The organism is Candidatus Acididesulfobacter guangdongensis, from assembly GCA_004195045.1.
In the GTDB taxonomy this organism is placed as follows: Bacteria; SZUA-79; SZUA-79; order Acidulodesulfobacterales; family Acidulodesulfobacteraceae; genus Acididesulfobacter; species Acididesulfobacter guangdongensis.
Genome location: SGBC01000003.1, coordinates 1 through 57,671, shown reverse-complemented (window position 1 = coordinate 57,671; position 57,671 = coordinate 1). Strand labels below are relative to the sequence as shown.

At 33.1% G+C, this 57,671-nt stretch carries 53 protein-coding genes, 2 tRNA genes and 1 pseudogene (1 of these 56 running past the window's edge); 7 read left to right on the top strand and 49 right to left on the bottom strand.

The window, feature by feature from the left end:
• The 3 genes from guaB to EVJ46_06680 form a co-directional block, all read right to left on the bottom strand.
• Nucleotides 1-104, bottom strand: the start of a protein-coding gene (gene guaB / locus EVJ46_06690) for an IMP dehydrogenase (GenBank protein ID RZD15880.1). 1,354 nt of this gene lie to the left of the window's left edge; the window shows 104 of its 1,458 coding nt (coding positions 1-104); its start codon is at nucleotides 102-104; its stop codon lies off the left edge, out of view.
• A gap of 85 nt (nucleotides 105-189) precedes the next feature.
• A complete protein-coding gene (locus tag EVJ46_06685) occupies nucleotides 190-1,131 on the bottom strand; it encodes a hypothetical protein (GenBank protein ID RZD15879.1) in 942 nt (313 codons plus the stop codon).
• Nucleotides 1,132-1,351: 220 nt separating this feature from the next.
• Nucleotides 1,352-1,870 (bottom strand): gamma carbonic anhydrase family protein, encoded by a 519-nt coding sequence (locus EVJ46_06680; protein ID RZD15878.1) that lies wholly within the window; start codon nucleotides 1,868-1,870, stop codon nucleotides 1,352-1,354.
• Nucleotides 1,871-2,031: 161 nt separating this feature from the next.
• Here EVJ46_06680 and EVJ46_06675 point away from each other — a divergent pair, with 161 nt between their 5' ends.
• Nucleotides 2,032-2,403: a hypothetical protein gene (locus EVJ46_06675; protein ID RZD15877.1), complete on the top strand. Its 372-nt coding sequence runs from the start codon at nucleotides 2,032-2,034 to the stop codon at nucleotides 2,401-2,403.
• Between the two features lie 307 nt (nucleotides 2,404-2,710).
• On the opposite strand, the gene EVJ46_06670 is transcribed toward EVJ46_06675, so the two are convergent.
• From EVJ46_06670 to EVJ46_06545, 26 genes and pseudogenes are all read right to left on the bottom strand, one after another.
• Nucleotides 2,711-3,880 carry a 1-deoxy-D-xylulose-5-phosphate reductoisomerase gene (locus tag EVJ46_06670; protein RZD15876.1) on the bottom strand — a complete coding sequence of 390 codons (1,170 nt, stop codon included), beginning with the start codon at nucleotides 3,878-3,880 and terminating at the stop codon, nucleotides 2,711-2,713.
• 120 nt (nucleotides 3,881-4,000) lie between these two features.
• Nucleotides 4,001-4,852, bottom strand: coding sequence for a hypothetical protein (locus EVJ46_06665; GenBank protein RZD15875.1), 852 nt, complete (start codon nucleotides 4,850-4,852; stop codon nucleotides 4,001-4,003).
• Nucleotides 4,809-5,537 carry an isoprenyl transferase gene (locus EVJ46_06660; protein ID RZD15874.1) on the bottom strand — a complete coding sequence of 243 codons (729 nt, stop codon included), beginning with the start codon at nucleotides 5,535-5,537 and terminating at the stop codon, nucleotides 4,809-4,811. Before EVJ46_06660 ends, EVJ46_06665 begins: the two co-directional genes overlap by 44 nt.
• The gene (locus EVJ46_06655; protein RZD15873.1) at nucleotides 5,537-6,097 is read right to left on the bottom strand and encodes a ribosome recycling factor; all 561 of its coding nucleotides are present in this window, start codon (nucleotides 6,095-6,097) and stop codon (nucleotides 5,537-5,539) included. The genes EVJ46_06660 and EVJ46_06655 overlap by 1 nt, the downstream gene beginning before the upstream one ends.
• Nucleotides 6,098-6,215: 118 nt before the next feature.
• Nucleotides 6,216-6,956 carry a UMP kinase gene (locus EVJ46_06650; protein RZD15872.1) on the bottom strand — a complete coding sequence of 247 codons (741 nt, stop codon included), beginning with the start codon at nucleotides 6,954-6,956 and terminating at the stop codon, nucleotides 6,216-6,218.
• Between the two features lie 21 nt (nucleotides 6,957-6,977).
• Nucleotides 6,978-7,532: an elongation factor Ts gene (locus tag EVJ46_06645; protein RZD16230.1), complete on the bottom strand. Its 555-nt coding sequence runs from the start codon at nucleotides 7,530-7,532 to the stop codon at nucleotides 6,978-6,980.
• Between the two features lie 156 nt (nucleotides 7,533-7,688).
• Complete coding sequence (gene rpsB / locus EVJ46_06640; protein RZD15871.1) at nucleotides 7,689-8,558, bottom strand: 30S ribosomal protein S2; 870 nt, start codon at nucleotides 8,556-8,558, stop codon at nucleotides 7,689-7,691.
• Nucleotides 8,559-8,912: 354 nt separating this feature from the next.
• The gene (locus EVJ46_06635; protein ID RZD15870.1) at nucleotides 8,913-9,629 is read right to left on the bottom strand and encodes a polysaccharide deacetylase family protein; all 717 of its coding nucleotides are present in this window, start codon (nucleotides 9,627-9,629) and stop codon (nucleotides 8,913-8,915) included.
• 132 nt (nucleotides 9,630-9,761) lie between these two features.
• Nucleotides 9,762-10,982 (bottom strand): bifunctional glutamate N-acetyltransferase/amino-acid acetyltransferase ArgJ, encoded by a 1,221-nt coding sequence (gene argJ / locus EVJ46_06630; GenBank protein ID RZD15869.1) that lies wholly within the window; start codon nucleotides 10,980-10,982, stop codon nucleotides 9,762-9,764.
• Between the two features lie 203 nt (nucleotides 10,983-11,185).
• Nucleotides 11,186-13,789 carry a preprotein translocase subunit SecA gene (gene secA, locus EVJ46_06625; GenBank protein ID RZD15868.1) on the bottom strand — a complete coding sequence of 868 codons (2,604 nt, stop codon included), beginning with the start codon at nucleotides 13,787-13,789 and terminating at the stop codon, nucleotides 11,186-11,188.
• Nucleotides 13,790-13,803: 14 nt separating this feature from the next.
• Nucleotides 13,804-15,153 carry a TldD/PmbA family protein gene (locus EVJ46_06620; protein ID RZD15867.1) on the bottom strand — a complete coding sequence of 450 codons (1,350 nt, stop codon included), beginning with the start codon at nucleotides 15,151-15,153 and terminating at the stop codon, nucleotides 13,804-13,806.
• A gap of 32 nt (nucleotides 15,154-15,185) precedes the next feature.
• On the bottom strand, nucleotides 15,186-16,019 hold the full coding sequence (locus EVJ46_06615; GenBank protein RZD15866.1) for a kinase/pyrophosphorylase: 834 nt from the start codon (nucleotides 16,017-16,019) through the stop codon (nucleotides 15,186-15,188).
• 188 nt (nucleotides 16,020-16,207) lie between these two features.
• Nucleotides 16,208-16,579: a rhodanese-like domain-containing protein gene (locus EVJ46_06610; protein ID RZD15865.1), complete on the bottom strand. Its 372-nt coding sequence runs from the start codon at nucleotides 16,577-16,579 to the stop codon at nucleotides 16,208-16,210.
• A 142-nt stretch (nucleotides 16,580-16,721) separates the two neighbouring features.
• Nucleotides 16,722-17,180, bottom strand: coding sequence for an N-acetyltransferase (locus EVJ46_06605; GenBank protein RZD16229.1), 459 nt, complete (start codon nucleotides 17,178-17,180; stop codon nucleotides 16,722-16,724).
• Between the two features lie 175 nt (nucleotides 17,181-17,355).
• The gene (gene recN / locus EVJ46_06600) at nucleotides 17,356-19,056 is read right to left on the bottom strand and encodes a DNA repair protein RecN (GenBank protein ID RZD15864.1); all 1,701 of its coding nucleotides are present in this window, start codon (nucleotides 19,054-19,056) and stop codon (nucleotides 17,356-17,358) included.
• 187 nt (nucleotides 19,057-19,243) lie between these two features.
• Nucleotides 19,244-20,095, bottom strand: a complete 852-nt coding sequence (locus EVJ46_06595; GenBank protein RZD15863.1) for an NAD(+)/NADH kinase — start codon at nucleotides 20,093-20,095, stop codon at nucleotides 19,244-19,246.
• Nucleotides 20,095-22,032, bottom strand: a complete 1,938-nt coding sequence (locus EVJ46_06590; protein ID RZD15862.1) for an aconitate hydratase — start codon at nucleotides 22,030-22,032, stop codon at nucleotides 20,095-20,097. The genes EVJ46_06595 and EVJ46_06590 overlap by 1 nt, the downstream gene beginning before the upstream one ends.
• A 373-nt stretch (nucleotides 22,033-22,405) precedes the next feature.
• Nucleotides 22,406-23,785, bottom strand: a complete 1,380-nt coding sequence (locus tag EVJ46_06585) for a sugar transferase (GenBank protein ID RZD15861.1) — start codon at nucleotides 23,783-23,785, stop codon at nucleotides 22,406-22,408.
• Between the two features lie 16 nt (nucleotides 23,786-23,801).
• Nucleotides 23,802-25,274, bottom strand: coding sequence for an O-antigen ligase domain-containing protein (locus EVJ46_06580; GenBank protein ID RZD15860.1), 1,473 nt, complete (start codon nucleotides 25,272-25,274; stop codon nucleotides 23,802-23,804).
• A 246-nt stretch (nucleotides 25,275-25,520) separates the two neighbouring features.
• Nucleotides 25,521-27,029, bottom strand: a complete 1,509-nt coding sequence (locus EVJ46_06575; GenBank protein ID RZD15859.1) for a glycogen synthase — start codon at nucleotides 27,027-27,029, stop codon at nucleotides 25,521-25,523.
• 113 nt (nucleotides 27,030-27,142) lie between these two features.
• On the bottom strand, nucleotides 27,143-28,099 hold the full coding sequence (locus EVJ46_06570; GenBank protein RZD15858.1) for a hypothetical protein: 957 nt from the start codon (nucleotides 28,097-28,099) through the stop codon (nucleotides 27,143-27,145).
• A gap of 300 nt (nucleotides 28,100-28,399) precedes the next feature.
• A pseudogene (locus tag EVJ46_06565) lies at nucleotides 28,400-29,119 on the bottom strand (DUF1925 domain-containing protein).
• Between the two features lie 624 nt (nucleotides 29,120-29,743).
• Nucleotides 29,744-31,540 (bottom strand): hypothetical protein, encoded by a 1,797-nt coding sequence (locus EVJ46_06560; GenBank protein ID RZD15857.1) that lies wholly within the window; start codon nucleotides 31,538-31,540, stop codon nucleotides 29,744-29,746.
• A 264-nt stretch (nucleotides 31,541-31,804) separates the two neighbouring features.
• On the bottom strand, nucleotides 31,805-33,445 hold the full coding sequence (locus tag EVJ46_06555) for a DUF1957 domain-containing protein (GenBank protein RZD15856.1): 1,641 nt from the start codon (nucleotides 33,443-33,445) through the stop codon (nucleotides 31,805-31,807).
• 163 nt (nucleotides 33,446-33,608) lie between these two features.
• On the bottom strand, nucleotides 33,609-34,988 hold the full coding sequence (locus EVJ46_06550) for a hypothetical protein (GenBank protein ID RZD15855.1): 1,380 nt from the start codon (nucleotides 34,986-34,988) through the stop codon (nucleotides 33,609-33,611).
• 280 nt (nucleotides 34,989-35,268) lie between these two features.
• The gene (locus EVJ46_06545; GenBank protein RZD15854.1) at nucleotides 35,269-36,165 is read right to left on the bottom strand and encodes a DUF3365 domain-containing protein; all 897 of its coding nucleotides are present in this window, start codon (nucleotides 36,163-36,165) and stop codon (nucleotides 35,269-35,271) included.
• A gap of 511 nt (nucleotides 36,166-36,676) precedes the next feature.
• On the opposite strand from EVJ46_06545, the gene EVJ46_06540 reads away from it, so the two are divergent.
• From EVJ46_06540 to EVJ46_06530, 3 genes are all read left to right on the top strand, one after another.
• On the top strand, nucleotides 36,677-37,135 hold the full coding sequence (locus EVJ46_06540) for an FxsA family protein (protein RZD15853.1): 459 nt from the start codon (nucleotides 36,677-36,679) through the stop codon (nucleotides 37,133-37,135).
• Between the two features lie 203 nt (nucleotides 37,136-37,338).
• The gene (locus tag EVJ46_06535; protein RZD15852.1) at nucleotides 37,339-37,695 is read left to right on the top strand and encodes an aspartate 1-decarboxylase; all 357 of its coding nucleotides are present in this window, start codon (nucleotides 37,339-37,341) and stop codon (nucleotides 37,693-37,695) included.
• Nucleotides 37,696-37,827: 132 nt separating this feature from the next.
• Nucleotides 37,828-38,118 (top strand): hypothetical protein, encoded by a 291-nt coding sequence (locus EVJ46_06530; protein ID RZD15851.1) that lies wholly within the window; start codon nucleotides 37,828-37,830, stop codon nucleotides 38,116-38,118.
• Nucleotides 38,119-38,384: 266 nt separating this feature from the next.
• On the opposite strand, the gene EVJ46_06525 is transcribed toward EVJ46_06530, so the two are convergent.
• Nucleotides 38,385-38,816, bottom strand: a complete 432-nt coding sequence (locus EVJ46_06525; GenBank protein RZD15850.1) for a hypothetical protein — start codon at nucleotides 38,814-38,816, stop codon at nucleotides 38,385-38,387.
• A gap of 643 nt (nucleotides 38,817-39,459) precedes the next feature.
• Between EVJ46_06525 and EVJ46_06520 the strand changes: the two genes are divergently transcribed.
• Nucleotides 39,460-40,395 (top strand): efflux RND transporter permease subunit, encoded by a 936-nt coding sequence (locus EVJ46_06520; GenBank protein ID RZD15849.1) that lies wholly within the window; start codon nucleotides 39,460-39,462, stop codon nucleotides 40,393-40,395.
• A 245-nt stretch (nucleotides 40,396-40,640) separates the two neighbouring features.
• On the opposite strand, the gene EVJ46_06515 is transcribed toward EVJ46_06520, so the two are convergent.
• From EVJ46_06515 to EVJ46_06485, 7 genes are all read right to left on the bottom strand, one after another.
• Complete coding sequence (locus tag EVJ46_06515; protein ID RZD15848.1) at nucleotides 40,641-41,147, bottom strand: rubrerythrin family protein; 507 nt, start codon at nucleotides 41,145-41,147, stop codon at nucleotides 40,641-40,643.
• A 116-nt stretch (nucleotides 41,148-41,263) separates the two neighbouring features.
• On the bottom strand, nucleotides 41,264-41,782 hold the full coding sequence (locus EVJ46_06510; GenBank protein ID RZD15847.1) for a hypothetical protein: 519 nt from the start codon (nucleotides 41,780-41,782) through the stop codon (nucleotides 41,264-41,266).
• A 490-nt stretch (nucleotides 41,783-42,272) separates the two neighbouring features.
• Nucleotides 42,273-42,347, bottom strand: a tRNA-Val gene (locus EVJ46_06505).
• A gap of 393 nt (nucleotides 42,348-42,740) precedes the next feature.
• A complete protein-coding gene (locus tag EVJ46_06500; GenBank protein RZD15846.1) occupies nucleotides 42,741-43,853 on the bottom strand; it encodes a hypothetical protein in 1,113 nt (370 codons plus the stop codon).
• A gap of 136 nt (nucleotides 43,854-43,989) precedes the next feature.
• Nucleotides 43,990-45,129: an NAD(P)/FAD-dependent oxidoreductase gene (locus EVJ46_06495; GenBank protein ID RZD15845.1), complete on the bottom strand. Its 1,140-nt coding sequence runs from the start codon at nucleotides 45,127-45,129 to the stop codon at nucleotides 43,990-43,992.
• Nucleotides 45,130-45,317: 188 nt separating this feature from the next.
• Nucleotides 45,318-45,572: a sulfurtransferase TusA family protein gene (locus EVJ46_06490; GenBank protein ID RZD15844.1), complete on the bottom strand. Its 255-nt coding sequence runs from the start codon at nucleotides 45,570-45,572 to the stop codon at nucleotides 45,318-45,320.
• A 151-nt stretch (nucleotides 45,573-45,723) separates the two neighbouring features.
• On the bottom strand, nucleotides 45,724-46,122 hold the full coding sequence (locus tag EVJ46_06485; GenBank protein ID RZD15843.1) for a hypothetical protein: 399 nt from the start codon (nucleotides 46,120-46,122) through the stop codon (nucleotides 45,724-45,726).
• Between the two features lie 727 nt (nucleotides 46,123-46,849).
• On the opposite strand from EVJ46_06485, the gene EVJ46_06480 reads away from it, so the two are divergent.
• Both EVJ46_06480 and EVJ46_06475 read left to right on the top strand, forming a co-directional pair.
• Nucleotides 46,850-48,385 (top strand): DHA2 family efflux MFS transporter permease subunit, encoded by a 1,536-nt coding sequence (locus EVJ46_06480; GenBank protein RZD15842.1) that lies wholly within the window; start codon nucleotides 46,850-46,852, stop codon nucleotides 48,383-48,385.
• 173 nt (nucleotides 48,386-48,558) lie between these two features.
• Nucleotides 48,559-48,634 (top strand) — tRNA-Val (locus tag EVJ46_06475).
• Nucleotides 48,635-48,919: 285 nt separating this feature from the next.
• On the opposite strand, the gene EVJ46_06470 is transcribed toward EVJ46_06475, so the two are convergent.
• The 12 genes from EVJ46_06470 to EVJ46_06415 form a co-directional block, all read right to left on the bottom strand.
• Nucleotides 48,920-49,150: a hypothetical protein gene (locus EVJ46_06470; protein RZD15841.1), complete on the bottom strand. Its 231-nt coding sequence runs from the start codon at nucleotides 49,148-49,150 to the stop codon at nucleotides 48,920-48,922.
• A gap of 146 nt (nucleotides 49,151-49,296) precedes the next feature.
• Nucleotides 49,297-49,950: a hypothetical protein gene (locus tag EVJ46_06465; GenBank protein ID RZD15840.1), complete on the bottom strand. Its 654-nt coding sequence runs from the start codon at nucleotides 49,948-49,950 to the stop codon at nucleotides 49,297-49,299.
• A gap of 5 nt (nucleotides 49,951-49,955) precedes the next feature.
• A complete protein-coding gene (locus EVJ46_06460; GenBank protein RZD15839.1) occupies nucleotides 49,956-50,342 on the bottom strand; it encodes a hypothetical protein in 387 nt (128 codons plus the stop codon).
• A gap of 381 nt (nucleotides 50,343-50,723) precedes the next feature.
• Nucleotides 50,724-51,584, bottom strand: a complete 861-nt coding sequence (locus tag EVJ46_06455; GenBank protein ID RZD15838.1) for a hypothetical protein — start codon at nucleotides 51,582-51,584, stop codon at nucleotides 50,724-50,726.
• On the bottom strand, nucleotides 51,577-51,786 hold the full coding sequence (locus EVJ46_06450; protein ID RZD15837.1) for a hypothetical protein: 210 nt from the start codon (nucleotides 51,784-51,786) through the stop codon (nucleotides 51,577-51,579). The genes EVJ46_06455 and EVJ46_06450 overlap by 8 nt, the downstream gene beginning before the upstream one ends.
• A 198-nt stretch (nucleotides 51,787-51,984) precedes the next feature.
• Nucleotides 51,985-52,752 (bottom strand): cytochrome c biogenesis protein CcdA, encoded by a 768-nt coding sequence (locus EVJ46_06445; protein RZD15836.1) that lies wholly within the window; start codon nucleotides 52,750-52,752, stop codon nucleotides 51,985-51,987.
• 16 nt (nucleotides 52,753-52,768) lie between these two features.
• Nucleotides 52,769-53,809, bottom strand: a complete 1,041-nt coding sequence (locus EVJ46_06440; GenBank protein ID RZD15835.1) for a hypothetical protein — start codon at nucleotides 53,807-53,809, stop codon at nucleotides 52,769-52,771.
• Nucleotides 53,810-53,829: 20 nt separating this feature from the next.
• Nucleotides 53,830-54,012: a hypothetical protein gene (locus tag EVJ46_06435; protein ID RZD15834.1), complete on the bottom strand. Its 183-nt coding sequence runs from the start codon at nucleotides 54,010-54,012 to the stop codon at nucleotides 53,830-53,832.
• 418 nt (nucleotides 54,013-54,430) lie between these two features.
• Nucleotides 54,431-55,114, bottom strand: a complete 684-nt coding sequence (locus tag EVJ46_06430) for an HD-GYP domain-containing protein (protein ID RZD15833.1) — start codon at nucleotides 55,112-55,114, stop codon at nucleotides 54,431-54,433.
• A 5-nt stretch (nucleotides 55,115-55,119) separates the two neighbouring features.
• Nucleotides 55,120-56,145, bottom strand: a complete 1,026-nt coding sequence (locus tag EVJ46_06425; protein ID RZD15832.1) for a hypothetical protein — start codon at nucleotides 56,143-56,145, stop codon at nucleotides 55,120-55,122.
• 5 nt (nucleotides 56,146-56,150) lie between these two features.
• A complete protein-coding gene (locus EVJ46_06420) occupies nucleotides 56,151-56,945 on the bottom strand; it encodes a hypothetical protein (protein ID RZD15831.1) in 795 nt (264 codons plus the stop codon).
• Entirely contained in the window at nucleotides 56,929-57,552 is a 624-nt protein-coding gene (locus EVJ46_06415) for a hypothetical protein (GenBank protein ID RZD15830.1), read from the bottom strand. Before EVJ46_06415 ends, EVJ46_06420 begins: the two co-directional genes overlap by 17 nt.
• Nucleotides 57,553-57,671: the final 119 nt, after the last annotated feature.

Here is a 57,671-nt window from a genome sequence, read left to right as displayed (position 1 = left end):
GAAAATTTTGTTTTAATATCCACATCTTTAGGTAAAATATCAGAATAATCAGGCACAATTAAAACGTCATCAAAACTTAATGCTTCTTTAATGATATTTTTCATATGATTCCCTCTAAATTTTTTTATGATTAAATTTATTTGCTTTCGGAAAAGGTGTCAGACACCTTTTCTTTTCAAATTTTTATACTTAGATATCTGCTATAGATTTATCATAAGTTATAAGTCCTTCAAGCAGACTGCATTCAGAATCTGTTATATGCGAAGCGTTAAAAAAATCCATACTTTTTAGACAGATTGCGGTGCCTGCAATTACCAAATCTTCCCTTCCATGCTCAATACCTGTTATATTATATCTTTCTTTATTATCGGAGCTGCAAAAAATTTTATATATATTCTTAATATTTTCTCTATTTATTTTATAACCGTGGATTTTTTCTCTGGAGTAATCTTCAAGCTGCATATCGACCATAGCAATAGTCGTTATCGTGCCGGCAGTGCCTAAAAGACTCAGAGGCTGCCGAAAATTATATCCTGAAGTTAATAAATCATTCTTCAAAATATTTATGCTATTTTCTATATACAACTCCATATTTAATATTTCATCCGGTTCAGGCGGGTCAGATTTTAAAAATTCTTCTGTAAGATGAATAGCTCCGATGTTAATACTTTTTTTCCATAACGGCAGACCGGCTTTGCAGCAGATATATTCGGTAGAACCGCCGCCTATGTCAATAGCGTAAAAATCTTTCAATCCGTCGAAACAATTTTCTATGCCGGATAACGTAATTTCAGCTTCTTTTTCACCGTCTATTATATTGACTTTAATACGAAACTCGTCATATATTTTATGTGCTACGGCTTGTCCGTTCGGGGCGTCTCTCATAACGCTTGTGCCTGTTGCAATGACATCTTCGGGATTTATATTATAACGGCGGATGACGCCGGAGTAATACGCCAATACTTTCATTGCCCTATCGATAGCAGATTGATTAATGATCCCTGTCTTTTTAAAATTTTCTCCGAGTCTGACAATTTTCATATCGACAAACAGAGGTCTCAGAACGTCTTTTTTTGATTCTGCGATAATGCATCTTACTGTGTTGGTTCCAATGTCTATTGCAGCAAACATTATATATACCCTGTAATAAATATAATAAACACCGTAATATCAGGTTGTTGCCGTTAACAGCGGCGAAGTCCGGTTAAATATTTTGTTCGCCCGCCGCTACAATTTTTTTAATTAGCGGGCAAATGCCTATTTTTTCATTTTTTTATCGCAATAATTAAAATATTTATTATTATAATCTTATAATAATGCTATCTCAAAGTTACCTCAAACTTTTTTTGACTTAATTACTGTCGTTCCTGTAATTTTTAACATAGTTTATATAATTTTGAGCGGATGAACTTATTGATTCTATATCTTTTTGCGTAAGACCTTTTTTTACAATACCGGGAACTCCCGCGACAAGACTGCCTTCCGGAACAACAAAACCCTCTTTTATAACCGTGCCGGCTGCTATTATGCAATTATTGCCTATTACTGCTCCGGTTAAGACTATCGCTCCGATTCCTATTAAACAATTATCTCCTATAGAACACCCATGCAGGTTAACGCTATGACCTACGGTAACGTTATTTCCTATAATTAGAGGTCCGGTATCGTGCTGGACATGCAGAACGCTGTTATCCTGAATATTTGTTCTTTCGCCTATTTTTATATAATTTACGTCCCCTCTTATAACCGAACCGTACCAAACGCTTGAATCTCTTTTGATTTCAACGTCGCCTATTATTGTTATATTGTCGCAAAGATAAACAGAATCGTGAATATTTGGAATTTTATTTAAATAACTGCTAATAATCATTTATAATCCTCCATTTTTATTATATTATATTATATATAACGGCTAAGGTAAATTTAAAAAATTATTTTCTGTTTTTATTTTAATTAATTTAAATTTAAAAAATTATTTTCTGTTTTTTTCTGTTTTTATTTTTAATATAATAATCAATTATAATTTATACTATGGAACTAAATAAAATAAAAGAAATATTGCAAACAGGCCTTTCAGAAGAAAACTTAATATTGCTTCTGCCTGAAATTATTATAAATTTAGAGATAGACCCTTTCTTGATATATACTTTAAGGTCGGTATTTTTAGATATAATTTCGCTTTATGAAGAAACCGGAAAATTAGAGCCAGTTCAATCGCAAAATAATAATAAAGTAAGCAGTATATCTAATTTTATAGTTAAACAAAAAGCTAACGCTTATTTAAAAGATACTATTATAAAAATAATAGACCTCGTCATAATAGATGCTCCTCTAGAAATAAAATACAAGGAAGCGACGCTGCTCATCACCAATTTGATAGATTTAGAGTTTAAAGAACTTTAAATTAATCAGAATTATGGACAGACGCCATTTTTTCGTAGATTAATACTAATAAAGAATTGACCCCAACTTCACCGCTTTTATTATTCTAAAATTATAACCCATTAATATTATTACATTTTATTTTTTATTTTGCAGCCCCCATAAGCATTTTTTATTGCCCATAAATATAGTAATGCTGCTGATAATTATGATGAATTTGGATTAGATAGCCTAGTTTATTTGTCTGATTAAGCCTGTCGCCGTAACGTAACGCTCCATAACTGCGGTTAAGGTTAATAAGCTATGTAAGCTATCTAAACTATGCGAATTATATTAATTCTTTTGCTATTTCTTTTGCTATCCTTTTTGCTTCCAGCACATCGCCGATATTATCTATTTCAAAAGTGATATGCCTTTCCATAACCTCTTTTACTTTCTCGGCAATTCCCGTAAAATTAATATTTCCTTCAAGAAATTTTTTTACAAAAAATTCATTAGCTTCGCTGAAAACACACGGCATACTTTTTTTTATTTTTAATGCATTTCTTGCAAGCAGAATGAAAGGAAATTTTTGCAAATCCGGTTCAAAAAATTGCAGGCTGCCTATTTTAGTGATATCAATAGAATTCATTAATCCGTTTAATCTCTCCGGATAAGACAACGCATAACCTATGGGTCCTTTCATATCAGCATCGGCAAGTTGAGCCAGTATTGTTCCGTCATGGAATTCAACCATAGAATGAATAACCGCCTGCGGATGAACGACAACATCAATGGCATTTTCCTCAACGCCGAATAAATAATGCGCTTCTATTATTTCCAGCCCTTTATTTGCCAAAGTAGATGAATCGATAGTGATTTTTTCACCCATTTTCCATTTAGGATGGTTTAAAGCCATTTCTTTTGTAACGCTGCTTAATTTTTCATATTCAGTATTAAGAAAAGGACCGCCCGAAGCGGTTAAAATAAGTTTCTTTAAATCTTTTTTAAGACCGCAGCTTAAACATTGAAAGATAGCGGAATGTTCCGAATCTACCGGAATTATCTTGGAATTTGTTTTTTTTGACAGTTTTATGAGAATATCGCCTGCGGTGACCAGAGATTCTTTATTTGCAAGAGCTATATCTTTTCCCGCAAGTATAGTGTAATACGAGGCTAAAAGTCCGGAAGAACCGCTTATAGAATTAAGAACAATATCTATGCCGTCCGATTCAATTATTTCCTTTAAATCTTTATCTTCATGAAATACGGCGGCATTTACAAAATTTTTTTTAAAATATATTCTTGCGTTTAACGCCTCATTTTTATCAGAAATAAAACAATATTCAGGTTTTAGCTTTATAGCCTGTTCTAATAAAATTTCAGAATAATGACCCGCAGAAATTGCATTTACCTTAATCTTATCAGGATATGACAACGCTACTTCCACGGCTGCCCTGCCTATTGAACCTGTTGAACCTGCTATAAATATTTTTTTTAAATTAGAGATGGGAGCCATTGCCGTTAAATTCCGTTTTATTTTAATTATTGTTGTTTGATTGTTTTATTCCCTATCCATATATATCATATCTGTCATATCATATTCATATCATATCTATCTATCTATTATTGCTTAGTGCTATTTATTGTTAGTTAAAGTAAGATAAAAAACCATATAATAAAAAACAGGCGCTGATAAAATTAAACTGTCTATCCTGTCAAGTATGCCGCCGTGACCCGGGATAATACGTCCTGAATCTTTTTTACCGGCAATTCTTTTAATGAGAGACTCGGCTAAATCGCCGAACATTCCGGCAATGGCAGCCATTCCGGCAATAAAAATATATATTAAAATATTTGCCTGTTCAAAATTATTACCTGCTAAAATTTTAAAAATAATTGCTGCGCCGATAGCTCCGGTAAAACCGCATATAGCGCCTTCGACCGTTTTCTTTGGACTTAAAGACGGATATAAAAGATGTTTTCCGAAATGCCTGCCGCCATAATACGCAAATATATCAGAAGCCCATATTATAACGAACAGAAGCAGCAATAGCAGTCTGCCTTCAGTTAAATTAAATATTTTCACGATAAATGATAAAAAAAAGCCCGCATAGACAATAGAAAATATATCTAAATAAATACTGCGCCCGTTTTCTGAATTAAAGAATAAAACATTTTTCAGCAGCAATAAAAAAGATGACGCAAAAAAAACGGGAATAAATAAACTTGCAGGCAAAAAAATATTTGAATAGGCTACGACAATAGACAATAAGGCAGGAATGATAAAAAAATCCGGTTTATTTAAATCCTGAATCAAAAACAATTCATACGAAGAAATTGAAATTAATACTGCGCAAATAAAAAAAAATCCTGCGCTGTTAAGCAAAAAAATAGATAGAATAATTAAAATACCGAATGCTATGCCGGCGATAAATCTTTTAAAATCAAACTTTAATTTTCCCAAATCTCCTAATCCTTTTTTCGTAATTTTTAAGAGCGGATATTAGATTTTTTCTGCCAAAATCAGGCCACATCGTTTTGGTAAAATATAATTCGGTATATGCTATCTGAAAAAGTAAAAAATTGGATATCCTTTCTTCTCCTCCGGTTCTGATTAATAAATCAGGGTCTGGGATATTTTTAGTATAAAGATAGGAAGAAAAAATATCATCATTTATTGAATCTAAGTTTTTGAGTTTGCCTTTTTTGAAATCTAACGCTAATTTAGCGGCAGAATTTATTATTTCTTCACGAGCACCGTAGCTCAAAGCCAATACTAAAAAAATATCGCTATAACCGGATGTTTTATCTATGGCGTCTAAAATATTTTTTTTAGCCGAATAGGGAATTTTTTCAATATTTCCTATAATGTTAAAATTTATTTTATTTTTAATGAGCATAGGAAGTTCATTTGAAATATACTGCTCAAGAAGGTGCATTAAAGAATCTACTTCTTTTTTTGGTCTCTGCCAATTTTCTGATGAAAATGCAAAAACCGTAAGATATTTAATTCCGAATTCTAATGAGGATTTCAGTATATTTCTTAGTGCATCAATTCCTTTAATATGCCCTTCTATCCTGTCTAAATTTCTTCTTTCCGCCCATCTTCCGTTACCGTCCATTATAATTGCAATGTGACGCGGCAAATTATCAAATATAATTTTTTCTTTCATTAAATTTCCATAATATCTTTTTCTTTAGCTTTTGTAATTTTCGTTATCTCTTCTATATAAGAATCCGTTATCTCCTGAACTTTCTTCTGCAGTTTAAATGATTTATCTTCTTCTATCGCTTTTTCTTTTTCGGCAGATTTTATTTTATCGTTGGCAGCGCGTCTGATGTTGCGCAGCTCCTGCTTCATGGATTCTAACATCTTGCTGATTTGCTTATTGATATCTCTTCTTCTTTCTTCGGTAAGCTGCGGAATAAGTATTGTAATACTTTTGCCGTTATTTGAAGGATTTAACGATGGATCGTGTTTTTGTATAGCCTTCTCTATACTTGCAAGCGAACTTATATCATATGGATTGATCATGATAGTTCTGCTTTCCGGAATAGAAACGGTTGCTAGCCGGATTAACGGAGACAGTGCTCCAAAATACTCAACTTTAACATTGTCTACTAATGCAGCCGATGCTCTGCCGGTTCTAATTCTGGAAAGCTCATTCCTATAAGCTTCTACAGCCTTAATCATATCTTTCGTCAGTACCGAAATTAATTCATTTTCGTCCATAGAATCATTCCTTTAAATAAAAAATAAATGTCTGAAATATTAATTACTTCTTTTGTCAGAATTTAATATAAACGTCTTATGCGTTAATTGTTTCTTCTGTCTCAAATTGTTTTACTATTTAATTATTTAAATTTTTAGCGATAATTGTCCCTATAGATTCATTTCCCTTTACGACATTCAGCAAATTGCCCGCCGTTAATAAATTAAATACGATAATCGGCAGATTGTTATCCATACACATTGAAATCGAAGTTGAATCCATAACTCTCAAATTTTTGTTTAAAACATCTATGTACGATAATTTTGAAAACTTAAGAGCATTCTTATGAAGCAGCGGGTCCATATCGTAAACTCCGTCAATTCTTGTAGCCTTTAATATAACATCTGCATGTATTTCCATTGCCCTTAAAGATGCAGCAGTATCAGTCGTAAAATAAGGATTGCCGGTTCCAGCGCCGAAAATAACGACTCTTTTTTTCTCAAGATGTCTTATAGCTCTCCGCCTTATATACGGTTCTGCAACCTGCTGCATTGTTATTGCGGACTGAACCCTTGATATAACGCCTATATCTTCCAATCCTGCCTGCAGCGCAAGCGCATTAATAACGGTTGCAAGCATGCCCATATAATCGGCTGAAGATCTTTCTATCCCCAACCCTTTAGACGACTGGCTAAATCCCCTGAATATATTGCCTCCGCCTATAACCACGGCAAGTTCGATGCCGAGGTCGACGACAGATTTTATTTCTTGCGAAACAAAAAAAATTACCTTTGGGTCTATACCGCAGCCGTTGTCTCCTGCAAGCGCTTCTCCGCTGACCTTTAGTAAAATACGATGATAAGGCAGTTCATTGCTCATTTATTTTTTCACCTGTTTATTTTATTCTCCGAGTTGAAATCTTGCAAATCTTTTAACTATTATATTTTCTCCAAGCTTTGCTACATTTTCATCTACTAAGGAAGAAATGTTTTTAGAAGGTTCTTTTATAAACGGCTGTTCATACAGACATACCTCCTGAAAATATTTATCTAATTTTCCATCTACTATTTTTTCCTTAACTGCTTGCGGCTTATCCACTGTATTCAGCTGGTCTTTATATATCTCGCGTTCTTTTGCAATAACCTCCGCAGAAACGTTCTCTCTTTTTAAAAACAGAGGATTTGCAGCTGCTATATGCATTGAAATATTCTTCGCAAGTTCGTGAAATTCATCCGTTCTTGCTACAAAATCTGTTTCGCAATTTATTTCTACAAGAACGCCTATACGTCCGCCTGCATGTATATATGAAAAAACCAATCCCTCCTTGGTTTCTCTGGATGCTTTTTTTTGAGCTCTTGCAAGCCCTTTTTTTCTTAACGCTTCAACTGCCTTATCAATATCTCCGTTTGATTCTACAAGAGCATTTTTACAATCTACAAAACCCGCTCCGGTCATGGAACGTAAATTTTTTACAAGTCCTGCGTCAACATTGAGCGACTTTTCCAATTATATTTTCCTCCGTTTTGATAGATAATGTTTTATATAATCTTAATACAATCTTTATATAATCTTCGGTAATTTTATTTTACCGGCATAAAATTAGCCGCAGTATTAAATATTTTCAGCAATTTCAGTAATTTCTGCAGCTTCTTTTGCAACTTCTCTCATATCTTCTTTATTGTTATTGCTAACGTCAATATCTTCATTTGCATTATTGCCTGCCCCTGTAAAGGTTTGTTCATTAATATCGGCAATAGGAGCTTCTGAATTTTTTGTTCTGTTAAGTTTTGCCTCATACATCGATTTTCCTTCTATGACGGCATCGGCTATAATTCCGGCTATTAATTTTATAGACCTTATCGCATCGTCATTTCCTGGAATAATATAGTCAACAGGGGTTGGGTCGGCATTTGTATCGACCATGCCGATTATCGGGATATTAAGTCTATTCGATTCCTTCACCGCTATCTCCTCACGGTTTGTGTCCACGATAAAAAGTCCATCCGGCACTTTATTCATATGCCTGATTCCGCCGAGAACTTTTTGAAGTTTTTCTATATCTCTGTCCATTCTTCCCATTTCTTTTTTTGTAAATTTTGAAAATTCTTCAGAATTTTTTAAGGCTTCAAGCTCATTTAATCTTACTATAGAATATTTAATAGTAGAAAAATTGGTCAGCATACCGCCGAGCCATCTTTCCGTAACATACGGCATGCCGCATCTCTGAGCTTCTTCGGTTATTATTGAAACGCTCTGTTTTTTTGTTCCGACAAAAAGAACAGTGCCGCCTGCTTTAGTAATCTCAACAATTTTCTCGTATGCGGTTTTTAAATAAGGAAGGGAATTTTGAAGATCTATAATATAAATACCGTTCCTTGCACCGTAAATATACGGTTTCATTTTAGGGTTCCATCTTTTTGTCTGGTGTCCGAAATGAACCCCTGACTCTAACAATTGCTTAATTGTGACTGTAAACGGCATGTTTTTCTCCTTTGTGCTTTGTTCTCTCCGTTTATATTTATTTATTAAAATAATTCAAGCACAAATAATAAACGGATACGGTTTATTTGAATTTTTTTTTACCTAAACATAATCTTTTATCATTTTTATTGAATTAATGCAAGAAAATTATCTCGTCTTTAATCCTGTAATAGAAAGTTATCCACTCGGAAAAGGTGTCAGATTAATTTTTTTTGCAAATATTTTCTTTGTTAATTGAACTACACCATATGCAAAAAAATAAAATCTGACACCTTTTCCTTATATCTAAAAATTGTATTATATCTTACTGCAACGGTTTTATGACTGCGGTTTATAGCTATTTTATTAATACAATCAATACATGAAAATTATCTTGTATAAAAAATTAAAAATTGTATTATGACCGTTTACAGATATTCTTTTTAATTCATATGAATTATCTCCAACCGCAATTTTACCTTTATTTGTGGTAAATGCTCCTTTATAGCCGGCGTTTTTTGTCTCCCTCATAACTTTTGCATTGTAAGCTCCGTAGGGATATGAAAAAAAATCTATTTTTTTTCCTGTTAAATCTTCAAGTATTGCTTTGGAAGCTAAAAGCTCTCCTGCAAGCACTCCGTCATCGGTCAACTCATTAAGAAAATAATGATTTATGCCATGAGAAGCTATTGTAATACCGTTTTTGGACATTTCAATAATATTTTTTTTATCTAAAAAATCTTCAGCCTGATTTTCTTTTCCGTTTTTTTCCATAATAGCATTTGTTTTCCCTATACATCCTGAACTTATAAATACAGTAGCTGTAAAACCAAAGGCTTTTAAAATAGGATAAGCATACGTATAATTATTTTTATAACCGTCGTCAAATGTTATTAAAATAGGTTTCTTGAAAGGCAATCTATGACCTTTGGTAAATAAAAGAAGCTCATAGGGGGTAATAGTCCGATATCCCAAAATTTTCAAAACTTTCATCTGCAATTTAAACTGTTCGGGTTTAACATACAGACCTTTTAATATCGCAGTGCTTTTAGGATAATCTATTTTATGATAATATAATACAGGAATTTTCATAGGAACAAAATGTGAATAACCGCCATACGCGGACTATCTTATAGACAATCCGGTTATAAAACTAACCCATAACTAATTGATAAATAACGAATACGAATGGTCTGCTATTTTCAGCCATGTTCTTTAAGACGCTCAAGACCTGTAAGATGCGTTAATATTAATATATTCATTTGTAAAATCGCATGTAAGGACTTTGAAAAATGAGGGTCCGCATTTTAAATCGATCTTAATATTTATTTCCTTTTGGGACATAATTTTTTTCTCATTTTCAGCGCCTATAAATCCTAAAGACTTTGAATTTTCGACAATTTTAAAATTATTAATATAAATATCCACATAATTAGGTTTTATTCTTGCACCCGCTTTACCTATTGCCATCATTATTCTGCCCCAATTTAAATCTTCTCCGGCTATAGCAGTTTTGACTAATGGGGAATTTGCAACGGAAAAAGCTATTTTTTTCGCCGATGATTCGCTGTAAGCATTGATAGCTTCAACCGTTACGGATTTAGTGGCGCCTTCTCCGTCTTCCGCGATCATCTTTGCGAGGCTTAAACATACTTCTCCTACCGAATATTTTACTATATCGTAATTGATATCCTTTTCTAATATACCTTTAAAAGCGCTGCTTCCGTACGCCGGTCCGTCGTTATTGGCAAAATACATATCGGCGTCAGGATATAAAAAGAAAGCGGTATCATTTGTTGAAGTATCTCCGTCAACTGTTATAGAATTAAAAGAATATTTAACACATTCTTTAAATAAAGCGTCTCCTAAATTTTTTGAGAGCGGCAAATCAGTCATAATAAAGGCAAGCATAGTTGCCATATTAGGCATTATCATACCTGAGCCTTTTGCCATACCCACTATATGATAATTCTTATTATTTATGGTCATATTTTTTACAACTACCTTAGGAAACGTATCCGTAGTCATTATCGCTCTGGCTACCTGTTCGGCTCCGTCTTCCGACAGTGATTTCACTAATTCCGGTAAACTGTTTTCAATCTTTGACGTATCTAATCGTTCACCGATAACGCCTGTTGAGCATATAAGAATATTGTTCTCTTTAATGTTTAAAGCTTCAGCGGCTAATGACATAACTTTTTTAGCATCTTTAATACCGTCTGTTCCGTTGCAGGCGTTAGCATTGCCTGAATTGACAATTAAAGCTCTTATAATATTTTTTGAATTTTTTTTCGACAATATTACCGGAGCGGCTTTAATCTTGTTTTTTGTAAACACGGCGCTGACCCTCAATGGAATATTAGAAAAAACCAGAGCCAAATCAAGCTGTCCGTTTTTTTTTAATCCTGATGTCTTTGCCGAAAAAAGATAATTTTCTATTTTCATAAATTTTTACATCTATTTTAATATGTTACAGAGCTGCTTTAACTCCATAATATAATAATGATTTTTAATTAATTAATAGTTGTATTCTCTCAACTGATACATATTTTCCAAATCCGATATTTCCAATTTTTAATTAATTAATAGTTGTATGCCTTATATTATCTTAATTAGCCTTATATTATCTTAATTATAATGATGCTTGATTATAAATTTTTACCGTGGCAATTTTTATATTTTTTTCCGCTGCCGCAGGGACACGGTTCATTTCTTCCTATTTTTTTAGATTTCACTATAGGTTTTTGTTTAACAGTATTTTCATCTTCTTCGCCTATAAAGCTCCCGTGCGTCAGCATCATATTTCCTGAGCCGAAACCGGCGCCTTCGAGTATCTCTTCTCCTGTAATATCGTCTTCTATTTGAATAGTAGCGATTGAATTTATAGCTTCTTCTTTCATGCGTATCTGCATATTAATAAAAAGCTCGTAAGCCTCTCTCTGATACTCTATTAACGGATTTTGCTGAGCATAGCCCCTGAGACCTATTCCTTCTTTTAAAGCCTCTAATGATGTGAGCGAATCTTTCCATATATTATCTACAGCCTGCAAATAAAGCGCTTTTTCTATATTAAGAGCTTCATCTTCCGGAAATTCTCCAAGTTTTAATTCTAGAATTTCCTTAAGCATAAGAAAAACTTTTTCAAATAATAATTTTCTGTCTAATTTTCTCAGTTCGTTAATTTTATCAGGAGTAATAGTCAATGATGATGACAAATCAATGCCTAGTTCTGCTTTTATAATACTTTTAAGCCCGTCTATATCCCAATTTTCACTGTGTTCTTTTAAAGGTATATAAGTATCAAAATAGTTTTCTAATATCGTTTCGGTATCGGAAATAATTTCTGCGAGCATCTCGTCAGAATTTTCAGCCTGCAATATTTTTTTTCTGTAGGAATAAATTATCTCCCTCTGTTTATTCATTACATTATCATAATCAATCAAATTTTTTCTTATATCAAAATTATGACCTTCAACTTTCTTTTGAGCATTTTCTATTGCTTTTGATATCATAGGATGTTCAATGGATTGCCCGTCTTTAAGACCTAATTTTTCTAAAAACGGCGACAACCGTTCAGAACCGAATATCCTCATGAGGTCGTCTTCAAGGGAAACGTAAAACCGTGAAGACCCGACATCGCCCTGTCTTCCTGAACGTCCTCTCAGCTGATTATCTATTCTTCTCGCCTCATGTCTTTCAGTCCCGATAACATGCAGACCGCCAAGTTCAGTAACGCCCTCGCCGAGAACAATATCTGTTCCTCTTCCTGCCATATTTGTAGATATAGTAACCGATTTTTTCTGACCTGCGGCAGCAATAATTTGAGCTTCTTTCATATGATTTTTAGCATTTAAAACAGCATGCGGTATTCCTCTTTTTTTCAGCAAAGCGCCCAATTTTTCCGACTTTTCTATTGAAACGGTACCTATCAAAACCGGCTGATTTTTTTTATATAATTCCGTAATCTCATCAGCAACTGCCGAAAACTTTTCGGCTTCAGTCGCAAAAACAAGGTCGGAATAATCCTTTCTTGCCATAGGCTTATTTGTCGGTATAACCGCCACGTCAAGATTATAAATTTTTTTAAATTCTTCGGCTTCAGTATCTGCAGTTCCTGTCATACCTGCAAGTTTTCTATACATTCTGAAAAAATTTTGAAATGTTATAGTCGCAAGGGTTTGATTTTCACCCTGCACGGTAAGATTTTCTTTAGCCTCAATCGCCTGATGCAAACCTTCTCCGAAACGTCTGCCGGTCATAAGTCTGCCGGTAAATTCGTCAACAATGGCAATCTCGTTATCTTTTACCACATAATCCACGTCTTTGGAATAACAGGCATGGGCTCTGAGAGCCTGATTGACGGCATGAAGCGTTTCAAGATGCCTAGGGTCGTAAATATTTTTAATATTTAATGTTTTTTCAATCAGGTCAATGCCGTTTTCCGTTAAAATAGCAGTCTTAAGCTTTTCGTCAACCGTATAATCTTCATTTTCTTTTAAAAAAGAAACCGCTTTATCTACCTTATAATACATTTCCGTTGCTTCTTCGGCTTCTCCAGAAATTATCAGCGGCGTTCTCGCTTCATCGATAAGAACCGAATCAACTTCGTCAACTATAACATAATTTAATTCCCGCTGAACATAATCGTCGAGCGAATATTTCATATTATCTCTCAGATAATCAAAACCGAATTCGTTGTTAGTTCCATAAGTAACATCGCAGCAATAAGCCTTTTTCCGGTCTTCGTCGCTGACCTCATTGGTTACTACACCGACACTTAATCCTAATAATTTATACGCCATTCCCATCCATTCGGAATCTCTTTTGGCAAGATAGTCGTTGACCGTAATAACGTGAACGCCTCTCATAGTAAGGCTGTTGAGATACACCGGCAGAACGGCAACTAAGGTCTTTCCTTCGCCGGTCGTCATTTCCGCTATCTTGCCGCGGTGGAGAATGATGCCACCTATGAGCTGAACATCAAAAGGACGCATTTTTAACGCTCTTTTACATGCTTCTCTGCCTATCGCAAAGACATCAGGCAATATTTCATTTAATTTTTCATTCTGCTGCGCATCGGGTAAATCCTTAAGAAGTTCCCTGAATTTAAAGGTCATGCCCTTAATATCATCGTCCGTAAGAGCCGCATATTTCTCTTCAAGAGAATTTATCTGTTCAATTATAGGTCTTATTCTATTTATTTCTCTTTGATTACTTGTTCCAAAGATTTGTTTAAGCAAATTTATAGCCATATTTTATTTACCCGTTATTTCCCCGATACCTGAACATCGTCAATTAAAATTGAAGGAGACCCGATATTGCCCATAAAACGTATATCGTCAGCTATTTCAATAATGTTATTAAACAAATTTATTATATTTCCGCTTAAAACAATACCTTTTACCGGAAAGTCAAACTGACCGTTTTTTACAAAAAAACCTGAGGCGCCGAGAGAAAACTCGCCTGTGTACGGCTTAGCCATATGAAGACCCATAAGTTCGGTTATATACAATCCGTCTTTTATAGAATTTAAGGTATCTATAAAAGATTTTTTGCCAGTTTCAATAAAAAAATTGGTAGTTCCTAATTCAGGAAGCTCTTTATGAGATGAACGGCGTGAATTTCCCGTTGATTTAGTTTTAAACTTATTTGCATATTCTATGTCGTACAGATAAGTTTTTATAACTCCGTTATGGCAGAGTATTTTTTTCTGCATTGCAGTTCCTTCACCGTCAAAAATATCGGTTCCGTAACCGCCGAAAAGCGTACCGTCGTCTATTATAGTCAATTTTTCAGAAAAAACTTTAGAATCTATTTTTCCTTCAAGCAGCGATTTTTTCTTATATACGCTGCTTGCATAGAAAGACTGTTTTAAAATAGAAAGCAGCTCCGACGATGTTATATTGTCAAAAAGAATACGGTATTTTCCGCTTTCTACAATCCTTGCCCCAAGCTGGTCGATTGCTTTTTTAGCTCCGTTCATAGCAACTTTCTTAAACTTCAGGGAATTAAACTCTGAAGAAGCGTCAAAATCATAACCCGAAGCATTTTCGTCATTATTTTTTGAAGCAGCCGATAAAAAAATCTCGTAATGTGTTTTTTTTGAAGACATATCGATGCCGCAGGAGTTGACTAAGCGCTTAGAAATAAGCACTTCGCTATAAGACGGTTTATCTACTTTGTATATTCGTTTATCAAAAGAATAGGCTGCCTCTTCCATTTCTATAAGATTATTTTTTTTGTCTTCTATGTTAATATTGAAAAAATTATCGCTATAAATACCTAAATTATTTTTACTCAGATTATTTTCATCAATTTTAGCGCTGCTAAAAGCAATATCAGCGTTATCTTCCGTTAATCCGAGTAAACTGAAACAGTTATTTAATGAGTTAGCGGCTTTGTCTTCATCTAAACCTGAACAATATGAAAAACTTATTTTATTATTTTTTTTAAATCTTAATGAAAATCCGTTTGATACGGCATCTGTATAACTTGATATTTTAGAATCTTCGGCTTCCATTTTTAAAATTTTAGCATCAAATAAATAAATTTCATACTCCAGACCTTTAGCATTTGCAAAGTCCTGAGTCATAGAAACAGCTTTATCAAAATTCATTAAATTTTATTCCCCTTTTTCAAAAAAATAATTTATTTATTATTTATTGAAGATATTATATCTGCGGCGACTTCTTCGATAGATTTATCGGTTACATCAATAAAATGAATACATAATTTTGTAAAAATAGACTTGGAATACTCAATCTCTTCTTCAATTGAATCTTTAATGACATAATCCGAAGAAAAAGGTATCCCCATCCTCTTAAGTCTTTCTTTTCTCAAACTCATTATTCTTTCAGGACTCGAAATTAACCCGAATATTTTTTCTTTCGGGATGCTATAAATTAATTCGTTTATCTCCTGATGGTCAATTATTGGGATATTTGCCGCTTTAAAACCCCTCTGCGCCAGAAATAAACAGAGCGGAGTTTTTGATGTTCTGGATATACCCAAGACTAAAGCATCGGCATCTACAATCTCGTCTATTCTTTGACCATCGTCATGCTTTACCGCAAATTCTAAAGCATCCACCCTTCTGAAATATTCGTCGTTAACCCGATGGATAAGACCGGGCTTCCGCTCAGGCAATTTATTTAATACCGTTGAGATAGAATTTAGAACAGGTCCTATTATGTCTATGCTTATTACTGAACTGCTATTAGATTCAAGCAGCATAGTATTTCTGAGTCCGTCTTCAACAAGCGTAAAAATTATAATAGCTTTTTTTTTAGATGCTTCAGTTATGATTTCTCTTATTTTTTGTGCAGAATCAACAAGTAAAAATCTTTTTAGCCGCACATTGCTGACATCAAACTGAGACAATGCAGCTCTTGCAACCTTCTCCGCCGTTTCGCCAGTTGAATCTGAAACAACAAAAACATAAAAATCATTATTTGCAGATTCGGTATCGTTAATTGTTTTCATAATTTTTTATTATAAATAATTCACCGGTAATAATTATATGTTATTATAAGTAATATATAAAAAATAATATATAAAATTAATCATTAATAATTGATAATTGTTAATTGATAATATAGCTATGCCGTATTATTATTTTTTGACATGCATTTTATACAATATGATATACAATAATATTTTTATTTAATAGCCTAATCATTATGCGAATCCATTCCTAATTTTTTCCAGAGTATCATTCCGCCTTTCAGATTATGCACATTTTTAAATCCGTGTCTTTTTAAAATATTGCAAGCCGAATAACTTCTGGCACCGCTGTGGCAGACAACAATAATATCGTCCTCTTTATGCTTTTCAAGTTCTTTTACTTTAAGCGGCAGCAGTTTTAACGGAACGAGCTGCGCATTCTTAATATGTCCTAAATTGCCTTTAAATTCATGAGGTTCGCGAACATCTAAAATAAGAGTTTTTTCTCCTTTATTTTTCTCTATGATTTTAAGCGCCTCTTCAGGATTAATCTGTTTTATCTCATCTGCGGAATTTCCGCCGCCAAAAATATTAAACATACTTTTAATGTCCTCCCAGACTTATCATATTTATTTTGTTCTATTGCGCAATAACATAAATTAATAAATTATCAGTCGTATAAAACTTTGAATAATTTTAAATTATATTACAAAATAACATTTATGTCTATTTAATATTTAATTACGGTTCAATCATAACCGCAGTTTCGTCGCAATCCGGAAACTTAACGCAATTTATACAGTCGCTCCATATTTTATGAGGGAGTTCGGATTTTTCAATTATTTTAAATCCGTTGGCTATAAAAAACTGCGGCTTATAAGTCAAAGCAAAAATTTTTGAAATTTTAAAAAAATTTGCTTCTATTAAACATTTTCTTATAAGTTCCGTGCCTATTTTTTTTCTGGTGTAAGGTTTTTTTACGGCTAAAGACCTTATTTCCGCCAAATTTTCCCAAACAATGCTGAGAGCGCACGCTCCGACAAGTTCATATCCTCTGCCTTCCTCTTCTTCCTCAGTCTCAATCTCCGCAATATAATAATCTCTCAAATGCACATATATATCAATCATTGACCTTGGAAGCATTTCTCCGGCTTTTGAATATTCGGAAAACAGATTATAAAGGCTCTTGACATCGCACATAAGAGCTTTTCTGAATACTACGATTTTATTATTGTCCTCTTCTATTTCAATTTTTGACGGAAAATAAATATCTATACCTGCCTTTTCATACCGTTCTTTTCCGGACTTATACAATAAAGTTTCTCCTGGTTTTTATTTTATACTAAGTTATAATTGAGCTTTAAAAATTTTAAAATCAGACAATAAATCCTTTTTTCTTTAAAATTTCTTTAGAATGTGCCAAAGACGCCTCGCTTTCAGTATCTCCGGAAAGCATTCTTGCTATTTCTACAATTCTTTCGGTTATATTAAGGTCTTTTATTAATGTGTACGTTCTGTCGTTTTTAACGCTTTTATAAACAAACAGATGTTTTTGTCCGCATGAAGCTACCTGAGCAAGATGCGTAATACATATAACCTGACTGTGTTCAGAAATTTTTTTTAAAGCATCTCCTATGAAATCTCCGACTTCGCCGCCTATACCTGAATCTATTTCGTCAAAAATTAAGCATCCTGCGTTTTTTTTGGAATTAACTGCCTTAAGCATACAGAGGCTGACTCGGGACAGTTCTCCTCCTGAAGCAATCATCGAGAGCGGTTTCGGTTCTTCTCCTGGGTTAGCGGAAAACAGAAATACGATTTTTGCGAGTCCTGTTTCGGAATAACCCTTATCAAAATTGAAATGCTCGACATTTATAGCAAACACCGGCTTAATACCCAGGAAAGAAAGTTCTTCCGTAATTTCCTCTGCAAGTTTTTTTGACGTTTCCGTACGATTTTCTAGCAGCTTTTTGTCAATATTAAGATATTCAATTTTTTTCTCTTCAAGTTTATTTTTTAACTCGGCAATTTTTCCATCGACAAGGTTTGCGTCATATATTTCATTTTTCGCTTTTTGAAATCCTTCCAGAAACTCTTTTATATTTTTAAAACCGTACTTATTTTCTACTGTTATAATCAAATCGAGTTTATTTCTTAATATATTAAGTCTTTCTTCGTCATAATCAAAAGAAGAACGTTTTTCTAAAGCAGCCGATATATCTTCCATTAAAAGTTTAGCTTCAAAAGCATTTTTTAGATTATTATCTCTTTTAAACTGAGGGTCTATTATTTCTAATTTTTCAAATAATGAAATAAGCGTATTCAAATTTTTTAAAATACCGGTTTCTTCATTATCCGTTAAATCCGATGCTGCCGAAACTATTTCTTTAATTTTATTAATATTTTCTAATCTTGTAAGTTCGTCTTTTATATCCTCTTCGTCTTTTTCCGATGAAATTTCAAGTCTTTCGGCATCAGAAATTATATATGAATTAATAGTTTTTATCTTAGAAATATCTTCGGCTTTTTTGTATAATTCATTTAATTGATAATTAATTTCATTTATTTCTTTGTATAATTGTTTAATATCGGACAGCAAAGCCTGATTGCCGGCATATTCGTCTAAAAAAGCAAGCTGGCTTTCATTTGAAATTAAAAATCTTTTATCATTCTGCCCAAAAATATTAACTAAAATTTCGCTCAATTTTTCAATAACTGTTTTATTGGCGGGCTCATTATTAATAAAATATTTGCTTTTGCCGGATAAACTCACGGTCCTTTTAATTAAAATTTCATCGTCGCCGGTTCCTATGCCGCATTCTTCAAGAACAGAATTTATAATTTTATATGTTTCTTTCTCTCCAATATCAAAAATACAGCTTATATAGGCTTCATTCTCGCCTGTTCTTATAACATTGCCGACATTTTTTGATTTTCCGAATAAAAAATTAACGGATTCTATTATTATGCTTTTGCCTGCGCCGGTTTCCCCGCTCAGTATATTGAAATTCCGACCGAATTCTAATACCAAAGAATCTATCGTTGCAAAATTATTAATATATAATTTTTTTAACATAACTGAATAAAATCCATTAATGCCGTTTATTTCTATTATTTATATAAACTTGAAATAAAATTTATTAAAGCGCTGCTAAAACTTATTGCCTTATATCCTCATTGCTATAAGCTTGTGGGCTTTACTGCAACTGTCGTTAAATTTAAGCTACAGTAATGCATAGTCGTATAGTCATTTTAAACTAAATCTACCATCTCAATTTAGCTCTTAAAATATCCCAGTAACTCATATTGAAAGATGCCGCCAGATAAAATTTTGTCTGATGTCTTTTAATATAAATCTCGTCGCCGTCTTCTAACCTGATCCCATCCCTGCCGTCGACAGATATAAAAAGTTTATTGTCCTGGGGAGCAAACCTTATCCTTAATAATTCGTTTGAGTTAATCATAAGCGGTCTGTTGGAAAGCATATGCGGACAAATAGGCGTTATGATAAAAGCCTCCAAATCAGGAAAAACTATTGGACCGCCTGCGGCTAAAGAGTAAGCGGTAGAGCCGGTCGGGGTTGACACTATGAGACCGTCTAATCTATAATCATTAACCCATATACCGTTTATACACACTTTGATATTAATAATTCTGGCGTGTATGCTTTGTTCGCGGGCTATTACAGCCTCATTTAAAGCAACATAATTTATTATGCCGCCTCCGTTTCTGCGCACAGTAATATCTAAAGCAATACGCTCTCTGAATTCCAGCGTGCCGTCAAAAAATTTCTCAATCGCTTCTGTTTTATTATTATCGGATATTTCAACTAAAAAACCGAGACTTCCGAAATCTATCCCTATCATCGGAATTTCTAAGGGAAATACGCTTCCGAAAGTAATTAAAAGCGTTCCGTCGCCGCCGAGAACAATAACTAAACCTGTATCGATTAAATCAGCGGGGGATATATCCATGCTGGGTCTTATAACGGTTTTTATATTCTTGTCCTCTATAAGTTCGCTTATAAAAACTGCAGCATTATAAGCTTCTTGAGCATCTTTTTTATAGGAAATAAGGACTTTCTTTATATTTTTATTAAATTCTTTTGATAGCATCAATTTTTAGAATTTTTAGTTTCGTTAAGAAGACCGCCCTCTTTTATTATATTAATCTGTCTGTCCGTTAAATTATATTTAAAAATATATTCTTCTTTTTTAGTTTTATTAATAAATTTAACCGGTTTTTTTTCATTTAATTCACTTAAAATATTTTGAGCTTCAAATAAATCGCCCTGATTAATTTTATCATAATCGGCAGGATTGTCAAATATCAAAGGCAATATACCGAAATTGACAAGATTTGCAAAATGTATTCTTGCAAAAGATTTTGCAATAACGGCTTTAACACCGAGATACATCGGGGCAAGCGCCGCATGTTCTCTGCTTGAACCCTGCCCGTAGTTTTCGCCTGCAACAATAAATCCGCCTTTTTCCTTTAACGCCCTTTCAGAAAAAGCAGGGTCAACCGATTCAAAAACATATTTTGAAATTGCAGGTATATTTGACCTTAAAGGAAGTATTTTTGAGCCTGCCGGCATAATATGGTCTGTAGTTATGTTATCTCCTACTTTAAGCAAAACTTTTCCGCTAATGCTTTCAGACAGTTTTTCTTTTATAGGCAGCGGTTTAATATTCGGTCCTCTATAAACTTCAACATTTTCAGGTTCTGTTGACGGCCGTAAAATCATCGAATCGTCAATATCAAATTTTTCAGGCATTTTAATCTCAGGAGCCTTTCCGAGCGTGCGCGGGTCAGTAATATATCCTGTTAGTGCCGAAGCTGCGGCTGTCTGTACGGAAATAAGATAAATACTCGCATCCTTCGTTCCGCTTCTGCCTTCAAAATTGCGGTTAAATGTTCTCAAAGAAACTGCGCCTGAACGAGGAGCCTGCCCCATACCTATACACGGTCCGCATGTTGATTCAAGTATTCTTGCGCCTGATGAAATAAGCTCTGCCAGAGCACCGTTTTTTGCTATCATTTCGTAAACCTGTTTGGAACCGGGGGATATCACAAGGCTGACGTCAGGATGCACTTTTTTACCTTTAAGGATAGCGGCTACCGTCATTAAATCCGCATAAGACGAATTAGTGCAGCTTCCTATAGCTGCCTGGTCCACTTTGATATCTTTTAATTCTTTAACTTTAACAACATTGTCAGGCATATGCGGTTTCGCAGCCATAGGCTCCAAAGACGATAAATCTATGTCTATAACTTCGTCGTAAACCGCATTTTCATCGGCGGAAATAGCCGTATAGTCTTCCGTCCTGTTTTCCGCTTTAAGAAATTCTAAAGTTTTTTCATCGCTTGGAAAAATGGATGTCGTCGCCCCGAGTTCTGCCCCCATATTTGTTATAACGGCTCTTTCAGGTACAGATAAACTCTTTACCCCTTCTCCGCCGTATTCAAAAATTTTTCCGACTCCGCCTTTAACGGTAAGTCTTCTTAAAAGTTCGAGGATTATATCTTTAGCTGAAACCCAGTCTTGCAATTTACCTGAAAGTTTTACTAAAACTACCTTTGGAGCCGCCATATAAAAAGCGCCCCCGCCCATTGCAACTGCAACATCAAGACCGCCTGCGCCTATCGCAATCATGCCGACGCCGCCTGCGGTAGGAGTATGGCTGTCCGAGCCCAATAATGTTTTCCCCGGAACACCGAATCTTTCTAAATTTACCTGATGACAGATTCCATTGCCGGCTTTCGAATACAATATGCCGTATTTTGACGCTAATGTCTGTAAAAACTTGTGGTCGTCGGCATTTTCAAAACCGGTCTGCAGTGTATTGTGGTCAATATAGCTGACTGACAACTCTGTCTGCACACGCGGCACTCCTATAGCTTCAAACTGAAGATATGCCATTGTTCCGGTGGCATCCTGAGTCAGAGTTCTATCTATTTTTATGGCAATTTCTTCGCCTGGGTTTAAATTTCCCTTGATTAAATGAGATTTCAAAATTTTGTAGGTAAGACTTAATCCTTGCGATTGCATGCATCCTCCATATAATTTTATATATTAATATTATTACTTTTGCAGTGTATTCATATCACTTTTACTTCAATCCTACAATAGAAAGTTATCTGCTCGGAAAAGGTGTCAGACGGAAAAGGTGTCTGACACCTTTTCCGTTCCTTTTCCTTATATTTTTTCAATTGCCGGATTAAGGTTTTAATATTGCTTTTATAATTTATTTATATTACGTTCTGATTATACTAATATAAAAAACAAAAAAAGTGAATAAAAATTTATATAAGAAGCGCGGCTGCAAATACAGGCGGACTACCTATCAATAAATGAGCTTCACTGTGCTTTGTTTGAGTTTCGCAGCTTTCAGTAAAAAGCCGATAAAAAATCAATGAAAAAATTACATGGCTCCATGAGCGAATATAACCGCAGGTATAGTCTTAAATAAAATAATAAAATCAAGTTTTAAAGACCAGTTATCAATATATTTTAAATCTAAAACAACTCTATCTTCAAAACTTAGCCTGCTCCTTCCGCTTATTTGCCATAGGCACGTAATTCCGGGTTTCATAGACAAGCGTCTTCTCTGAGCAATAGAATATTTAGCGACTTCGTCTGGCATAGGAGGTCTTGGACCGACAATACTCATGTCGCCTCGCAGCACGTTATAAAATTGGGGCAATTCATCTAAACTGGTTTTCCTTAATATTTTACCTATCCATGTCAATCTCGGGTCATCCTTAAGTTTTACCTCTATTCCGTCCGGATTAAATTTTTTCCTTAATTCTTCCCTCATTGCATCGCTAGTTTCAATCATGGTTCTGAATTTGTAAAAAGTGAAAAGCCTTCCGTGCAGACCGACTCTTTTGCTTTTGTATATAATATGCCCTTTGGACGAAAATTTAATTAATATTGCTATTATTATCGAAGGAATAAAAAACAGTATTATACCAGCTAATGAGCCGATAATATCTATAAACCGTTTTATAAGAAGAAGTATTTCGTCTTCAGGAGCAGTATAAAATGAAAGCATGGGCAGATCATCTATTTTTTCGAATGATATTTTCGAATACTTAAAAGGAATAAATTTTGTAACAATTTTAACGGTAATGCCCATTTCTTCTAAAAGAAGCGTCAATTCTTTTATACCGTTTAAATCATTTTCATTGACATCAAATATCACCTCATCTACAGGATTTTTAATAACAAAATCAGGAATAATCCGAATGTTATCTTTGTTTATTATGCCTGCCGATTTTAACCCTAAATATTCGTTTTTTTTAATTGTTTTTTCTATTTTCTCCGATGAATGAATATCGCCTACTATTAATATTGTTCTTAAAGAATAATCGCGCTGTTTGAATATTTTTAATATTTTTTTACTTATATAGTTTGAAATAACTAAAAACAAAAACACGTAAATCGCAAAATATCCGATAAAAAGTCTTGATACATAATGAAGTCTCAGCATAAACAAAATGCCGTAAAAAGTTAATATTGCCGCAAAAGTCAATTCGAAACTTTTTAAAAATTGAACTGCGATATTTTTTCGAATAAACAAATCTTTATGAAAACTGAATATAATAAGATAAAAATAAAATATAACTGCAATAGGAATGAGCATCCAGATATAGCTGTACAGCGGCAGCAAACCAAATCCAACAATAAAAGGGTCAATAATATTAGCGGTAATATAGGCAATAAAGTACGCCGCTACTATAAAAAACAAATCTACAACATAAAGATAATTAGACAATATTTTGTTTTTTTGAGATATCATATTATATATATTTATGTTAATGATTCTTGCCGGAATTTTTAGACATATTTAAAACGGAAGCGAAAATTGCAAGGAATAAAAGCCAGAGATCCGTCAGCTGGTCATTGGACATATTAGAAATTCCGATGAAAGAACCATAGAAAACCATGCTCATTCCCGCAGTCATGACCGATATTTTTTTTACAAATGCGTCTTCAGAGTTTACATATAATTTAATCGGTTCTTTTAATCCCAGAAAAAACAACCACATCAACACTATAAAACTGAATATTCCCGTTTCTGCCAGTGTCTGCATATAGCCGTTTTCCGGCCAATTATCATAAGTATCATACTCTTTTTTTCCGGTTTTAGGATTGTAGTAATCCGGAAAATGCACATTTTTATGAGTATTAAAATATTTTGAAAATGCTCCAACGCCGACACCGGTTAACGGATGCTCAAAAAAAACGGCTGCGGCAGATTCTACCAAAGCTATATGGCTTTCTATATCTCCATGTCCTTTAACCTCGCATAAATAAATTTGAGGATTAAACATCGCAAATATTCTGCTTCTAAAACTTTTAGAGGCATATAAAAAACCTGCGTTAAATATAAGAATTATTATTAACGCCGTAATGAATATTTTTTTTGATCTTAAGAACATTATAATAAATATACCGAGAAAAACTCCAATCCATGCAGACCTTGCTTTAGAAAGAATGATAGAAATTAAACCCGCAAAAATTATGACACTTATTAAAGAATTTTGTATAATTTTGCTATTTATAATTTTGCTATTTATAATTTTTGTCTTATTGTCTATACCGCCTGTCTTATCTATATTATTTATCTTATTTATATTATTTATATTATTGATATTATTGATATTATTTATATTATCTATTTTATTGATTCCTATAAATTTCAGCATATATAAAGAAATAAACAACACTATCCCGTATGAAGCCTGAACCGGATAACCGTCCCAGTTGCCTATAAGTCCGGTTACTCTATTTGCGGAATGAAGCGCATTAATAAAAATACCTTGAAAAAAACCGTAGAAAATAGCGACCGTTATCGAAAAAGCAAACGTATAAAGTATAAACATAATTCTTTTGCGTGAGTTCAGTAATTCTGCAGCTGCAAAGAAAAATGCAAAAAAATATAAAATCTCCCCGCCTTCATTTATACTGTCGCTAAAACTATAAGTCCATAGAAAGGAAAGAATAACTATCAATATATATATAATAATAGGCTTATTAAAAACTGTAAACGGTAATTTAAAATCCCTTTGAGAAATGCGGAACGCAATAAAAAAAATAATTGCAAAAACAATCCCAAAAATTGCAAATCCGTCTTTTATCGGTATGAAAAGGGCAAATAAAAATATACCGGCAAGCGACGCTTTTTCAAAAAAATCGCTTAATGAAGGTTTTTTTAAGGCTAAAAAAACTAAAAATAAACCAGCACATAAAATAGCTGCAATTTTTGCAATAAGAATAGCGTTCATTAATTTTAGCTTCAATTGCAGCCGAATCGCACATTTTAAGAATTAATGGGATTATCGGCGGCGGAACATTATAATAGTATTATTATGTTATTTGTTGTATTTATATAAACATCGAAACTCGATAAAGAGAAATATTCCAGTCAAATATTATCGTCAGACAGACAATGCAATACAATGCAATACAATACAATAAACAGTATTTCAGATTATTTGTTAGGATTATCTGCCATCGCATCTATATGTATTTTACAAAATTTTATTATATAAATCTATATATTTTAATGCGGAAGCGTTCCAGCTAAAATCGGAATTAGCGCTATTAATAACAAACTGTCCCCAGTCTTTTTCATAATACAAATTATATAATCTGTCTAACGCCCATGAAATAGCATGCGTGTCAATGTGCTGAACGGCTATTCCGCTGCCGTGTTCATTATCTCTATTCAAATCTACAACGGTATCATGAAGACCTCCGGTATCGCCTGCCAAAATTACACCGCCGTATCTCATTGAAATCATTTGAGACAATCCGCACGGTTCAGTTCTTGAAGGCATAATAAAAATATCGGATGAAGCGTAAATTTTATGCGCCAGCGCTTCATCAAATCTGCCTATTTTAGCATAGACTTTATCTTTATAAAATTCCTGCAGATATAATGCTTTTTTTTCTATAAAATGTTTTCCCGTTCCTAAAATTAAAACATGAAATGGAAAGTCATTCCAGTTAAAAAGAGTATCTATAAAAACGTCTATACCTTTTTCTTCCGTTAATCTGCTGACTATTCCAAGAACAGGAAGCTGCTTGCCGCTGCTGTTCTTTTTAAATTTCAGCCCTATTTCTGAAAACAGCGCTTTTTTATTTTCTTCTTTAAAATTTTTCCAGCTGTCGTAATCATTAAAATTATAAGGTCTGTCTTTTCCGTTAAAATTAACATTTAAAAAACCGTCATTCTTAGGATTCCAGTACTCTTCATCAATCCCGTTTAGAATACCGGAAAGTTTTCCGTTTTCCCTTAAATGCCTCAACTCACCGTCAAGCCCGAATCCTCTATGAGGCATAGTAATTTCATCGGCATATGACGGACTTACCGTAGTAACGGCATCGCTTAAAAGAAGTCCGCCTTTTAAAGCGTTAAATGTCCCAAAATGTTCAAAGGCATCCGAAGAATTAAATTTAAAATCAATCCCGATATCATATAAGTCGTCAATCGGGTATACACCCTGATATCCAAGATTATGCACAGTAAAAACAATTTTAGGTCTGTCGTTTTCGTTAAAGGTCTGCTTAATAATTGCGGGCACAAGTCCGCCTGACCAGTCGTGAGAGTGCACTATTTTAGGAATACCCAGTATTTTCATACAGTGAACGGCAGCATGAGCAAGAAGAGAAAATCTCCACAAATTATCGCGATAGCCGACTGTTCCGCCGTGCGGACCATAAACATCGTCTCTTCCGAAAAAATGGTCCTGTTCGACAAAAATAAGAGGAATTCCGTCCTTAGTTTTAGCTTTTTTTATGCCGAAATCAAAGGGAATATCTCCAAAATAAACCCTTCCTGCAGGCAAATTTTCTTCAAACTGCACAAATTGTGCATAATCAATAAATTTATAAGCAGGTATCACTACCTTGACATTCATGCCTAATTTCATAAGATACTTAGGAAGACTTCCGATGACATCGCCTAAACCGCCGGCTTTTACTAATGGAGCCATTTCGGGAGCAACAAACCATATTTCATCATTAAAATTATTCAATTTTATAATCCTTATTTAAGTATTTATTCGTCAGATATGCATCAGTATATCTCTATATCTCTGATCAAATGTCCGCAATTAATTTAATTTATTTTAATTCAATTTATTTTATTTTATTTTATTTTATTTTTTTCCAATTTCCATTCAACATTTATGTCTGAAATAACACTTTTTTCCATATCCCACAAAATATTGAGTTCCGATGCCTGAAATATTTTTTCGTATCCGCCTTCATAAAGCGAAAGAGTCGTAATAGGAGAATAATTTAACAGCGGCGTAAAATCAATATTTACGGCATTATCTTTATTTGCTTTATAATTTGCGTATCCGTTTGTGCTGACAAATGCCTTTAGATTGCCTCCCCAGTAAGAATCGCCCAATTCTACAGGCGAATCGACAGGTATATTTATAAGATTTTCACGCAAGCCGTAAATATTTTTATCGTCAGGTTTAATATAGGTAGCAGGACCGTCGCCGCCGGAAAACGAAAACCTGAAGAACATTGACAAATCTTTTAATGAATATTTATCATTTTTGTTGCTATTATTTTTATCATTATTTTTATCATTATTGCTATAATTACTGCTATAATTATTATTAATAGCAACGTGATACCTTATGGTATCGGATATTGTTATTTCTAAATTGAGCAAAATTTTATTTTTAACATTTTCTTGAAATGCAATGCTGTTTTTATTAATCTCTTTTTCAATACCGTTTTTATCGCCATTTATTTCTTCAGAGTTTTCTTTGTCTTCCCTTAAAAATCCTTCAGATTTTATGACAAAAACACCATTGTTATTTTTTATTGATTTCAAATTAAAATTCAGATCTGAACCGTTATAAAGTATTTGAAAATGCGGCATCAACCCATTTTTGGTGACTAAATCTTTGGCTGTTAAACCGTCCGGGATTTTCATATTATCATGAATAGTGTGCGGAACATGAGCTTCATCTTCTTCTGTCTTTTTATTTTCTCCAGGATTATTTTGTAAATTCAGTTTATCTTTAATAATATGCAAATCATATTCGTCATGCAGACAGAAAATATCTCCAAAAGGATTAGCCATGCCTTTTGCAATATAATCAAGAGCAATAAGATGAGCTACGGAAGGTTTATATACCGCCTGCCAGAATTTATTTCTTACCTGATATTCTAACTCACCGTCTGCATCAAAATCAAATATATCTATTTTATTTTTATTATCAGTATTGTTGTTGCTGTTGCTACTACGATTGTTATTGCTATTGCTGCTGTTATTGTCATTATAATTTTTATCGTCATTACCGATATAGTTATTATGAGTAAAATTATTATAGTTATCACCATGCGTCGGCATTAATTTATCGACTATTAAATCATAATACACTGAGGCTTTAATCAATGAATTTTGTATAGCTCTTCTTAAGTGGGGCAAATAAATTCCGCCAAAGACACCGTGCCAGTAAGCATCATTTGCCTGAGATTTAAATAATTCTATTTTTAAATTCTTATAATCTGAAAGGTCCTGTATTTCTGGAAATTTTATTTTTAAGCTATTAACTTTACTGCTTAAATAAAGCATTCTTTTATGCAGCAGATTGGATTCAGGATAATGAATAAAAAAATTGTGCCATATCCCCCCTGCTAATGCAGCGTCGGGATATTTTTCTTTTGTATAAATATATTTAAATCTTTTTTCTACAGGCAAAGTCCATTCACCCATTTCTCTATAGCTTGACATAGGCAGATATACGAGCTGTCTGGAAGAAGTTTCTCTGATAAGTTCAGAAGGAAGCTTCATTTTAATACCGCTTGACGGATTGTTTATATTAATCAAAAATTTATGCAGCCATCCGTTTTTATTACTGGAATTATCATTTGTATTGCCGTTTCCGCTGTTATTATTGTTGCCGCTGCCATCATTAGCATTCTTATTGCCGCCGTTGCCGTTACCATTGCTGTTTCCACCGCTATTTTTATCGCCGTTTCCATCGTTTCCATCATTGCTGTTATATTCGTGATGCTGTTCGGAATCTTCAAATTTCCTGCCGTAAACCCATTCGTATGTGTCCGGCCAGCCTCCCATTTTTTCGCCGTCGTCCACCATGACTGAAAGGTTAGAGAGCCTGCCGTTAATATGCAAAACTTCGTTAATCGATTCATCCGGTTCGGCAAAAGGAATCTTATATCTTAACCTTTCGTGAATTGGAAATAAATTAAGATATTTTCCATTATATTCGGTTAAAAAAATTTTATCTATATTATTTAAATCAACGCCTGATTGAAAAAATTGAAAATCATCTAAAAAAGCATAGTTCATACCGGCTTCATTAAGAGATTCAATGATATCCGGCTGCCAGATTCTTTCGGTAATCCATGCGCCTTTAGGATAAACGCCAAAATATTTTTTAATTGCTTTATTTAACATTTCAAGCTGTTTCATTCTGTCGCTTAGAGGAATGGACGCCAGTATCGGTTCATAATAGCCACCGCCTAGCATTTCAACCTTGTTATGAGCAGCGCCTTCTCTTATGAGCTTTATCAGTTCGGGGTCATTCTTAACAATCCATTCAAGCAGATAACCGGATATATGCAGACAAAATTTGCAGGAATCGTATCTTAAAAGGGTTCTTATAAGCGGACTGTAAGATTTGCTATGCACCTCTTTTAATACGGATTCAAAATTGCCCACAGGCTGATGACAGTGAAAACCTAATAAAAAATTTGTCAATTACGATTTCCCCCTCTTCATAATTCCTCCCATTTCTGCGATATTTATATTTGAAATAACTTTTGAAGTAACTAAAGTATCATCTAAAATAGCAGGCGGATTCTTATCCATCAGAATATAAACGCTTTTTAGATGCTGTCTGAAAACTTTTTCCATCATTGATTGGGACAGCAGCGGATTATCCTCGCCAAGCCACCAGAACCAGTCTGATCCTTCGCTCTTTGATATCTGTTCCTCAACTTTTTTAATTTTAGTTTCATTTTTTACGTGTTTTTTCCATTCCAAAAATTCTTGTTTTGCATTTGCAAGAAGCTTCCATGCACAATTTTTTTGCTTTTCTCCTACCCACATCTGCAAGTTTCCGTTAACCCATGAACCGGGGTAAATACTATCTAAAATTAGTGTTCCCTCCGCTTCAAAAGCGTCTTTTGCCGTAAGCATATTAATTTCGTTAGTTTGCGCAAACAATTCATATAAATCTTTCAAAAAATAGAATCCATTTTCAAAATAATATTCCCATGCATTTTCACCGTCCATAATTATTGAAACGACTGCATTTTTGTCAGCCATGTCTATTTCTTTGAGCCTGTTTACAAAATCGTTTGCGGCATCGTCGCCTCTCCATTTGGCATACGTAAAACCAATAATATCCGACAAGCCGGAATCTCTAAATACCATTTTCATGGATGAATTTTTCCATTTATAAATTTTATAAAGCGGGATTATATTGCGACCTTCCATCGAAACAGGTTTATGAACATCAACCCCTAGAGAATTGCTTAATACTTCTTCGCCGCTTGCGCAAAAATCAATTTTCTCTTCCGCAAATAAATTGAGCGTTTCAGCCGATACGGCACCTTCAGAAGGCCAAACTGCTTTTATATTAAAAAGTTTACCGTTCTTTCTATAATAATTATCAATTCTTTTTATATTTTCCTTTGCGCTCATTAATCCATCGGGATATGCGTTTAATTCGACCGATTCGTATTGTATTCCCGTGATTTGCGCAATGACGCTTCCCGCGTTAATATCGAGCAAAAGCGGCAATATCGGATGATAAAAAGGCGTGAAAGTAACTTCATATTCTCCCTTCTTTTTTTTAGAGAGATCGCTCAATATAGTTTTATCTATCAGCAGATGAGGATAATCGGGATGCGGCGGAGAGGTTTCTGCTCCTCTTATATAAGGCTGCCCGTATAAAGACAGTCCGTATTTCAGCCATTCGGATATCCTGTTTAATAAGAGCATTCTATCGTGATATGTATATCCGTATTCCTTATTTATCAGTTGTCTTATCACAGGGTCATATCTTTTAATCCACTCTCCGCACCATGCAAGATGAAACCACACCGTCAGATCAAAATAATATGAATCGTTCAAATAATGCAGCTTATAGTCGTCCAACGAAAGTTCAACTAACCTTTTGTACGGCTCAAATCTTTCGATCATCCTTTCTTTGTTTGCCCATTTATAATATTTTACCATCCACATTCGCCATTCATCCGTAAGTTTATCGATAGCTAAAGGCTTAAGAAATTTATCAGGCAGAAGATTTTCAATTTTTTGCGCGTTTTTTTCCCGTAAGGCTGACTCCAATTGGAAATTATAGTCCTGCCACTGGTCAATCAGCACCGGCGTTATATTTATATTTGCCTTAATACCCTCCACGGACATGATGTTTAGAGGCATATCTATATAATCTTTTATAGCATGAAGATAAACCCACGGGAGCATAAATTCATTATCATGAGTTCTGTAATCAGGCTGATGCATATGCCACCATAAAATTAGGTTCATTAATCAGTTAACACCGTCAGTTTAAACATATAATTATTACTTATAAATTTAAATCCGTACGCCTCCGTAATATTATATATATTATATATACCGCGTTATTTTATTGTTGTTATTGTATTATTATTGTGTATATTATTGTATTAATATTTGTTGTATTATTATTATATCTTTAATCCTGCAATAGCGAAAGAAAAAGGTGTCAGACACCTTTTCCCTAAATATATCTATTATAAATTAACAAACGTCTTTTTAACAAACATCTTTTTAACAAACATCTTTGCCATAAAGTTCTTTAGCGTTAATCCACGGAAATATATTGTCTTTATAGCATATATCATCAAACCATTGTTGGTCAAACGGCTCGGCTCCTATTGCCATAGATATGCATTTTCCTGCTCTTATCAAGTGCGCTTTAACACGCCTTTCCGAGTAGCTTACAGCCTGTCCGGTAGAAAGCAGAAACGGCCAGTCGCTGGATTCTGCCAGCATTAATTCTCTGGCAGCCTGATTAAGCGCTTCGCCGTAAATTACCTCATGATATCTGTTTTTGCATATATCTATTAATTCTATTGCCGCATCCGATAAAAATTGCTGGATTTCATCGTTTTTACCGTTTAGCCAGACTTCGCTATAACCTCCGCCTCCCCATGTAGAAGTGGCAGGTTGAGCAATCCATACCTGCTCTGCCGGGCTATAAAGAATACCATCTTTAGATTTTACTTTAGAAAGAGTTTCTTTAGATATATCTTCTGCAGATGCAGATTCTATATTGCCGTTGTTATTTAACTTTCTGAAAACAGATTCCAGCCACCACGGACCTTCAAACCACCAGTGTCCGAACAATTCGGCATCATACATAGAAACTATAACAGGCGGTTCACCTATGGCATTTTTTAAATAATTTCCCTGCAATACTCTGTTATATACGAACTGCTCGGCATGTTCCAAGGCTTTTCTCTTTGCGGCGCCGGGTCTATAGGCTTCTTTATAAGTTCCGGTTCCGGTAATGGCATAATATTTCAATCCGGTAAACGTCTTAATACTTCCATGCTTTAACGGAGTCAGATGGGGCAGATCAAGATCAAATCCGATATCTCTATAAAATTCTCTATAAATAGGGGTTCCAGGATACCCTTCTTTACTTGACCAGACCTGTCTTGAACTTTCAGGGTCTCTTCCGAAAGCTACAAGCCCAAAAGGCGTAACGACAGGCGAAAAACATCCGTTTGGCGGTTCAGGTGAAGCCATTTCTATTCCGTGCTGGTCTAAGAATGTATAAAATATTCCGTATCTGCTTAAAATAGCATCAAAACCTGCAGTATAGCCGCATTCCGGCAGCCATATCCCAGAAGGTTTAATTCCAAGCAATTTTTCGTGGGTTTCAACACCTACCTGTATTTGAGCAATTATAGTTTCCGGTTCGCCGACCATAAATAATAAAAAGCCGTGCGTTGCTGCAGAAGTTATTATTTTGACGTGACCAAGTTTGTTATGTTTTAGCAGCTGGTTTATTAAATACTGTCCGCCGCCATTATTCAGCTTGCTAGCCCAGTTCTTATATCTTTCCCTGTAAAATAATGTTACTGGATGAAAATCAGGGTCGGTCTGGGTTCTAAATGCTTCTTCGTCAAGAACCTTTACCCTCGCATCGACATAATTGAGCAGCCTCTCAGAAAGCAGCGGGTCAGCCATCATCGTTAAAAGAGTCGGCGTTAAAGAAATGGTCAGATTATAATCTATGCCGTCTCTCTCAAGATTGTCAAAGGCTTCCAATAACGGCAAATATGTTTCAGTTACGGCTTCAAAATACCATTCTTCTTCTAAATATTTAGGCATTTCAGGATGTCTTACGAAAGGAAGATGAAAATGTAAAACGGGTACCCACTTAGATTTTTCTGCAGTCATGATAATATCATCTCACTCCTCATATTATTTCTATTTATTTTATTATTTCGCCCTGTTATTCTTACATTAATTCTTACCTTGATTCTTATCTTAAATTCTTATCTTGATTCTTATCTTAAATTCTTATCTTAATTATCATCTTATTTTATTGCAAGGAGGACACTTATTTATTAATTCCGTAGAATCCGCCTCCTGACGATGTAAACGCTGTATTTTCTATATTATTCTGCTCAGGCAGATTTTCCGTTGCGCCTATAAGACATATTTTATTATTTAATGATTTTTTTAGAGAATATCTAACTGGGGAAGATTTAAACAGACACTCTGGAGGCCACACCGGAGTTCTTGCGATAAATATAAATTCATTTTTTTCGTCAACATAGCCTATTTCTGCCCACACTCTTGACAGTTCAATCTCTTCCGAAAGAATTATATATTTATCGCCGGCAACGGAATCCAGTGTCTCATACCACAGCATGTTTCCGTCTGCATATACCCTTAGCAGCGGTTTTAAATTATCGGCATCCGGTTTATCCCTAAGTCTCCATACCACCTTTCTTACCCTGGGCTTTTGAAAATACATTCTTATCCAGCTTGAATTATTAATTTCGACGGGAGTGCCTTCTTCAAGAACGGGCGCAGTATCTCTAGGACTTAGCGAACTCCAGCTTAGAGATATTAAGTCGATTTCGGAGTGAATATCCGTTAAAACTTTTAGTCCGGTATTTTCTGCAGCGGCGGTATTCGTTGTTTCTAACAATGTTTCAGGCTCTGATTTTTTCTTAAACTCTGTCTGCATATTTGCTTCGGGGGTTTTTATTGTTTTAGCCATTATTTCAGGTTCCGGCTTTGTCCTGGACATTGTCTGGAGTTTTGCGGAACTCTGCAGCTTTGCGGCAGATTTTAATTTTAATTCTGCACCATTTTTTGCGGTCTCTGTTTCGGCTTTTTCATCTTTTTTTGCATATTTTTCTTTATCTTTATCTTTATTTTTAGTATCTGTTTTTTTAGTATTTTCTTTAATATTTTCTTTAATATTTTCTTTAATATTTTTAAAAAAATTCTCTTCTATAAAATTATTCAGTTCTTTCACAAAATCTGATGCCAAATTACTTTTTACCGTTCTATGCGATATAAAATTGTAATTAAAAGTTTCTATTTCAAAATATTTTTCCTGCTTTTTTTCTTCATAAATTTCATTCAGCATATAGTTAAAAATATTCAAACCGTAATCATTTTCTATAAGTCTGCACAATTTGTCAAATTCGTCAAGCAGCGCATCGTCTTCCAATTCACGTATTTTTTCATTTTTTATTAGCAGAATACCGCCTAATGAGGGGTTGAATGTTTTGGCTATTTTCCTTCTATTATGAAGTTTACTGTCTTCATCTGCAGTAATATGAAGATTATTAAGCACAGATGAATATTTTTTTTTGTCTTTTAATTTAGAATATATATTCTTCTTTTTTTTAATACTGAAATTTTCAACAATTTTATCGTCGAAAATTAAAAAAACACCGTCATTTCTTTCGTAAATATCCATTTCTGCACCTTTTATAAGTAAGATTAAATATTAAAACAAATGGCAAAATTTAAATCTCAAGAATTAGGCAAGATAAAACTCTCAGACTATTAATTTAATTATGAAGAATAATTAAGAACAACTAACTAAAAGCAACTAAGAGCAACTAAGAGCAATTAAGGATAATCAAGAATATTCAAGAAAATAATTAAGAAGTTGCAATAAATTAATCTTCATCGCACAGTTAAATTATATCTTAAATAAAAAAATTTTCAATTCATTTAAGTAATAATTTTTGATTTTATTCTTTTCTATTTTTATCGGCCAACATTTCAACAGCTTTTATATAACTCTTTTTAAGCCTATTGAAGGATTTTGCAAGAGCTCCTATCTCATCATTGCTTTTCACGGTAAAATCTTCATTGGATTTTCCGGTAGATACGTCTTCAGCTAATTTAGTCATTTCATGAATCGGTTTAATAATAAATTTATTAATAAAAAATAAAGCTATTATAAGAGCAATGAAAGGCAATACAAAAATTGCGACTGCAATTAATATAGCGTTTTTTAATGCCGTTCTGTTAATATCTCTTGTCGGTATAATTACACTCAGAGCCCCTACAATATGACCTATTTTCCAGTGAAAACCGTGCGTACTGCCGTATTTAGCAACAATAGCTTTAGGTGCATCCTGCGGATTGCCGTGGCACAGCATGCAGCCGGATCTTACAACCACAGGTTCCATGACGTAAAAATAAGAATGTCCTTTGAAATCATGAAAACCGTTTATAGATTTGATAGACGGGTCTGCCTTGAACTTCTGTATAATCTCAGACTGAAATTTGTCTGCTTTGTTTTTCAAGTTTAAAGGATTTAATGTAGGTTCGGAGTAAACATAATCAGGCATAAATTTATTTAATATTTTAGCTATACCTAAAGATACAAATGTGGCAGACTCAGCCTGCATGACAAATTTAGGCGTTGCTCCCAGCACCGCCGGTCTAAGAGTTTGAGAAGTGTAATCCCTTGATGCTTTTTCTGAGTACAATATCATTTTCGCTTCATGCATCAATGTTTTTTCCTTAAAATGCTGTATAAAATAAAAAGCGCCAACCGCCACTGTTACGTTGGCTATAAATCCAACTATTACCATTATAAAAGTAAACTTTGATTTTAAAGACAAATTCTTAAAAAACATAATTTAATTTCTCCTTTTGAATTAAATCTTAAAAATTATTATATGGAATAAAATAACTGCCTAAAATAACCGGCAGATAATTCAAATAAATGAACAATAATGATAAATAGCAACTAACAGTTAATAAACGACAATAGACAATAAATAATAAACAATAAACGATAAACAACAAGCAATGAATAACAAGCAAGATAACAGCAGAAACGCATTGCAATATTAAGAGCACTGCAATACCGTTCGCCGCCTATTATTTAATTAAGTTATTATATATTACATATTAATCATACATTATTATATATTACATAATTATTATATTTTGTAAATAGCAAAATTTTAACAAATCTTGCAAATACGGATATATGCGGCATAGAGCAAAACAGTTCCTTAATCCTGCAATAGAAAGTTATCTTTTCTTAACCGAGCAAAGAAATGCATAAATATTTTCTATTACAGGACTAAGGCAGTTCCTTAAATTTGACTTAATAACAAAAAAAATATACAATTAATAATTATGGGAATTATTGCAAAGTTTTTTTTTATAGCCTTAATTTATATATTTGTTGAAGTATACATTTTTGTTGAAGTTGCTTTCAGAATAGGGTTCTTTTACGCTTTTTTGCTTTTAATAGGATTTAGCATTATAGGCTATATAATATCTAAAAAAATAAAAAGCAATTCGTTTCAGAACTCATTAATAGATTTCAGCAACGGTAAATCTCCATCAAAAAATTTATTGAAAACAGCATCTTTTTTTATAGCGGGGCTGTTGTTTTTAATGCCCGGTTTCTTGACGGATGCTTTGGCCGTATTATTTTTAATACCGTTTTTAAATTATTTTTTATTGTATCTTATATTTAAATATTTTAAGAATAAATTTAAGAATTCTTTTAGTTATTACGGACCGAATAATACTTATACCGAAGACGAGGAAACACTTAAAAAAAATTTTATTATATTCAGAAAGTTTTAAATCTTGTTCGTATTTCCGCTTAATTGTAAATATAATATAAATCTTATTAACATAAAAGCTATTAACAATTTCTTGCTTAAATATAAATACAATATAAATCTTATTAATATAAAAACTATTTGCAATAAATAATTAAAAATATCGCAGCGCTACGCATAACATACTCATAACATACAATATAAAATAAACAAAATAATATATAAATGCAGAGATTCCTTTTAAAATCAAAAATCCACAGGGTCAGAATTACCGATGCTAATCTTGAATATGAGGGTTCAATTTCAATAGACAAAGGATTAATGGACGAAGCTAATATACTGCCGTATGAAAAAGTAAGCGTATGGGACGTCAACAACGGCAGCAGATTTGACACATATGCCATTGTAGCTCCGAAAAATTCCGGTGACATTATAGTTAACGGGGCTGCGTCGAGACTTGTGCAGATTAACGATCTGATTATCATTGCTACATTCGCTTTATACAACGACGAAGAGGTTTCTGGATTTACACCAAAACTTGTTTACGTCACAGATAAAAATAAAATAATTAAAAAGTCTTGATTTTTCAGCTATTTTTTGTTTTATTAACACAATTGTATTAATATCCTATACATTAAACAGTTTCAAGTTGTTCCGGATTTTTTTATTAATACTATAGTTTTATTGATACCGCAATAGAATGAAAAAGATAGAATGAAAAAAATTGCCGTTATAATTTCAAACAGACAGGCAGAAGCTTTGAGGGTAGCTGCCGGACTAACTCTGCTGGACGATGCGGTAGATATTTTTTTATTAGATAACAGATTAAATACCGTTGCGGAGCCGCTGATATTTAAAAACATTCAAATGCTTAATATGATTGAATCAGTGGGATACTTTTACAATTTTAAAGACGATAGTTCTTTTTATAATAAGTTTATATTTTTAAGCAATACCATGATAGCAAAAAAACTGCTAGATTACGATTATATTATTAAATATTAATTCCATTCCACGTAAAAACAAAAACCCGATTTTTACCGGTTAAAGGAAAAGGTGTCAGATCTATTTTTTGCAAATATTTTCTTTGTTAATTGAGCTACTCCATATGCAAAAAAATAAAATCTGACACCTTTTCCATATATGTTGCTTAACCGAGCAAAGAAATGTATAAATATTTTCTATTGCAGGATTTATAAATATTTTCTATTGCAGGATTAAGGTTAAATATTAATTAGCTTAAATAAATTTGCCTGCGTATAGAGTTTAAGCTATAAGCTTTTTATAAGTTCGGATGCAATTTTATTGTCGTACAAACCATTGTAATTAGCTTTAAGCTCTTTCATTATAACGCTTATTTCTTTGCTGTTTTTTTCTTTTGAAATCCGTTCTATATGCGATTTGGTTTCTTCATTAGACCATGTTTTCGGAATATACGATAAGAGTATCTCTTTTTCTTTAGAGGGCTCCGATATATCTTTGTTGCCGGCTGTCAATATTTCGATAGACTGCTCAGTTTTTTTGATCCATGATTTTATTATTTTGATAATATCGTCATCGCTTACAGTGTCGCCGTGATTCTTCTCTTTTGTGAGTTTTAGCGCGTCGCTGAGGATCATAGTAAGTATATTCTTTTTTGTACTATCGTTATTTTTTCTGGCGATTAAAAAGTCTGATTTTATTTGTTCATTTAATGTCGTCATTATTCTATTCTCCTTTGCTGTTTGCTAATTCCAAACCGCGTTTATAACTTTTTAAGATTATCGGCATTATTAGGATTAGCGAAGATTATTAAGATTATTAATTAAGATACCAAAAAAGAAATAAAAATAAAGTATTCTCAACTTTAGAGTGTAAAAAATTGCTGCAATTTCATCTTGATTATAGTTAAATTTATTATTTTTAACTGCTAATTTTTTAATCTTTTTATTATTTTTCATATTAGCTAATAATAGTAAATTTTAACATATTTTTATGATTATTGTAATACGGAAGTTTAATTTTTAAAAAGCTGTCTTAATTTATTGGTTCATTATATATCCGGTATTTTAGTGGAGATAAGACATTAAACAGGTATCTTAATTTTCTTTTAAAAAACAAATTTTCGGTAATTCTGTTGTCTTTAATGATTATAGGCATCGGATGGATTTATATTAACAGCATGCCTCAAAGCATTTTTCCAGATGTAAATTTTCCTAGGATTTCTGTTTTGGTTCATAGCGACAGACTGCCTGTAAAATTTATGCTAGTTAAGGTAGCCGCTCCTCTGGAAGCGGCGGCTGAAGGGGAACCCGGCATTTTCAATATGTTAACTTCAAATCGCCTTCGGCAGGACCGGAAGTTACTATTGTTCCATCTGAGTTTGCCGCTGCTTACGGTTTATCGCCGCCGGTTATCGCAGATAAAATTAAAAGACTGCTATGGGGACAAAATGCCGGATTTATGCTTTATGGCGAACAGGTCTTACCTATTCGCGTATTTCTTAAAAAGAAATCAGTCACGTTATCAGATTTAAAAAAGTGGCCTTTTACTCTAAGAAATGGAACACACACCAGATTAAACTATATTTCTAATATAAAAATTAAAAAAGCGGTTCCTTTTGTAACGCGTCAGGATATGGCTCCTTATGCCTACATTTTTATTCAGCCTGTTAAAGGGGAAGGTCTTGCAGAAGGCGCGGCTAAAGCCCGCTCCATTATAAGTTCTATGCATCTCCCGCCATCGGTTACCGCTGTTATGGGAGGCTATTACCGTACTCAGGTAAAGAGTTTTAAACAGATGGCTATAATGCTTGTGTTTGCGCTTTTCCTTATGTTTGTTTTTTTTGGTTTTCAGTTTGCAAGCCAGCGTGCTGCAATTGCATCAATGACAGCAATTGCGCTTTCGGCGGCAGGCGCGCTTGCCGCTTTGTTAATTGCAGGTATAGAACTTGACAGCACTGCATTTATGGGTATTCTTTTAGTTTTTGCTATTTCTACAAATAATGCAATTCTTATTTTCGCAAGGTCAAGGCAAATTAGCGGCGCAGCCGCGTCGTCTCCAGGCCCTTCATCTGTTTTCCTTGCGGCTCGGGAGCGGCTTCGCCCGATATTAATGACTATGCTTGCGGATATTTTTGGTTTTTTACCTTTAGCAATAGGCATTGGAAGGGGCACAGATCTTCTCAAACCCCTTTCCATTGCCGTTATGGGCGGACTGCTGATATCTGTTTTTATGTCGTTGTGGCTGGCTCCGGTTATATATAGCGGGCTATTTATTAATAAAATCAATAAACGAACCTGAATAATTCGCTTTATCTAATAAAGTAAAAGTAAAAGTTGAAGCTTCCTTTTATTTTATAAATGATTTTAGCAGGTTTTAAATATTGTTCGCTTTAATTATTAATTTAATTTAATTTAACTTAATTTAATTTTATTTAACTTTTAAATTTTCACCAATTTTATCTTAACTAATTAAACTGATTAAAATAATTAAACTATACAATTACAGTTAACTTATACAATTATGGTTAACTTATACAATTACAGTTAAAATTTTATATATTTATCCTTTGGACTTCCGCATATAGGGCACTTATCAGGCGCTTCATCGCCTAAATGCGTATGACCGCATACAGGACAAATAAAAATATGCTGGTCCGTAAAATCTTTATCCTGTTTATTTAATTCTATCGCCTTACTGTAAATGTCCCTGTGTATTTTTTCAGTCTCTAAGGCAAAATGAGTTGAAATTTCAGCCTGTTTTTCATTTTGGAATTTAGCTGTATTGTTAAATACTGGATACATTTCTTCTACTTCATAATCTTCGCCGTTATACGCGTTTACGAGATTTTCATCTGATTTTTTAATATTACCCAGAGCTCTGAAATGATTTTTTGCGTGAATAAATTCAGCATGCGCTATGGCTCTTAATAATCTGGCAAGATTAGGCTTATTTTCTTTTTCCGCAACTTCTGCAAATATTAAATATTTTATGTGGGCTTGCGATTCCCCTGCAAAAGCGGATTTTAAATCGTCTTCAGTCATTTTTCTCATTGATTCGGCTCCTTTTTTTAAAATTATATAATCTTTTTTGCTATTCGGACATTAAAAATTTCTGTTCACAAATTTATTTTATTTTTTATTAATTTTTAGGGTTATTGTGTTTTTAATTAGAATTTCATCATCGCCTCTAATTTTATCCCGTTTAACACATATATATAAACCGCATTGCCGTTATAGGCCTGCGCCTTCCCTATAACTCTGTATCCGTAATAATTAGCGGCAGCCTTGCCGTATTGTCTTGCCTCCGCTATTACGTTATTTATAACAGATTTTATTCCGTTTGGCAAGTTATTCCAACCTGCCGGATTGGTATTTTTGACTTCGGAGATATTACCGCTGCAAATCTTATAATTTTCAATAGCCCAGTATGCAGGCTTGGGAAAGCCCTGCGTTTGTCTTATTATGCTTATCAGCTTACAACCGGACATAGTCGTTGTTATCGGTATTGCATTATAGGTATAGGCTCCGTAAGTGTAAATATATGGAGCGTTTGAGTTATAAACCCGCATGGCTAATTTGTTAAAGTTAGAATCGGATTTATTGTAAGGGATGTTGAAAATGCCGAAAGAAAAAGCTCGCGTTGAAAATATAAATATAAAAATAAAAGCTAATAATAATTTTTTCACAATTAGTATTCCTCTATCTTTTATTTTATTATTTTTCGTTTATTTCGCTTAAAATTATAAGAAACCCATAAATTAAGACAGCTTTTTTAAAATTGAACTTCCGCATTACAATAATTACAAAAATCTGTTAAAATTTTTTCTTATTAGCTAATAAGAAAAATAATGAAAAAAGATTAAAAAATTAGCAAATTAAAAATAATAAATTAAAAATAATAAATTTAATTATAATTAAAATGATAATGAAAAAGAATTAAAAAAAAGGAAGTAAGAAAATAAAAAATCGGTCTTGACAAATGAGTGCAGTATACTTCCTATGAAATTATCAATGGTCTAACCCCCATATTGTTGGAGTAAATTAAGACACTTTTTGGTTATAATTTACCTTTTCATATAATATAACATAAAATACTAATATAGAATATCTATTTTAATAAAAAGTAACGACCTGACTTTTCCGTCGGTGAAAAAAAGGATTTACAAGGTTTTTAAGTGGTGGGCGCAGACGGTCTCGAACCGCCGGCTTCTACCGTGTGAAGGTAGCACTCTACCCCTGAGTTATGCGCCCGGTTTATCATCGCCATTATATTACTAATTGTTATTGATAATATAATATTACATTTTTATATCTATTGCAATTGCAATGTTAAATTATTTTTAATATTTATTGTCGTTGTATACTATAAAGAGAAATATATTATAAGTTCACAATTCAACTATGTTACCGTTAACGAAGACGGCGAAATTGAGTGTCAGTAATTATTATGCTAACTGCTACGCTATCGTTACGCTAAATCAATTAAATTATATACAGATGCAACAAAAATAATTATAAAAAGGTGAGCTACTCCCGCAACAATAATAGTAGGGAGTAGCTCTTACTTAATTTCTGATAAATTATATTAATTTTTTTGTGTTAAATTTTTATTTATTTTAATATAAAATATAAAACAGTATTAAATTAATTATAATCGTTATGCTCAATTTTTTCTTCCGCAGATACTATATTAGGAATATTATTATATATATCTTTTCCATGAGTTTTGAGTTCTTTAGCTAAATTTTTAGATAAAATCATCATAAACTTAAGTCCGTGCATAATATCCTGGTCTTTAGTCAGCGAATATAAAGATAATATCCCTCCTTTCTTCTGATATTTATCCTGTTTTTCTTCTTCTATCGTATCAACCATCGAGTTGTCAAAAGATTTAATGAGCTCTTTGATATTCACCTGAGTCAATACCGCTTCAATAAAAGATTCGCCTCCCTGTACTATTCTGTCAAGAAGCCCGTCCGTCATCATTTTTCTTGCGCCGGCCAATGCGTTTGCAAAATCGATAAGTTCTGGAATAGTGCCGCTGTCATTTAACGATTGGGCGGCATCCAAAAGAGGCTTTAAATCATAATCTAAAACAAGCGTGGATAATTCCGTGAGTTTTTCCGCCGTAGATGCCATTCTTTCAATCATCATATCCGTGGTGCCTTTAGCAAAACCGGCAACAAAGTCACCCATTTCTTTTAAAGTCTGGAGAGTTCCCGAACGTTCTAATTCGTCAATCTTAGACAGGGATGATTCTAAAGACTGAGAAACCATAGCTGCTTTTTTAACTAGATTTGACATATTATCTTCCGTCAATACGCTTGCAACTTCCGTCAGTTTTTCAGCCGTTGATGCCATTCTTTCAATCATCATATCCGTTGAACCTTTTGTAAAACTTGCAGCGAGATTGCCCATTTCTTTTAGTGTCTGCAGCGTGCCTGAACGTTCTAATTCATCTAATGTCTCTATAGCGCTTTTAATACTTGACGACTTATCTCCGGCAGTTCTAATCATAGAAAGCTGCTCTTCGCCTGAAAAACTGTCCATCACCGAAAAACCGGTCGTAACGTTATCGGCTAAGCGCTGAATCATGGCATCGGTAGCCGAATCTTTTCCTGCGGTTAATATAGCGGTAATATCGTCTATTGCATCTAATCTGTCTATAATATTTAATAAATGATTTAACGCTTCGGGCTTCTCTTCAAGTTTTCTGATAAGTACCGATGCGGCATCTATTTTTTCTTTTTCAGCCATAATTGCCTCCAAAATCGTAAGTTAGTTGGAACATAACCGAAAACCGCTTCTGCTGTTTATAACACTGAATGCTTCTTGTGCTGCTTCTGCGAACCGGTTTCCGGTTTATGCTTCTTAATTATTTATTCCGGCTCAATTACAGGATACCCATAGGGGTCAGCCAGTAAACTTTATTATAGGTTAATTTAAACCAGTGTATAAGAGATGAAGGAGGAACAACATTCGGCGGATTATTATAATCAAACATTATATAAGTGCCTTTCGTCAGACTTGTTTCGATAAAGCAGAATACCTTTCCGTCATATCTGAACGGGGTTAAGCCGTCTCTTATTTCGGAAGCTATATTCTCAACGATGATATCTGATTCAAAATGGGCGGTTGAACCTGCTTTGCTGATAGGAAGATTGGTAGTATCGCCCACAACATAAACGTTATTGCTTCCTTCCATTTTTAGCGTATATCTGTCCGTCGGTATGAACCCGTTCTGACCAAGTCCGGAATCCTCTATAACTTGAGCGCCTTTATGCGGCGGAATGGTAATTAAAAGGTCGTATTTCAAACTAACGCCTTCTAAACTCGTTATAGTTTTTTTGTTGACGTCAACTTCTTTCATATTAAACAGCGTTTCAGACTTTATATTTCTTTCGGGAAACGTTTTAGCCGCAAAATTAGCAACCGATTCCAGACCGTGCAATCTCCCGATAGGATATGTATAGGTATATTCAACCTTATCTCTCACGCCTTTCTGTCTAAACCAGTCATCAAGCATAAACGTTACTTCTAAAGGAGCAACGGGGCATTTATGGGGCAAACCGATAGCGAGAACTATCTTACCGCCTTTAAAATTCATAAGTTCATGCCTTAATTTAAGACATGCGTCTAATTCGTAAAACCAGTTGCCGCCTTCTCTCAATCCGGGAATTACTTCAGGAGCCGGTTTTGAACCGGTGGCGATAACTAATATGTCATAACTTAAAATTACTCCGTTTTTTAAATGAACTTCGTTTTTATCCTTATCAATTTTCACGGCAGGGTGAAGATGTAACTCAACCATAGGGTCAAGAAGTTTTCGTTCGTCCCTTGTAAGTTCCTCCTGATTTTTAAGTCCTATAAGCATATAAAGTAAACCCGGCTGATAAAAATGAATAGGGCTATCTGAAACAACGTCTATAATAACGTCGCCTTTTTTGACTTCCTGTCTCATTTTTTTAGCAAGAAGATTCGCTATGATAGTCCCGCCTACTCCACCGCCTACAATTACAACCCTTTTTGACATGATGTCCTCCGTTTTGCTTTTAAATTTTTTTAAATTTCTTTAACTGCTGTTTATTTTATTTAATCTTATTTAATAAATTTAAATAAATCTAAATCAATCTATCTTATTATCTGACCTGCGCTTTTATTTATTAGAACTAAATTTTTATTTAACATATTTCAATTTTTATTTAATCTGCATTTTTAAATTTACATTTCTTTTGTTTTTTTTGCGAAAATTCTCCAGTAGTTATTTTCTTCTAACACGCCTAAAAATTCCTGATTAACTTTTTTTAGCCACTCAGGAACATCTTTAGCGCTTCCGGCATCTCCGGATATAACCTCTATGACCGCACCCACCGGCTGCTGTCTCATTTCTTTAATTAATTCCATTAATGGTCCCGGGCAATATGTGCCTCTTGCATCAACTACAACATCAGCTTTAATATCCTTTAAATCTGCCATGAAAAAACCTCCATTCGTTATATTTTTATTTTTTTTAGATTTATATATTTCTATATTTCTATATTTCTATATTAAAAACATTTTTTAATATAAAACTAATTTTAATATTATATAACACTATACTTAACAGTATAACTCAAAATTTATAAAATTAAAAAGTAATTGTCTGCGCTCCTTCCATAATACCGAGAAAAGCTGCAAGTCCAAGATGATCGTCTATAATATCTATAAGATCCTCTTTTTTTAAATCAAGTAAATCCATAACCATAGAACAGGCATAAATTTTTAATCCTCCGAACATTTTAGCCTGATCAAGCATATCATAAAACATTTGCGCTTTTTTCTCTTTCAATTTCTCAAATATTTTACCGCCTGTGAATTTATTTTCTTTTACATTTACTTTCAAAAAATTGTAGATAGCATTCATGGTTACAAATATTGATACCTCAATGGACGAAACGGCAGCTACTGAAGCTATCATAGCTGCAACATGCGCTTTTTCATAATCTTCAGATTCAAGTATAATTGCCAACTTGTTAAATTCACTCATACATAACCCCCTATTATTTTGTTGTGTTGAATTATTTAATGCTATTTTGTTTTAAACTATTTACAATTTACTGCTATTTTGCCGCTAATTATTTAGATATTGCTGTTGCAAAAAATATGCCTAATGTAATATTTTATCTTAAATTTATTAACTGTGTTTGTAATCTTTTGCCGTTATTGATTATTCTCAATAAATTAAATAATTATTAAAATTAATAGTTCTGCTATAATCTTTTATTTTTTAATTTAATATGACATTTTGTCAAAATATCTGCCATTTTGTCATATTTTTATTTAATTCTTTTTAAATTTTTAAATCTTAAATATATTTTGAGAAATATGCCTTAAAACAATACGACTTAAGTTGTTTTATTTTTAGATTAATATTTTTTAGATTGACTTAATGACTTTAAAGTCATTATAATATAATAATATTTATTTAGTATGCTATATTACGATGATGTAATCATACAGATTTTAATTATTTAGTATTTAATTATTTAGTTATTTAATTATTTAGTTATTTAGTTATTTAATTGTTTTTGTATTACCTAATTGTTTTATTACTTTATTGCTTAATTGTTTAATCGTTTAACTATTTTGTTTAATTGTTTAATTGTTTAATTTAATTATTTAACTATTATTTATTAAATAAAGCTGTTCTTTTTATTGCTGCTGTTCTTAATTAATAGTTATTCTTTTATCTTATTTTAACTTAATATATTTCAATGGAATATACAAAATCATATAAGTATTTAATACTCGCTCTGATTGTATCATTTTATTTTATGGTAATGCTTGATATGAGCATTGTTACTATCGCCATACCACGCATCATGTCGTCTCTGGGAGAAAATCTTACCAATACTAATTGGATTATGATAGCTTACACTATTTCATCGGCAATTTTTATTATGCCTATGATATATGTCATAAAAAAATTCGGCCTTAAAATTCCTCTGATAATATGCATTATAATATTTGTTCTTTCTTCAATTCTTTGCGGATTATCTTTTTCATTAAATGAATTAATATTTTTTAGAATTTTACAGGGCATAGGCGGAGCGGGTATTATGCCGCTTGGACTTGCTTTGATGTCAAAAATCTTTAAACCCCATGAAAGAGCGAAGGCCATGGGAATATGGGCAATTGGTTCCATGGTAGCGCCGGCTGTGGGTCTTACTCTGGGAGGATTTATTACTGAATATATCACATGGAGATGGATTTTCTTTATAAATATACCCATCGGCATTATATCGTTAATCGGTATTATTATAATTTTAGAAGACGATTATGTCAAAAATACATACAGCGGAAAATTTGATTTTATTGGATTTATACTTTTTTCAATTGGCATAGGTTTTTTAATGGTAGTTTTTAACGAGGGAGAAATTAAAGAATGGAATTCTGCATTTATACATATAAGCGAACTTATGAGCGCAATAGGTTTTATTTCATTTTTAGCGGTTGAACCGTTTATTAAACATCCGCTCATTAATTTTAATATATTTAAATTTTTTAATTTTTCAGTTATAACTCTTATAAACGGAGTAAGGGCTATGGCGCTTTTCGGAATTATGCTTTTTGTTCCGGTATATCTGCAAAATGTTATGAGCTACACTCCGTTTAACGCAGGTTTGATTATTATGCCGCAGGCTATTGCGGTAGCTATATTTGCGCCTATAGCAGGAAGACTGTCCAATAAAACAGGAAATAAAATACTTATCATAATAGGTATGGCTCTATCGGCTATATCTTTTTTAATGTATAGCAATTTATCTCTGCAGTCTAACCTGGCTGCTATAATTTTGCCTGAAATAGTGAGGGGTATCGGGTTTGGTTTTTTATACGCACCGATTATGACCGAAGGATTAAATGCCGTGCCGGACTCTTTTATACCGGAAGCATCGTCTTTGCTCCCTGTTACTATGAGAATATTTGCAGGTGTCGGCGTTGCATTATTTGATAATCTTCTTGTAATTAAACAGGTATTCTATTTAAATAAATATGCCGATACTCTCACATATAATAATCACTTGTTTATAGAATTTATGGGAGAAATAAAAGGAAATATCTTAGATAAAATTAATCCCGGCATTATTTCACATTTAAGAGAAAATCCTTCATTAATTATGATAGACCGTATAGCTCAAGGATTTGCAAATGTTGCAGCCTATGATTATATTTTTTTGTTTGGCGGAATAATGACACTGCTTGGCGCTGTTTTTGCATTGGCATTAAAAAATAAATTAACAAAAAAATAAATTAACTTGACAAAATTAATTTGCTAATTTAAAATTGATGTTGTTATTATTCATTGAGTATTTATTGTATTTATTGGTATTTATTGTATTTGTAGAATAGTTACAGATATTCGTTATATTGTATTTATTTTTTTCTCATTTCTTTATAGACGAAAATATTTTATATTCCTTATAGGCGCGTAGCTCAGGGGTTAGAGCACTACCTTGACACGGTAGGGGTCGGCGGTTCGAGACCGCCCGTGCCTACCAGATAAATAAAGACTTTCCGGTAGGTTTAAAATAGTTAATTTTTTAAACTGTGGTCGTTTTTGTGGTCAAAAGATTTTTCAAATTCCAATAGTTCTTCTTCAATATCTTTAATAGCCTGATTAAAGCCTTTTTAAAAAAGATTTGACACGGTAGGGGTCGGCGGTTCGAGACCGCCCGTGCCTACCAGATAAATAAAGACTTTCCGGTAGGTTTAAAATAGTTAATTTTTTAAACTGTGTCCTATATTGTACAATTTTTTTTTACATATTTTTTCCTTTCGGACTTTTAATTAAAATGATAGTTATATAACTTTTGCGTAAACTCATCGATTATTTTATTTTTTCTCATTTCTATTTCCGGTATAAAATCTTCTTCTATCGCTTCTTTTAAATTTATAACCGACTGTCTTTCCAATCGTAATTTCCGCATTTCTTTTACTATATCTTTTCTCTTTATAACTAGATAAATCAAGAAAAATATTTCAACCGTAAAAAAAATTAATTCCGCAATAAACATCAATATAACCTCCTTTAAATTAATATAAAGATAATTGTACCAAAGAAATATTGCAAGTTTATTAAAATTATATAACGAAACGGTTAAATTTATATTACAAATACGTTACAAATAGCTAGATTAATCAATAAAATCCAAAAGTTGCGCTATTCAAAAAACAAATTATTATTAGCCTGCTCTATAGCATTATCCAAATCTTTGGAACTATATTTAAGATAAATCAATGTATTAGATATATTGCTATGACCTAAGAAATTTTTTAATAGCATTATATTCATGCCGTTATCCAACAAGTGGACAGCTCTTGAATGACGCAAGGCATGAAGATGCGCCCTGTCGGAATAACCATTGCCCAAAATATTCTTGACGTATTTAGCAAAGATTCTATCCGCCGCCTGTCTTGATATATATCTTTTACCCTTAAATCTCGCAAACACATAATCGTTTTTATCAAACCCTTTTAACCGTCTTGATAATATTAAAGACAATAATTTGTCTGAAATTTTTAAAAATTTCCATACCTTTCTTTTTTGTTTAAGAACCGGTATTTTAACTTTAGATGTAGATTCGTCTATATCTGAGTATTTTACGGATAGAGCCTCGGATATTCTGGAGCCCGTTTCGTAAATAAAAAGAAATAAAAGTTTATGAAAACCGTTGTCCGTATTTTCCATTAATAACTTAATTTCGTCTTTATAGAAAAATTTAATAGTTTCATTAGGCTTCTTTAAAGTCGTTTCTTTTAAAACCGATTTTTTGCCTTTTTTAATTTCTTCGTAAAATAGGATAGATTCCTGCATGATATTTATTTCCTAAATGAAAGAGTTACGTATTCGCAAGAAACGTAATCGCCATGCTGAAATTTCAAGTTAATGCAAGCATTAGCGCCGGCAGGTTTATTTTGATTTATCACATTGAAAGTATTCACCGGAAGAATCGGACCGCCGAATAATATCGGCATTTCTGTATAATTGCCGTTAACGCTAATCATTATGTCGTTATTCCCTGCATTTCTGACTATTGCTATAAATCCATAGTCTTTTATGATTTTATTATTGGCAATACGAGGAAGCGTCGAAATAAAAATACCGCTTGAATGTTCCACGGCAGAAGCTTTTTGAACGTTGCCAAATAAAAATAAAAAACCGGCGATTAAAAATAAAATTACAAATAATTTTTTCGATTTGAACATTTTTTTAAATCCTCCTTGAATTTTAATTTTAAAAAAGTTTACATTTTATTGTAATGTAAATATTTTTATTATAAGCGAAGTTAAAAATCAATAAAAAAGTTTACAATATATTGTATATTGTAAACTTTTCAAAAAAGCGTTAAAAAAACCGCCTTTTCGGGCGGATTAAAAATTAAGCAATTTGATTAAGCTTGTGAAATTTTTAAAAATTTAATTTTTATATACTTGCTTTCAAAAAACTTATCCACGTAAACTGTTTAATTCTTGAAAACCAAAAATAATGCTCTTAATTTGCGTTTAAAGGCGTTTAATTATACTTTTAATATAACAAGACTTAAATTAATTTTAACGCCTTTAAAACTTAAATACGAAAGCCGTTTTTTAATGATTAAAAAGAGAATTTGCCTTAAACCGATTTAGAACTTCCTTGATATATTTTGAATTAGTCTTATTCTCAATTTGTTTTAAACCATATTCTAAATCGACGTCTCCGTAAACGACGTAAGCCTTATCTCCTATCGTCGTAAAAGTTTGGGGATTATAATTGACGTCGTAAATTAATGCGGGAACTACCTTTATATTATATTTGGACGGAATTAACGGGTCGATGTCAACATGCATATCGTAATATCCTGCTTTGCCTTTGTATTTAATAAGCCTTGTAATATATTTTATTGTAGGCATAAAATCCCTGCCGTTATTTGAACCGGGCAAAAGCCCTCTTAAAACCATTTGAATAGGCAAGTCGTTATTCGCTATTTGAAAAACATAACGCCTTAAAGTTTTAAAAGGAATAGAACTCGATATAACTAAAAAAAGCCTATGACCGCCCGCCATATTGAAAGGCTTATTGTTTTTTAAAACTTTAAGATAATTATTTTTAATAGATTTAGACACGTATTTGCCAAACTCGCCCTTACCGAGCATCTGCTTTGCTAAGAAACTTATTTTGCGGTTAAACGATTTAGTAGCTAAAGTGCTTAAAGTGGATTTAACCGCCGCATTCACTTCGGCATTCGGTTTAGAATATTTTACTTTTTTTTCTTTCTTTTCCTGCTTTTTAATATTTAATAATTCTTTAGTCAAGTTATTCATATTTACCGAATAATGCGGCAAGTTTATAGTGCCTTTATAATTAGGATGTTTAGCTTTACCTATCCAAGATTCTCCGGCAAAAGCCGGAACGTTGAAAGCGAAAAATAAAATAGATACCGAAAATAAAAAAAATATTTTCTTAGGCATAGCGGGACTCCTTAAGAAATGTTATAACATCAACGAGAGATTCTCTTTGATTATATAGATCTATTTTTTCACGTTTGCTTAAATCCGGCAAGGTTAAATAATCTTTTAAAGCCTCAACGATATTGTTGAGTTTTTGTATCCGCATTACGGTTAAGTCAGCTATATTAACAACCGACATTTTTTGATTTTGATTTATAGACATTAATATTTTCTCCTTTTTTTAAAATTTTTTTTGTAACAAAAAACATATACTATTATATAAACAGTCTGAGCAAGACAACTCAGTTCTCAAGAAATCAGTATCCTTGATAAGACATATTTCCGATTTTGATTCTTTGCAATCTTTAACGTATACTTTCGGAGCATCCGAGCCAAGTAAAATATATCTCATGGTTACCTCTTACCCGTTATACGGTATATTATAATGGAAAGCGTTGCCGAAATATAAAGATATTATCGACAGATAATTAAAAAATATCAGTATGCCGACGGCAATTAAAATTACCCCGCTTATAACCGATATGGTCTTTATGAAAGGTCTTATCTTTTTAAACGCCGATAAGAATAAATTTAACGATACGGAGCTTATAAAAAAGGGAACGGCAAGCCCCATAGCGTAAATAAATAATAATTCGGCTCCCGCCGTCGTATTGTGCATAGTTGAAGCTATAAAAAGAATAGACGCAAGTATCGGTCCAATACACGGCGTCCAAGCGGCGGCGAACACTACGCCTACCAAAGCGGAACCGATTAAACCTAACGGTTTATTTTTTATGTTAATATTAACATCAGCATTCATAAACGATAAAAATTTTATTTTATTAAAAGCTCCGAGTATGAATAGCCCCATAATTATTATAAATATTCCTGCTATCCGCATCAGCCATATTGAATGTAATAAACTGCCTACGGCGCTTGAAAATATACCTAACAGAACAAATACAATAGTAAATCCTAAGATAAACATCAATGAATGTTTAACCGCAGTAAATTTAATCTTAGGCTTGTCCTTTGACGATTCATCGCCTGTCAGTTCTTTAACCGACAAACCGGATATATAAGACAGATATGATGGTATTAACGGAAAAACGCACGGACTTATAAAAGAAAATAATCCTGCTAAAAAAGCTAATAAAAATGATACGTTAGGCGTAAATAACAATTGCATATCAATACTACTCCTTTTAAAATTTTATCAAAATTCCGCTATTTGAATTATCGTTAGATTTGATATAAACATCGTTATATTGTAAGGATTTTATTAAAGTAAATTCCGTATCTGAAATATAAGAACAAAACTTATTACTCATTTCATTTGAGGAGTTTTCAGTTTTAACCTGCATTAAAAAAAATTTCCATTCTGAATTTAATATAATAGCTCTTCCAATCTGCGATATTTTATCGTTATCGTATATATCTTTAACCGATTCTATTACCGTAACGACAGAAATATAATTCCTTCTTGCTTCACGGTATAATCGGTCTATGAAAACATGCGCATTCGGTAAATCTTTAACAAATTCTTTAAGCTGATTGATAAATATTAATGTCTTCCCAACAGAGCGGTTATAATCGTAAAAAATTCTCTCTATATGAAACATTACCGCCGCTTGGATAGAGGCTTTAAGTTTAGGATCGTAGGCTAAATCGCTGAAATCTATCGCCGAAAGTAAACTATCTCCAAAATTTAACGTTAATTCTCCGGAAAAAAACTTGCCGTATTTACCTTCAGGACAAAAAGGCATTAGATTGTCTATATATGGTTGCAATGTTTCATCGTTTTGTCTTGATAGCCAATTATATATATCTATTAGTTCAAAATCTTTGCATTCGTATTGTACTGCATATAAAGCATTTATCATATATAATCTAAAATGTTCGTTTAAATCTTTATCTAAGTTTTTAGATGTAACTCCTATAGCGTATAAGAAATCTATTAAATAGTCCTTATATTTCATAAAATCTTCTTCGGTCTTAATTATAGAAAAAGGATTAACGGAAAACACGCTTTTAGAATTGATGCTTATGTAATCTCCGCCTAAATTCTCTACTAATCTAATATGTTCTTTATTGCTATCAAAAATAAATATTTTAGTATCTCTATTGCGCAGGTAATCTATAATTATATTGTTAATTAATATATTTTTACTTTGTCCGCCAAGAATATATCCGTTATAGCTAGTATTAGATTTAAACAAATCTAACGTAAAAGATGATTTAAACATTGCCGCCCCCTTTTATATTTTTAATCAATTAAATTGTCTTTTGAAAACTCTTTTAACGCCTGTTTTATCTTAATTTTATTGGCTTTCTCTTTTTCAAAAGGATATATATTTTTATTTTTATCAACATAAGTATTGATATAAGTTTTATCTTTTGACTTTTCTGTATTTTTAAAATTACCAATAAAATTTTCTTTTTTTGACATAATAACCTCCTATTTCAACGAATTAAGATAACGAGCGACATATTTAACCTGTTTATCTGTCAATATCTGCGAGCAATATATATCCGCCTTACAGGAACGTATCGCTTTTTCGGTCTGCTTAAGTGTTAAATGCTTATCTCCCCAACCAGCGAGGGATACTATTCTGTCAATTCTTTTGCCTTTAACAAAACTATGACATTTTACGCAACCGCTTTGAATTACAATTTGCTTGCCCTTTTTTACATCTTGACTGTTAAAGGCATGTGCTTGATTTAAAAAAATAAAGTAAAAAAGAAAAATAAGGCATATAAAAAGCAATATTAACAATGCTCCTTTGATTTTCGTGTTAGTATTGTTGCTTTTTTTAGATAACAATATATTAATGATATTAATGAGATAAGGATATAGTGAATCGTTTCTATTTTGTCTGAAAGACATCTTTATTCTCCTCTATAACTTTTATAGCGAATTTAGTTATCATCGGATCAAATTGCGTTCCCGAATTTTTCTTTAACTCCTGAATGGCATATTCGACCGGTTTCGGTTCCTTATAAGATCTTTTTGTTAATATGGCATCTATCGTATCCACAATGCTTATAATTCTTGCGCCGAACGGAATATCGTCGCCGCTTATTTTCTCCGGATAACCCGAACCGTCAAATTTTTCGTGGTGATAAAGTATATAATCGGAGATATGCGAAAAAATGCTAAGATTTTTAAGCATATCGAAGCCTATTGCAGGGTGCTTTTTGATTTCGTCAAATTCTTCGTCCGTCAATTTCGACGGTTTTAATAAAATAGTATCGCTTATGCCGATTTTTCCTATATCGTGCAGCTTCGCCGCTAAAACTATTTTTTTAATTTCAACGGGCGGAAGTTTTAACTCTCTGCCTATTTCCCTCGCAAGAAAAGAAAGTCTGTTGGAATGTTCTTTTGTATAGGCGTCCCTTGCGCCTAACGCCATAAGAAATACATCGACGAATTGATTTTGAATCTCTGAATATTCCATATTATTCTTTTGAAAATTTTCTATATAATTAATTAAACTCGAAAAATACCGAATTTCTTTTTCGTTATAAACGTTTTTATTGAAAGTAAACATAGCATTTAGAAAGCGCAGCAGTCCTGCTCCGTAAACGTAGTAAATACATAATTACCTCCCAAAGCAGGCAAATCTTTTAACATAGACCAAACTATACCGGTCTGTCCTATAGGTTGAACAACAGGCTCAGGCACCGGCATTGATAAATCGTATCTTACTGCAGATTGTATCCATATAGGATCTGGATAATCTTGACATACGCCCATATAAGTAGGCGGTCCGACAGTGCCGAACTGATCTAAATACTCGTGCATTAAAAACTGCGTTTTAGCCGCTATTCCAGCGGCATTTTGAACGGGATCGTTGGAACCGCCTATATCGCCGTCGATAGGAAACACCCCGCCCCATGAACCCATACACCAAAACATAGGATCTAACGGTTGATAAATTTGAGCTGCGACGGAATCCGCCACACAGGACATCTGAGCTATCGGATTTGCGAAAAGGACGGCTTCGGGACTTCCGAAAGTGGCTAATATATCAGACTGCCACATAGGGTCGGGCTCTGATATAAAAGGTATATTGATATTAGAACCTAAAGGGCTTTGTAAGCATATTAAATCTTGAGCTATGCCTAAAATATTTAAAATAGGAAAATTATAATAATGCGCCTGATAAAACGAATAATGTGTTGGGTGTTTAGACTGGTCGCCATAACCATAAACTCCGGTAGGATTAGGAATTGCTACCCCAAACGCCTGAAAGCAATAAGGCTCTTGAACTACTTCGGTTATATGCGCCGGCTGCCACATAGAAAAAGTTATCCCCGGAATTGGCGGAGCGGGCGGCGGTAATCTTTGGCAAAGACAGGCTGGCGGTAAATAATCTTGGTCATCAGGTATGCCGGGGACTACCGTTCTTCCGCCTATTCTTATCGGAAATATCCCCGCCCAATCGACTGACGTAAAAATACCGGCGGGCGGTTCGGTAAAGATAGTATCGCCTATTTTGCAAACTCCGGCATAAGATTTTAAACTGAAGCCGAAGACTATAAAAAAAGATAATAGTACAATTCTTAAATATTTTAACATATATTTTACCTGTAATCTGGATTTAATAATCCTGATTCTTGCAACGCTTTATTGTTTTTTTTATGAATTTTAATATTTTTAATAACTTGATAAACCGCATTTTTGCCGTATTGCTTAACGTAAATCGTAGTTCCTTTCTGCCATATTACGCTTGGGACGGCTTTTAACTTAAACCTTTTTTGTAACTGTTTCATATAAAAATAAACAGGAATGCCGAGTTTTTTTTCAAGTTTATAATAGTCGCCTTTGGTTATTAAAAGCATTACCGTTATGTTGTTTCTAAATTTGGAATGCTTAAACCATTCTATTTGCTTTTTAGAATCTCCGTTTATTACGACTAAGAAATTCGGTAAAAATATATAATTAGTAATTTTATACCTGAAGCCTTTCGGGTAAATTATATTTCCTTTAGAATCTCTTATATTAAACTTTAAAGTATAGTACATAGACGGCTCAAAAACTTTGGTATTCAACGCAGTGGGCAATGAAACTTCCTGATTGTAAGGCTGGTAGTTTTCTACCTGCCTTTTTATATGAGAGCGTTTTATAACTTCCTGCCAATTAATTTTTTTAGCTTTATTTTTTATAACAGACAGTAGATTTTTTTCCCTGAACCTGTAAGTTTTACCGTAAACGCCTAAATTTATCGTTTCGCCTTGTGCGCCCTTTATAAGATTAACGATAATAAGCGCTACTATAAAAGCAAAAAAAATAACAGTTACGATTAAATTTAGAGTAAAAACCGTTTTTTTTACGACCTTACCTGCTTTTTTAGCTTTTTCTTTAATATTTATTTCCATAATTAAGTTTGTGTTTTACGAAAGCTTCGTAATCGTAGAGTATATTTTGTTTTATTTTAACCTGTGTCCTTAATCCTATAGTAACGGGATAATGCGATAATTTACCGTCTGAATGTTTATAAATCATTATTATTTCCGGTAATTTTATAATGCCCATCCTCTTAACTTCGTTAGGGTGATTTTCGGCATTAACTTTCGTATAGAAAAAACCGTATTCGTTGGCTACGATTTTTAACTGCAATAATTCTTGCAACGAATATGGGTCGCTTGGATTATAAAATAAAACAAGTCCCATTCGTTTTCTTAATTTTTTATAAATTTCTATTTTTTTATTGTGATTAATCTGATACGAAATAATATTCCTATATTGCGAAGAACCGCCTACGTGAGTATTCATATAATTCAAAGACGGATATTTAGTCATAACGTAACGCCACATATAAGCATACTGCCTTGCCCTGTCGCCGGCTACGGACTGAATTTTTATATAATTATAAACATTTTGCTCCGTAGGATAAGAAATAGATTCATATTTAAATTTTTTTAAAAGTTTTTTAAATTGCAGAGCCGGCATAGCCATTAACGTTTTTGTAGTCGGATAAAACAGTCTGACCTCGAACGTCTATATTTTCTGCGTCATTTATTGAGTGAAAAATTAATTCAGACTTATTTTGGCAATCATACAGCAGATCAAGACCATATAATGATTCAATCCCATAATATCCG

Bases quoted from the DNA above. Each gene is read 5' to 3' on its own strand.
- recN (RZD15864.1), bottom strand. From the start codon at position 19,056: ATGTTAAAAAAATTATATATTAATAATTTTGCAACGATAGATTCTTTG.
- EVJ46_06435 (RZD15834.1), bottom strand. From the start codon at position 54,012: ATGTCAAAAAAAGAAAATTTTATTGGTAATTTTAAAAATACAGAAAAG.
- EVJ46_06535 (RZD15852.1), top strand. From the start codon at position 37,339: ATGCAGAGATTCCTTTTAAAATCAAAAATCCACAGGGTCAGAATTACC.
- EVJ46_06655 (RZD15873.1), bottom strand. From the start codon at position 6,097: ATGGACGAAAATGAATTAATTTCGGTACTGACGAAAGATATGATTAAG.
- EVJ46_06440 (RZD15835.1), bottom strand. From the start codon at position 53,809: ATGTTTAAATCATCTTTTACGTTAGATTTGTTTAAATCTAATACTAGC.
- EVJ46_06645 (RZD16230.1), bottom strand. From the start codon at position 7,532: ATGACCGGAGCGGGTTTTGTAGATTGTAAAAATGCTCTTGTAGAATCA.
- EVJ46_06615 (RZD15866.1), bottom strand. From the start codon at position 16,019: ATGAAAACAATTAACGATACCGAATCTGCAAATAATGATTTTTATGTT.
- EVJ46_06515 (RZD15848.1), bottom strand. From the start codon at position 41,147: ATGAGAAAAATGACTGAAGACGATTTAAAATCCGCTTTTGCAGGGGAA.
- EVJ46_06555 (RZD15856.1), bottom strand. From the start codon at position 33,445: ATGACTGCAGAAAAATCTAAGTGGGTACCCGTTTTACATTTTCATCTT.
- EVJ46_06445 (RZD15836.1), bottom strand. From the start codon at position 52,752: ATGCAATTGTTATTTACGCCTAACGTATCATTTTTATTAGCTTTTTTA.
- EVJ46_06495 (RZD15845.1), bottom strand. From the start codon at position 45,129: ATGTCAAAAAGGGTTGTAATTGTAGGCGGTGGAGTAGGCGGGACTATC.
- EVJ46_06470 (RZD15841.1), bottom strand. From the start codon at position 49,150: ATGTTTATTGCGGAATTAATTTTTTTTACGGTTGAAATATTTTTCTTG.
- EVJ46_06605 (RZD16229.1), bottom strand. From the start codon at position 17,180: ATGTGCGATGTCAAGAGCCTTTATAATCTGTTTTCCGAATATTCAAAA.
- EVJ46_06560 (RZD15857.1), bottom strand. From the start codon at position 31,540: ATGAACCTAATTTTATGGTGGCATATGCATCAGCCTGATTACAGAACT.
- EVJ46_06450 (RZD15837.1), bottom strand. From the start codon at position 51,786: ATGTCTATAAATCAAAATCAAAAAATGTCGGTTGTTAATATAGCTGAC.
- EVJ46_06455 (RZD15838.1), bottom strand. From the start codon at position 51,584: ATGCCTAAGAAAATATTTTTTTTATTTTCGGTATCTATTTTATTTTTC.
- EVJ46_06525 (RZD15850.1), bottom strand. From the start codon at position 38,816: ATGACGACATTAAATGAACAAATAAAATCAGACTTTTTAATCGCCAGA.
- EVJ46_06685 (RZD15879.1), bottom strand. From the start codon at position 1,131: ATGTTTGCTGCAATAGACATTGGAACCAACACAGTAAGATGCATTATC.
- EVJ46_06420 (RZD15831.1), bottom strand. From the start codon at position 56,945: ATGGAAATAAATATTAAAGAAAAAGCTAAAAAAGCAGGTAAGGTCGTA.
- EVJ46_06635 (RZD15870.1), bottom strand. From the start codon at position 9,629: ATGAAAATTCCTGTATTATATTATCATAAAATAGATTATCCTAAAAGC.
- EVJ46_06660 (RZD15874.1), bottom strand. From the start codon at position 5,537: ATGAAAGAAAAAATTATATTTGATAATTTGCCGCGTCACATTGCAATT.
- EVJ46_06490 (RZD15844.1), bottom strand. From the start codon at position 45,572: ATGGCAGATTTAAAGGATATTAAAGCTGATGTTGTAGTTGATGCAAGA.
- EVJ46_06530 (RZD15851.1), top strand. From the start codon at position 37,828: ATGAAAAAAATTGCCGTTATAATTTCAAACAGACAGGCAGAAGCTTTG.
- EVJ46_06570 (RZD15858.1), bottom strand. From the start codon at position 28,099: ATGGCTAATCCTTTTGGAGATATTTTCTGTCTGCATGACGAATATGAT.
- EVJ46_06670 (RZD15876.1), bottom strand. From the start codon at position 3,880: ATGGCTCCCATCTCTAATTTAAAAAAAATATTTATAGCAGGTTCAACA.
- EVJ46_06580 (RZD15860.1), bottom strand. From the start codon at position 25,274: ATGAACGCTATTCTTATTGCAAAAATTGCAGCTATTTTATGTGCTGGT.
- EVJ46_06595 (RZD15863.1), bottom strand. From the start codon at position 20,095: ATGCTATCAAAAGAATTTAATAAAAATATAAAGAAAGTCCTTATTTCC.
- argJ (RZD15869.1), bottom strand. From the start codon at position 10,982: ATGAAAATAGAAAATTATCTTTTTTCGGCAAAGACATCAGGATTAAAA.
- EVJ46_06545 (RZD15854.1), bottom strand. From the start codon at position 36,165: ATGTTTTTTAAGAATTTGTCTTTAAAATCAAAGTTTACTTTTATAATG.
- EVJ46_06430 (RZD15833.1), bottom strand. From the start codon at position 55,114: ATGTTTACTTTCAATAAAAACGTTTATAACGAAAAAGAAATTCGGTAT.
- EVJ46_06465 (RZD15840.1), bottom strand. From the start codon at position 49,950: ATGCAGGAATCTATCCTATTTTACGAAGAAATTAAAAAAGGCAAAAAA.
- EVJ46_06680 (RZD15878.1), bottom strand. From the start codon at position 1,870: ATGATTATTAGCAGTTATTTAAATAAAATTCCAAATATTCACGATTCT.
- EVJ46_06425 (RZD15832.1), bottom strand. From the start codon at position 56,145: ATGTTAAAATATTTAAGAATTGTACTATTATCTTTTTTTATAGTCTTC.
- rpsB (RZD15871.1), bottom strand. From the start codon at position 8,558: ATGCCGTTTACAGTCACAATTAAGCAATTGTTAGAGTCAGGGGTTCAT.
- secA (RZD15868.1), bottom strand. From the start codon at position 13,789: ATGGCTATAAATTTGCTTAAACAAATCTTTGGAACAAGTAATCAAAGA.
- EVJ46_06550 (RZD15855.1), bottom strand. From the start codon at position 34,988: ATGGATATTTACGAAAGAAATGACGGTGTTTTTTTAATTTTCGACGAT.
- EVJ46_06460 (RZD15839.1), bottom strand. From the start codon at position 50,342: ATGTTCAAATCGAAAAAATTATTTGTAATTTTATTTTTAATCGCCGGT.
- EVJ46_06650 (RZD15872.1), bottom strand. From the start codon at position 6,956: ATGAGCAATGAACTGCCTTATCATCGTATTTTACTAAAGGTCAGCGGA.
- EVJ46_06485 (RZD15843.1), bottom strand. From the start codon at position 46,122: ATGAGTGAATTTAACAAGTTGGCAATTATACTTGAATCTGAAGATTAT.
- EVJ46_06585 (RZD15861.1), bottom strand. From the start codon at position 23,785: ATGATATCTCAAAAAAACAAAATATTGTCTAATTATCTTTATGTTGTA.
- EVJ46_06480 (RZD15842.1), top strand. From the start codon at position 46,850: ATGGAATATACAAAATCATATAAGTATTTAATACTCGCTCTGATTGTA.
- EVJ46_06620 (RZD15867.1), bottom strand. From the start codon at position 15,153: ATGAATTTTGATAAAGCTGTTTCTATGACTCAGGACTTTGCAAATGCT.
- EVJ46_06675 (RZD15877.1), top strand. From the start codon at position 2,032: ATGGAACTAAATAAAATAAAAGAAATATTGCAAACAGGCCTTTCAGAA.
- EVJ46_06540 (RZD15853.1), top strand. From the start codon at position 36,677: ATGGGAATTATTGCAAAGTTTTTTTTTATAGCCTTAATTTATATATTT.
- EVJ46_06500 (RZD15846.1), bottom strand. From the start codon at position 43,853: ATGGCTGAAAAAGAAAAAATAGATGCCGCATCGGTACTTATCAGAAAA.
- EVJ46_06610 (RZD15865.1), bottom strand. From the start codon at position 16,579: ATGTTTAATATTTTTGGCGGCGGAAATTCCGCAGATGAGATAAAACAG.
- EVJ46_06590 (RZD15862.1), bottom strand. From the start codon at position 22,032: ATGCAATCGCAAGGATTAAGTCTTACCTACAAAATTTTGAAATCTCAT.